The 56,662-nt window shown below is 66.1% G+C and carries 52 protein-coding genes (1 of these 52 cut by a window edge); 27 read left to right on the forward strand and 25 right to left on the reverse strand.

Translation table 11 applies throughout. From position 1 onward, the window contains the following. Positions 1-196: 196 nt before the first annotated feature. The 4 genes from A0J57_RS13240 to A0J57_RS13255 all read right to left on the reverse strand — a co-directional run bounded on the left by A0J57_RS13240 (position 197) and on the right by A0J57_RS13255 (position 3,758). Positions 197-1,264 (reverse strand): class I SAM-dependent methyltransferase, encoded by a 1,068-nt coding sequence (locus A0J57_RS13240; protein ID WP_061936221.1) that lies wholly within the window; start codon positions 1,262-1,264, stop codon positions 197-199. Continuing rightward, positions 1,254-2,156 carry a prolipoprotein diacylglyceryl transferase gene (lgt, locus tag A0J57_RS13245; protein ID WP_173664357.1) on the reverse strand — a complete coding sequence of 301 codons (903 nt, stop codon included), beginning with the start codon at positions 2,154-2,156 and terminating at the stop codon, positions 1,254-1,256. The genes A0J57_RS13240 and lgt overlap by 11 nt, the downstream gene beginning before the upstream one ends. A gap of 275 nt (positions 2,157-2,431) precedes the next feature. Next, positions 2,432-2,722, reverse strand: coding sequence for an acyl carrier protein (locus A0J57_RS13250; RefSeq protein WP_025549642.1), 291 nt, complete (start codon positions 2,720-2,722; stop codon positions 2,432-2,434). A gap of 28 nt (positions 2,723-2,750) precedes the next feature. Further along, positions 2,751-3,758: a GNAT family N-acetyltransferase gene (locus A0J57_RS13255; protein WP_061936224.1), complete on the reverse strand. Its 1,008-nt coding sequence runs from the start codon at positions 3,756-3,758 to the stop codon at positions 2,751-2,753. Positions 3,759-3,807: 49 nt separating this feature from the next. Here A0J57_RS13255 and A0J57_RS13260 point away from each other — a divergent pair, with 49 nt between their 5' ends. From A0J57_RS13260 to A0J57_RS13350, 19 genes are all read left to right on the forward strand, one after another. Continuing rightward, on the forward strand, positions 3,808-5,358 hold the full coding sequence (locus tag A0J57_RS13260) for an acyl-CoA ligase (AMP-forming), exosortase A system-associated (RefSeq protein ID WP_235600871.1): 1,551 nt from the start codon (positions 3,808-3,810) through the stop codon (positions 5,356-5,358). Then, entirely contained in the window at positions 5,355-6,587 is a 1,233-nt protein-coding gene (locus tag A0J57_RS13265) for a pyridoxal-dependent decarboxylase, exosortase A system-associated (RefSeq protein WP_061936227.1), read from the forward strand. Before A0J57_RS13260 ends, A0J57_RS13265 begins: the two co-directional genes overlap by 4 nt. 146 nt (positions 6,588-6,733) lie before the next feature. Beyond that, the gene (locus A0J57_RS13270) at positions 6,734-7,378 is read left to right on the forward strand and encodes an XrtA/PEP-CTERM system exopolysaccharide export protein (RefSeq protein WP_044661858.1); all 645 of its coding nucleotides are present in this window, start codon (positions 6,734-6,736) and stop codon (positions 7,376-7,378) included. A 1-nt stretch (position 7,379) separates the two neighbouring features. Then, entirely contained in the window at positions 7,380-8,891 is a 1,512-nt protein-coding gene (locus tag A0J57_RS13275; protein ID WP_025549647.1) for an XrtA system polysaccharide chain length determinant, read from the forward strand. 13 nt (positions 8,892-8,904) lie between these two features. Next, on the forward strand, positions 8,905-9,852 hold the full coding sequence (locus tag A0J57_RS13280) for a P-loop NTPase (protein WP_061936230.1): 948 nt from the start codon (positions 8,905-8,907) through the stop codon (positions 9,850-9,852). Next, positions 9,852-11,438, forward strand: a complete 1,587-nt coding sequence (locus A0J57_RS13285; RefSeq protein WP_061936233.1) for a hypothetical protein — start codon at positions 9,852-9,854, stop codon at positions 11,436-11,438. The genes A0J57_RS13280 and A0J57_RS13285 overlap by 1 nt, the downstream gene beginning before the upstream one ends. Before the next feature lie 30 nt (positions 11,439-11,468). Then, positions 11,469-12,704: an XrtA/PEP-CTERM system-associated ATPase gene (locus A0J57_RS13290; protein ID WP_061936236.1), complete on the forward strand. Its 1,236-nt coding sequence runs from the start codon at positions 11,469-11,471 to the stop codon at positions 12,702-12,704. A 7-nt stretch (positions 12,705-12,711) separates the two neighbouring features. Next, complete coding sequence (locus A0J57_RS13295) at positions 12,712-13,557, forward strand: XrtA system polysaccharide deacetylase (protein WP_025549651.1); 846 nt, start codon at positions 12,712-12,714, stop codon at positions 13,555-13,557. After that, positions 13,554-14,615: a FemAB family XrtA/PEP-CTERM system-associated protein gene (locus A0J57_RS13300; RefSeq protein WP_061936239.1), complete on the forward strand. Its 1,062-nt coding sequence runs from the start codon at positions 13,554-13,556 to the stop codon at positions 14,613-14,615. Before A0J57_RS13295 ends, A0J57_RS13300 begins: the two co-directional genes overlap by 4 nt. After that, the gene (locus A0J57_RS13305) at positions 14,612-15,841 is read left to right on the forward strand and encodes a TIGR03087 family PEP-CTERM/XrtA system glycosyltransferase (RefSeq protein ID WP_061936241.1); all 1,230 of its coding nucleotides are present in this window, start codon (positions 14,612-14,614) and stop codon (positions 15,839-15,841) included. The genes A0J57_RS13300 and A0J57_RS13305 overlap by 4 nt, the downstream gene beginning before the upstream one ends. Next, positions 15,841-17,361 carry an EpsI domain-containing exosortase gene (locus A0J57_RS13310; protein WP_061936244.1) on the forward strand — a complete coding sequence of 507 codons (1,521 nt, stop codon included), beginning with the start codon at positions 15,841-15,843 and terminating at the stop codon, positions 17,359-17,361. Before A0J57_RS13305 ends, A0J57_RS13310 begins: the two co-directional genes overlap by 1 nt. Positions 17,362-17,371: 10 nt before the next feature. Next, complete coding sequence (locus A0J57_RS13315) at positions 17,372-19,267, forward strand: XrtA/PEP-CTERM system amidotransferase (RefSeq protein ID WP_044661867.1); 1,896 nt, start codon at positions 17,372-17,374, stop codon at positions 19,265-19,267. A gap of 159 nt (positions 19,268-19,426) precedes the next feature. After that, positions 19,427-20,776, forward strand: coding sequence for a sugar transferase (locus A0J57_RS13320; RefSeq protein WP_048575347.1), 1,350 nt, complete (start codon positions 19,427-19,429; stop codon positions 20,774-20,776). 12 nt (positions 20,777-20,788) lie between these two features. Then, positions 20,789-21,925 carry a glycosyltransferase family 2 protein gene (locus A0J57_RS13325; protein WP_229742607.1) on the forward strand — a complete coding sequence of 379 codons (1,137 nt, stop codon included), beginning with the start codon at positions 20,789-20,791 and terminating at the stop codon, positions 21,923-21,925. Between the two features lie 110 nt (positions 21,926-22,035). Further along, positions 22,036-22,788 carry a bifunctional 2-polyprenyl-6-hydroxyphenol methylase/3-demethylubiquinol 3-O-methyltransferase UbiG gene (locus A0J57_RS13330; protein ID WP_061936247.1) on the forward strand — a complete coding sequence of 251 codons (753 nt, stop codon included), beginning with the start codon at positions 22,036-22,038 and terminating at the stop codon, positions 22,786-22,788. A gap of 2 nt (positions 22,789-22,790) precedes the next feature. Next, complete coding sequence (locus A0J57_RS13335; protein ID WP_235600873.1) at positions 22,791-24,143, forward strand: hypothetical protein; 1,353 nt, start codon at positions 22,791-22,793, stop codon at positions 24,141-24,143. Continuing rightward, the gene (locus tag A0J57_RS13340) at positions 24,140-25,279 is read left to right on the forward strand and encodes a glycosyltransferase family 4 protein (protein ID WP_061936250.1); all 1,140 of its coding nucleotides are present in this window, start codon (positions 24,140-24,142) and stop codon (positions 25,277-25,279) included. The genes A0J57_RS13335 and A0J57_RS13340 overlap by 4 nt, the downstream gene beginning before the upstream one ends. Beyond that, positions 25,276-26,028 (forward strand): FkbM family methyltransferase, encoded by a 753-nt coding sequence (locus A0J57_RS13345; protein ID WP_061936253.1) that lies wholly within the window; start codon positions 25,276-25,278, stop codon positions 26,026-26,028. The genes A0J57_RS13340 and A0J57_RS13345 overlap by 4 nt, the downstream gene beginning before the upstream one ends. Continuing rightward, the gene (locus tag A0J57_RS13350) at positions 26,028-27,767 is read left to right on the forward strand and encodes a hypothetical protein (RefSeq protein ID WP_061936256.1); all 1,740 of its coding nucleotides are present in this window, start codon (positions 26,028-26,030) and stop codon (positions 27,765-27,767) included. Before A0J57_RS13345 ends, A0J57_RS13350 begins: the two co-directional genes overlap by 1 nt. A 105-nt stretch (positions 27,768-27,872) precedes the next feature. On the opposite strand, the gene A0J57_RS13355 is transcribed toward A0J57_RS13350, so the two are convergent. Together A0J57_RS13355 and A0J57_RS13360 are read right to left on the reverse strand one after the other, a co-directional pair. Beyond that, positions 27,873-29,600, reverse strand: a complete 1,728-nt coding sequence (locus tag A0J57_RS13355; RefSeq protein WP_061936386.1) for an amidohydrolase — start codon at positions 29,598-29,600, stop codon at positions 27,873-27,875. Between the two features lie 53 nt (positions 29,601-29,653). Continuing rightward, positions 29,654-30,523 carry an NAD(P)-dependent oxidoreductase gene (locus A0J57_RS13360; RefSeq protein ID WP_025549659.1) on the reverse strand — a complete coding sequence of 290 codons (870 nt, stop codon included), beginning with the start codon at positions 30,521-30,523 and terminating at the stop codon, positions 29,654-29,656. A gap of 97 nt (positions 30,524-30,620) precedes the next feature. Between A0J57_RS13360 and A0J57_RS13365 the strand changes: the two genes are divergently transcribed. Continuing rightward, positions 30,621-31,868, forward strand: coding sequence for a threonine ammonia-lyase (locus A0J57_RS13365; protein WP_044661875.1), 1,248 nt, complete (start codon positions 30,621-30,623; stop codon positions 31,866-31,868). Between the two features lie 369 nt (positions 31,869-32,237). On the opposite strand, the gene wrbA is transcribed toward A0J57_RS13365, so the two are convergent. Together wrbA and A0J57_RS13375 are read right to left on the reverse strand one after the other, a co-directional pair. Then, complete coding sequence (wrbA, locus tag A0J57_RS13370) at positions 32,238-32,837, reverse strand: NAD(P)H:quinone oxidoreductase (RefSeq protein ID WP_061936259.1); 600 nt, start codon at positions 32,835-32,837, stop codon at positions 32,238-32,240. Between the two features lie 126 nt (positions 32,838-32,963). Next, positions 32,964-33,683, reverse strand: a complete 720-nt coding sequence (locus A0J57_RS13375; protein ID WP_061936262.1) for a pirin family protein — start codon at positions 33,681-33,683, stop codon at positions 32,964-32,966. A gap of 107 nt (positions 33,684-33,790) precedes the next feature. On the opposite strand from A0J57_RS13375, the gene A0J57_RS13380 reads away from it, so the two are divergent. Together A0J57_RS13380 and ctrA are read left to right on the forward strand one after the other, a co-directional pair. Next, positions 33,791-34,684: a LysR family transcriptional regulator gene (locus A0J57_RS13380; RefSeq protein WP_044661877.1), complete on the forward strand. Its 894-nt coding sequence runs from the start codon at positions 33,791-33,793 to the stop codon at positions 34,682-34,684. A gap of 209 nt (positions 34,685-34,893) precedes the next feature. After that, the gene (gene ctrA / locus A0J57_RS13385) at positions 34,894-35,601 is read left to right on the forward strand and encodes a response regulator transcription factor CtrA (RefSeq protein WP_025549663.1); all 708 of its coding nucleotides are present in this window, start codon (positions 34,894-34,896) and stop codon (positions 35,599-35,601) included. Positions 35,602-35,885: 284 nt separating this feature from the next. On the opposite strand, the gene A0J57_RS13390 is transcribed toward ctrA, so the two are convergent. The 3 genes from A0J57_RS13390 to A0J57_RS13400 form a co-directional block, all read right to left on the reverse strand. Continuing rightward, the gene (locus A0J57_RS13390) at positions 35,886-36,302 is read right to left on the reverse strand and encodes a hypothetical protein (RefSeq protein ID WP_048575340.1); all 417 of its coding nucleotides are present in this window, start codon (positions 36,300-36,302) and stop codon (positions 35,886-35,888) included. A gap of 281 nt (positions 36,303-36,583) precedes the next feature. Next, a complete protein-coding gene (locus A0J57_RS13395; protein WP_061936265.1) occupies positions 36,584-37,267 on the reverse strand; it encodes a hypothetical protein in 684 nt (227 codons plus the stop codon). A 100-nt stretch (positions 37,268-37,367) separates the two neighbouring features. Further along, on the reverse strand, positions 37,368-38,618 hold the full coding sequence (locus tag A0J57_RS13400; RefSeq protein WP_101756473.1) for a S8 family serine peptidase: 1,251 nt from the start codon (positions 38,616-38,618) through the stop codon (positions 37,368-37,370). A 163-nt stretch (positions 38,619-38,781) separates the two neighbouring features. On the opposite strand from A0J57_RS13400, the gene A0J57_RS13405 reads away from it, so the two are divergent. Both A0J57_RS13405 and A0J57_RS13410 read left to right on the forward strand, forming a co-directional pair. After that, positions 38,782-39,270 carry an RNA polymerase sigma factor gene (locus tag A0J57_RS13405; RefSeq protein WP_044663090.1) on the forward strand — a complete coding sequence of 163 codons (489 nt, stop codon included), beginning with the start codon at positions 38,782-38,784 and terminating at the stop codon, positions 39,268-39,270. Beyond that, on the forward strand, positions 39,267-39,962 hold the full coding sequence (locus A0J57_RS13410) for an anti-sigma factor (protein WP_061936271.1): 696 nt from the start codon (positions 39,267-39,269) through the stop codon (positions 39,960-39,962). Before A0J57_RS13405 ends, A0J57_RS13410 begins: the two co-directional genes overlap by 4 nt. A 294-nt stretch (positions 39,963-40,256) precedes the next feature. Here the strand turns inward: A0J57_RS13410 and A0J57_RS13415 are convergent, their stop codons facing one another. From A0J57_RS13415 to A0J57_RS13440, 6 genes are all read right to left on the reverse strand, one after another. After that, the gene (locus tag A0J57_RS13415; protein ID WP_061936273.1) at positions 40,257-43,043 is read right to left on the reverse strand and encodes a TonB-dependent siderophore receptor; all 2,787 of its coding nucleotides are present in this window, start codon (positions 43,041-43,043) and stop codon (positions 40,257-40,259) included. 185 nt (positions 43,044-43,228) lie between these two features. Continuing rightward, a complete protein-coding gene (locus tag A0J57_RS13420; RefSeq protein WP_061936276.1) occupies positions 43,229-43,993 on the reverse strand; it encodes a metallophosphoesterase in 765 nt (254 codons plus the stop codon). Positions 43,994-44,036: 43 nt separating this feature from the next. After that, positions 44,037-44,591 (reverse strand): dCTP deaminase, encoded by a 555-nt coding sequence (gene dcd, locus A0J57_RS13425; protein WP_044661884.1) that lies wholly within the window; start codon positions 44,589-44,591, stop codon positions 44,037-44,039. A gap of 6 nt (positions 44,592-44,597) precedes the next feature. Then, positions 44,598-45,056, reverse strand: coding sequence for a cytidine deaminase (locus A0J57_RS13430; protein ID WP_044661885.1), 459 nt, complete (start codon positions 45,054-45,056; stop codon positions 44,598-44,600). After that, entirely contained in the window at positions 45,053-45,718 is a 666-nt protein-coding gene (locus A0J57_RS13435; RefSeq protein WP_025549401.1) for a glycoside hydrolase family 25 protein, read from the reverse strand. Before A0J57_RS13435 ends, A0J57_RS13430 begins: the two co-directional genes overlap by 4 nt. A 32-nt stretch (positions 45,719-45,750) precedes the next feature. Further along, positions 45,751-46,233: a UPF0262 family protein gene (locus A0J57_RS13440; RefSeq protein ID WP_025549400.1), complete on the reverse strand. Its 483-nt coding sequence runs from the start codon at positions 46,231-46,233 to the stop codon at positions 45,751-45,753. A gap of 122 nt (positions 46,234-46,355) precedes the next feature. Here A0J57_RS13440 and A0J57_RS13445 point away from each other — a divergent pair, with 122 nt between their 5' ends. Then, positions 46,356-47,837, forward strand: coding sequence for a replicative DNA helicase (locus tag A0J57_RS13445; RefSeq protein WP_025549399.1), 1,482 nt, complete (start codon positions 46,356-46,358; stop codon positions 47,835-47,837). A gap of 104 nt (positions 47,838-47,941) precedes the next feature. Here the strand turns inward: A0J57_RS13445 and A0J57_RS13450 are convergent, their stop codons facing one another. The 8 genes from A0J57_RS13450 to A0J57_RS13485 all read right to left on the reverse strand — a co-directional run bounded on the left by A0J57_RS13450 (position 47,942) and on the right by A0J57_RS13485 (position 55,576). Continuing rightward, a complete protein-coding gene (locus tag A0J57_RS13450; protein ID WP_061936279.1) occupies positions 47,942-48,337 on the reverse strand; it encodes an MAPEG family protein in 396 nt (131 codons plus the stop codon). A 204-nt stretch (positions 48,338-48,541) separates the two neighbouring features. Further along, positions 48,542-49,333 (reverse strand): phosphoadenylyl-sulfate reductase, encoded by a 792-nt coding sequence (locus A0J57_RS13455; protein ID WP_044661887.1) that lies wholly within the window; start codon positions 49,331-49,333, stop codon positions 48,542-48,544. Further along, positions 49,326-49,766, reverse strand: a complete 441-nt coding sequence (locus tag A0J57_RS13460; RefSeq protein WP_044661888.1) for a DUF934 domain-containing protein — start codon at positions 49,764-49,766, stop codon at positions 49,326-49,328. Before A0J57_RS13460 ends, A0J57_RS13455 begins: the two co-directional genes overlap by 8 nt. Beyond that, entirely contained in the window at positions 49,759-51,390 is a 1,632-nt protein-coding gene (locus tag A0J57_RS13465) for a nitrite/sulfite reductase (RefSeq protein ID WP_025549395.1), read from the reverse strand. Before A0J57_RS13465 ends, A0J57_RS13460 begins: the two co-directional genes overlap by 8 nt. A gap of 3 nt (positions 51,391-51,393) precedes the next feature. Next, positions 51,394-51,690 (reverse strand): DUF2849 domain-containing protein, encoded by a 297-nt coding sequence (locus A0J57_RS13470; RefSeq protein ID WP_044661890.1) that lies wholly within the window; start codon positions 51,688-51,690, stop codon positions 51,394-51,396. Continuing rightward, complete coding sequence (gene cobA, locus A0J57_RS13475) at positions 51,687-52,475, reverse strand: uroporphyrinogen-III C-methyltransferase (protein WP_044661891.1); 789 nt, start codon at positions 52,473-52,475, stop codon at positions 51,687-51,689. Before cobA ends, A0J57_RS13470 begins: the two co-directional genes overlap by 4 nt. 127 nt (positions 52,476-52,602) lie before the next feature. Next, positions 52,603-54,036 carry a succinylglutamate-semialdehyde dehydrogenase gene (astD, locus tag A0J57_RS13480; RefSeq protein ID WP_025549392.1) on the reverse strand — a complete coding sequence of 478 codons (1,434 nt, stop codon included), beginning with the start codon at positions 54,034-54,036 and terminating at the stop codon, positions 52,603-52,605. Positions 54,037-54,181: 145 nt separating this feature from the next. Continuing rightward, entirely contained in the window at positions 54,182-55,576 is a 1,395-nt protein-coding gene (locus A0J57_RS13485; protein WP_061936283.1) for a protein adenylyltransferase SelO, read from the reverse strand. A 40-nt stretch (positions 55,577-55,616) separates the two neighbouring features. On the opposite strand from A0J57_RS13485, the gene A0J57_RS13490 reads away from it, so the two are divergent. Both A0J57_RS13490 and A0J57_RS13495 read left to right on the forward strand, forming a co-directional pair. Further along, positions 55,617-56,486, forward strand: a complete 870-nt coding sequence (locus tag A0J57_RS13490; RefSeq protein ID WP_061936286.1) for an alpha/beta fold hydrolase — start codon at positions 55,617-55,619, stop codon at positions 56,484-56,486. A 15-nt stretch (positions 56,487-56,501) separates the two neighbouring features. Next, positions 56,502-56,662, forward strand: the 5' portion of a protein-coding gene (locus tag A0J57_RS13495) for a glycosyltransferase family 4 protein (protein ID WP_061936389.1). It continues 991 nt past the right edge of the window; the window shows 161 of its 1,152 coding nt (coding positions 1-161); the start codon lies at positions 56,502-56,504; its stop codon lies off the right edge, out of view.

The following is a 56,662-nucleotide window of genomic DNA, read 5'->3' on the forward strand; positions in this document are numbered from 1 at the left end:
ACACGCTATGACAAACTCGCCGCAAACTTCCTCGGCTTCGTCAAACTCGCCAGCATCATGCTATGGCTCAAATGATTAAATCGTCACTACTGCCTAGAACAGCTTCCGATCCGATTGCATCGGCTCGACTGCTCTCAGTTTTTGTTTTATCGCGTTTTCCGAGTCAGCAGATGATTCCATCGGCTTGGAAAACGCTCTAGCCCTCAAACCCCGCCGGTTCCGCCCAATCCGGGTGCACCCAGGCCATCGCCTTGAACAGCGTCCCCATGGCATCCCCGGCGGTCAGCCGCAGGCGGGCTGCCTCCACCTCCTCGGCGCGGGCCGGCGTCGTGCGGGCGAGCTGATCGGCGCGGGCGTCGATGCCCAGCCGGCGCAGGAAGGCGCCCTGACCGACCGGCCCCATCACCCGAAGCCCCGCCTGCCGCGCCATATTGCCGATCATGGTGAAGTCGACATGGGTGGTGAGGTCGCTTTCGCCCGGCTCCAGAAAGGGGTCGGCGAAGCGGTGCGCTCGCACCGCCTGCAACGTGTCCCCCAAGGCCGGCCCCTCATAGCCATAGTCGACGATGATCGCGGCGCCGCCCTGCCGGGCGATCCTGTGCGCGAGTTCCAGCGCGACCGCGGCCCCGGCCAGCGGCGTTTCCAATATCGCGCCTTCCGGCGCTTCGGCGGCGAGGGCGGGGATGCCCGACTCGACGCGGCGATAGCCCGCCATGGGCGCGAAACGATCAGGTTGGCCCGGATCGGGGCAGATCACCACCCGTTCGCGCCATTCCTTTCCGCTGCGCACGATCTGGCGCACGGGCAGCGCGTCGAAAAATTCGTTGGCGACGGCCAGCAGCGGCCCCTGTTCGGGCAGGGTGGAGACAGTGTCGTGATGGAAGATGTTGGGGATGATCGTCCTTTGCCGCTCCCGCAGGCTTGGGCTGGTCTCCACGAAATGCACCCGTGGGACGAGCGACAGGCCGGCCATGGCCCGGAGGGCATCGGAAGCGAGCGTGCCGCGGCCGGGGCCGAGTTCGACATAGCCGATCTCCGGCCGGCTGCCCGCCCGCATCCAGACGTCCGCCAGGCACAGCCCGACCAGTTCCCCGAACATCTGGCTGATCTCCGGCGCGGTGGTGAAGTCGCCGGCGGCGCCCAGCGGGTCGCGAGTGCCGTAATAATGCTGGTTCGCCTCCGCCATATAATGGGCGATGGAGATCGGCCCGCCCGACGCGATCTGGCGCGCCAGGCGTTCCGACAGGCTGGGTTCAGCTGACACTCGCGCTGCCCGCGACCGGTTCCACGCGCACGCGGCGGCTCCTGGCGGTGAAGATCAGGTACAGGCCGCCCAGGATCATCGGCACGCACAGCCACTGGCCCATGTGCAGGCCGGTGCGCGCGGCGAATTCCATGAGCTGCGCGTCGGCCTCGCGGAAATATTCGACGCCGAAGCGGAAGATGCCATAGCCAAGCAGGAAGATGCCCACCAGCATGCCGGGCTTGTAGCGGGCGCGGGTCTTCCAGAAGGCGAAAGCGAGGATCAGGAACAGCACGATGCCTTCCAGGAAAGCCTCGTAAAGCTGGCTCGGATGGCGGGGGAAGGCGCCGCCGGTCGGGAAGATAATCGCCCAGGGCACATCGGTTTCCTTGCCCCACAGCTCCCCGTTCACGAAATTGGCGAGGCGGCCGAAGAACAGGCCGAAGGGCACGCAGCAGGCCACGAAATCATGGATGCGCAGCCAACTGAGCTTCTCCTTGCGCGCCATGTAGAGGATGCCGAGCGACACGCCGATGGCCCCGCCATGGAAGGACATGCCGCCGTTCCACAGCTTGAAGATGTCCAGCGGATGGCGGAGGATTTCGGGCTGGTAGAAGAAGACATAGGCCAGCCGCCCGCCGATGATGATGCCCAGCGTCGCATAGAAGATCATGTCGTCGGCATGCCGGCGCGCCATGGGCGAACCGGGCTGGGCGATCAGCTTCAGCAGATACCAGTAGCCGATCAATATGCCCGCCAGATAGGCGAGGCTGTACCATTTCAGCGTGAAGAAGCCGAGGTCGAGCGCGACAGGGCTGAGGCCGAGCTGGTCGAAGCGGATGGCCCCCGAAGCGGCGGCGGCAAGGTCAAGGATCAAGTTGGCGTTCCCCTTGGGAAATTCGGCCCCCGCCATAGAGCAAGGTGGGGGACGGAGGAAAGGGAGGAAGTTGACCGGGCCGGTTCATGAAGTCCGAACGACGCTCCCGGCCATGGTGGTGGCGAGTTGCGGCGGCCTTGAGACGGAAAGGGCGCCACTCGACCAGACAGGGGCTTGGCATGCGTCGGGACCGACCTTGCAATCCTGCCTTCCCCAACGACGGATCGGGCATCGCCGCCATCCGACCGTCCTCACCCCTTCGAAATCCGCCAGCGCCGGGAAACCTGTTTCCACAAACCGCAAACCGAAATTCAGCCCCCGATCTTCGCCCGCGCAAAGGCGACGAGCGAGCCGAACGTCTCGAACGTATCGCCGTCTATATCCTCGTCCTCGATCAGGATGCCGAAGCGGTCCTCCATCTCGGTGAGCAGGCCCGCAACGGCCATGGAGTCCAGTTCCGGCAGCGCGCCGAACAGCGGCGTATCCGCATCGAAGGCGTCCACCCGGTCCTGCGACAGGGCCAGCACATCGCGCAGCAAGGCGCGCATCATCGTTTCAATATCCATTGCCCGGTCGACCGGTTGTGCATTGTCCGCCCGCATGATGGGCGCCTACCTAGTCGTTCCGCCGCTAACCTACAAGCGCCGAAATGGCCGCACGCGCGGCGGGCAGCCAGACCGAAGCGCGTCGGGGGTTGAAGAAATCCAGCCGGTAGAGCGTTTCCCGTTCCTCCATCCAGTCGGTCTTGTAGCCATTGTCGCCCGTTCCATAATCGATCGTCGCGACATGATCGCGATCGATGGCGTGCGCGAACATCGCATGGCTGAGCAGGCTGCCGGGGGAGGCGCCGTCGAACGCCTGATCATGGGCCAGCTTGTGAATGAGGGCGGTGCCGTTCTCCACCGTCCATAGCTGGGTCGCCACCGGCTGCTCCTCCAGCCGCGCAAAGCCCAGCCGGAGCGTCCCGGCGGCGCTTTCCCGCTGGGCCAGCGCATGGAGAAAGCCGAGATCGGCCTCCGGCTTCTTCCAGCTTCGTTCCTGCACGGCGGCATAGTCGCGCCACAGCGCCTCGGTCAGCCGGTCCGCGATGCTGAGGGTGAAGCGGCTCGCGCGGTTCTTGCGCGCGATCAGCGTACGCAGGCGGCCGGGCCGTTGCGCCCAATATTGCTCGAAAGTCCGCCCATTCAGGTGCAGCATATGCCGCCCCCCCATCGGCCGCCGGACGCTGAACCAGCCTGCACGGCGAAAGGCGTCGAGCAGCATGTCCGACGCGGCCGTGACCGGATAGAGGTCGATCTGGGCGCTGTCCGTCAACAGAGACTGGGCGATGACTTCGATCAGGCGACGACGGACGGTCTCGTCCGAAGGGCCAAGGAAGACCGGCCCCCAATCGAAACTGTACCAGTTGGCGAGCGCGCCCAGCCGTCCCGCTCCGGACGAAAGCAGGAAAAGCCATGCCTGACACTCCCCCTCCAACGCCTGGAAGATGCGGACGTCCGTCGTGGAAAAGCAATGCGCATGGAGCGATTCGAACCAGTCGATGCGGTCGAACAGCGACGGCGTGCCGGCGCGGTCGAGCGCTGAACCCAGCACCTGACGCGCTTGGGCGACGCTGCGATATTCCCTTGCGACCAGCAAACCATTATCTCCCCGTCGACAGCATCGACTTTAGGAAAAAAGTCTGGAGATGGAGTTAAGCGATTCCCCCGCGCCCATGGCGGACCCCATGATCGACGGCGCGCAGGTGCGGCCGATCGACCATCTGCTGCTGCGCGGCGACGCGGAACGGCCCGCGCTGGACGGGCGGTCGGGCACGCAAAGCTATGCGGAGCTGGAAGCGACATTGGGGCGGCTGGCGGCATGGCTTGCCCGATTCGGGCTGGACAAGGGCGCGCGAGTCGCAAGCTGGGTCGCAAAGGGCCCGGTCGCGGCCCTGATGCCGCTCGCCGCGCCCCGCGCCGGGCTGGTCCATGTGCCGGTCAATCCGCTGCTCAAACATGCCCAGGTCGCGCACATATTGGCGGACAGCGGCGCGTCGCTGCTGATCGGGACGGCCAGCCGTCTGGCGACCCTGACGCCGAGCGACGTGCCGGGGCGATGCGACCTGCACCGGGAGGATGATGCGGCCTGCGCGATGAGCGGGGGGGAGGCGCTGGCCCCGTCCCATGCCGCGCCCGACGAACTGGCCGCAATCCTCTACACCAGCGGATCGACCGGGCGGCCCAAGGGCGTGATGCTGAGCCACGCCAATCTCTGGCTGGGCGCGGTGTCGGTGGCGGAATATCTGAAGCTGACGGCGGACGACCGGACGCTTTGCGTGCTCCCCTTCAGCTTCGATTACGGGCAGAATCAGCTGTTTTCCACCTGGTTCGCCGGCGGATGCGCCTGTCCGCTCGATTATCTGACGCCGCGCGACGTGGTGAAGGCGGTGGATCGTTGGGACATCACCACCCTCGCGGGGGTGCCGCCGCTCTGGGTGCAGTTGACCGAACTGGACTGGCCCGCCGATGTGGCGGCGAAGCTCAGGCGGCTCACCAATAGCGGCGGCGCGCTGACGCGGCCCCTGGTGGCGAAGTTGCGGGCGCTGTTTCCGCGCGCGGACCTCTACCCCATGTATGGACTGACCGAGGCGTTCCGCTCGACCTATTTGCCGCCCGCGCTGGTGGAAAGCCGCCCCGACAGCATGGGATCGGCCATTCCCCATGCGGAGATACTGGTCGTTCGCCCGGACGGTTCGATTGCGGGCGACGATGAGCCGGGTGAACTGGTGCATTGCGGGCCGCTGGTGGCGCAGGGCTATTGGCGCGATCCGGCGCGCACGGCGGAACGGTTCAAACCGGCGCCCGTCGCCTCCCGCTATGGCGGCATGGCGGTATGGTCGGGCGATACCGTGCGCCGGGATGCGCAGGGACTGCTTTATTTTGTCGGACGCGATGACGCCATGATCAAGTCGGCCGGCAACCGCATCAGTCCCACGGAGGTCGAGGAAGCGGCCGTCGCGGTGGAGGGCGTTGCCGAAGCGGTTGCGCTGGGCGTCCGGGACGATCGTCTGGGGCAGGCGGTGCTGTTGCTGTTGCGCGGCGCTTCGCCGGAGCTAAAGGCGCAGGTGGAGGCACGGCTTCGGCAGGAGCTTCCCAATTTCATGCAACCGCGCGAGATCGTCATGCTTTCCGAATTTCCCCGCAATCCCAATGGCAAGATCGACCGCGTGGCGCTGGCGAAGGAATTCGCGGCATGAAGCCGATGGGACCGATCCCGCCCTTCTTCACCGGGGAGGAGGGCATGTTGCTGATCGGCGGCTGCGGCGCGGCGAGCCTGGTGGAGGAGGCCGGCGACACGCCGCTGTTCGTCTATGACATGGGCATCGTAGAGGGGCAGGCGCGGGCCTTTCGCGACGCCATGCCCGCGACGCTGTCGCTCCATTATGCGGTGAAGGCCAATCCCCATGCGCCCCTGCTGGAGCGCATGGCGAAGCTGGTGGACGGCTTCGACGTGGCGTCGGGCGGGGAACTGGCCCGGGCGCTGGAGGCGGGAATGGACGCTGCCCATATCAGCTTCGCCGGGCCGGGAAAGCGCGACGATGAACTGATCGTCGCCATAGACAGCGGCGCGACGATCAACCTTGAGTCGGAGGGGGAGGCGCGGCGGGCCATCGCCCTTGCGGAGCGGCGGGGCAGGACGCCGAAGTTGGCGGTGCGGGTGAACCCGGATTTCGACCTGAAGGGTTCCGGCATGCGCATGGGCGGCGGCGCCAAGCCTTTCGGCGTGGACGCGGAGCGCGCGGCGGCGCTGGCGCGCTGGGTGATCGATGCGGGGGCCCAATGGCGCGGCTGGCATATCTTCGCCGGGAGCCAGGCGCTGGGGGCGCAGGCGCTGATCGAGACGCAGGCGGCAACCATCGATCTCGCCACCCGCCTGTCCGACAGCATCGGCGCGGTGCCCCCGCTGGTCAATCTGGGCGGCGGCTTCGGCATTCCCTATTTTCCGGGCGACGAACGGCTGGACATCCGGCCCATCGGGGACGCGCTGGGCCGGCTGCTCGACGGGCGGGCGGACATATTGCAGGACAGCGCCTTCGCCATGGAACTGGGCCGCTGGCTGGTGGGGGAGGCGGGCGTTTACCTCACCCGCATCGTCGATGTGAAGAAGAGCCAGGGCGAAACCTTCGTCGTCGTCGATGGCGGGCTGCATCACCAGCTCGCGGCGAGCGGCAATTTCGGCACGGTGGTGCGCCGCAACTATCCCATCGCCGTCGCCAATCGCTTCGGGGAAGCGCCCGCGGCGGAGGCCGTAACGGTCGTGGGCTGCCTCTGCACCCCCATCGACAGGCTGGGGGACAAGGTCGCGTTGCCGCCGGTGGAGGAGGGCGACCTGATCGCGATCTTCCTGGCGGGGGCCTATGGCGCCTCGGCCAGCCCGGCGGCTTTTCTCGGTCATCCGGCGCCTCGGGAACTGCTGATCGGCTGATTTTAATCAACTGATTTGCCAATAACTTAACTCCTAACGCTATTTTTACCCTTTCGGGGCAAGAAGGCCGTCGAAGCTGAGTGCTTGACGGTTGCCGGCGCCTCCCTTTGGCGGCTGTCGGCGCGGCCGCGAAAAGGGGTGAATCTATGCGTTTCCTGTCACTTTCCCGTGCGTTGATCGGCATGTCCCTGCCGGCTCTGGCTCTTTCGGGCTGCGCTTCGGGCGGGGGCGCGCCCAATCTGCCGCCGGCGTCCTTCGTTTCGACGCAGGAGGGGCCGGGCGAGGAATATGTGATCGGGCCGCTCGACGATCTCACCATCTTCGTCTGGCGCAATCCCGATCTCGGCGCGAAGGTGCAGGTGCGGCCCGACGGGCGCATCACCACGCCGCTCATTTCCGACATGCCGGCAGTCGGCAAGACGCCCCGGCAACTGGCCGACGACCTGAAGGTGGCGCTGGGCAAATATATCGAAAATCCGCTGGTGTCGGTGATCGTCAACAATTTCTCCGGCACCTTCAGCCAGCAGGTGCGGATCGTCGGCGCGACCGAAAAGCCCGCCTCCATCCCCTATCGCGCCAATATGACGCTGCTCGACGCGATGATCTCGGTCGGCGGCCTTTCCGAATATGCGGCGGGCAACAGGGCGAAGCTGGTCCGCTTCAACAAGGAAACCGGCAAGCAGCAGGAATATCAGGTCCGCCTCGGCGACCTGCTGAAGCGCGGCGACAGCAAGGCGAACGTCATGCTGGCGCCCGGCGACGTCATCATCATTCCCGAAAGCATGTTCTGACATGGCGGCTCTCGTCGACGAACTGCTGGTCATCCTGCATGGCCTCTGGCTCCGCCGCTGGCTGGCGCTGGGCGTGGCCTGGGGCGTCTGCCTGGCCGGTTGGCTGGGCGTGGCGCTCATCCCCAACAGCTATGAATCCAAGGCGCGGGTCTATGTGAACACCCAGTCGCTGCTGGAGGACAAGGTGGGCATCACCCAGGTCCAGGCGCAACAGGACCTCGACAGGGTGCGCCAGACCCTGGCCAGCACGGCCAATCTGGAACGGGTGGTGAAGGAGACCGATCTCAACCGGACGGTCGACGGGCCGCGCGACCTGGCGGCGAAGATCACCGGATTGCGCGAGACCATCACCGTGATGGCGCAGCTTGACCCCAGCATGATCGACATCAGCGCCACATGGGCCGATTCCGGCCTGTCGGACGGCGCCAATGCGCGCATTTCGCAACAGATCGTGCAGAAGCTGGTCGACATCTTCCAGGAAACCAACCTGTCCTCCGACAAGGTGGAGACGCGGCAGAGCCTTGCCTTCCTCGACCAGCAACTGGCGGCGCGGGGCAAGCAGCTTGCCGCCGCCGAACAGCGCCGCGTCGAGTTCGAGCAGCGCTATGCGGGCATGCTGCCGGGCGCCGGATCGATCGGCCAGCGCATGGACGCCGCCCGGTCGGAGATCAACAGCATCGATTCGCAACTCGTGCAGGCGCAAAGCGCGCTGGCGGCGATGAACGGCCAGTTGGCGGGCACGCCGCAGACCTTGCCGGGCGTCGGCGCTTCGGGCGGGCCTTCGGCGCTGGCCCAGGCGCAGGCGGACCTTGCGTCGATGCGGGCGCGGGGCTTCACCAGCAGCCATCCCGACGTGATCGCGGCGCAGCGGCAGGTGGACCTGCTGCGCGGGCAGGGCGGCGGCAGCGCGGGCAGCACGCCCAATCCCGCCTATCTTTCGATCAGGTCGATGCAGGCGGAACGCGCCGCCACGGTGCAGGGGCTTTCCGCCCGCAAGGCGCAGTTGCAGGCGGACCTGAACGCCATGGCTTCGCGCCAGACGGATGAACCCGGCCTCGCCGCCGAGCAGGAACGGCTCGACCGCGACTATCAGGTGCTCAAGACCCAATATGACAAGATGCTGGCGGACCGCGAGGAAATCCGTCTGCGCGGCGATGTGAAGTCGGAAACCGGATCGGTCCAGTTCCGCGTCATCAATCCGCCCAGCCTGCCGACCGCTCCGGCCGCGCCGAACCGGCCGCTGCTGCTGCTGGGCGTGCTGATCCTGGGGCTGGGCGCGGGCATCGGCACGGCCTTTGCCGTGGCGCAGCTCAAGGGCGGCTTTCCCAATGCGGCGCGGCTGGAAAAGGCGCTGGGCGTCTCCGTGATCGGATCGATCAGCCAGACCGTCAGCGCGGCGCAGCAGGCGATGGAGAGGCAGCGGATGAAGTGGTTTGCAGGCGCCAGCGGCGGCCTTGCGGCGCTGTGCCTGCTGCTGATCGTCATCGAATTCGTCCAGCGCGGGCTGGCTTGAGGAGGGACCGGATATGAACAGGCACAAGTCCCTTTCCGGCGGATCGCTGATCGAGCGGGCGACCGAAATCTACGATTTCAGCGCGGCCCTGCGCGGGCGCGCGGCGCCCGCGGTCGAAGTTCCGGCGGGCGAACCCGTGGTGGAGGCCGCGCAACCCGCGCCCGCCGCCGTCGAAACGCCGGTCCCCGAAACGCCGGCCCCCGGCTATCGCGCGCCGGACTGGACCGGGCCGGTACAGCCGATCGACCGCATCGCGCTGGTCGAGGCGGGCTATCTGCTGCCCGACGGTCCCGTCACCGCGATGAGCGAGGAGTTCCGGCTGCTCAAGCGCGACCTGCTGGCCGAACTGGCGGGCAATGCACGGGGTAACCGGGTGCTGGTCTGCTCCGCCCATAGCGGGGAGGGCAAGAGCTTCTGCGCGATCAACCTGGCGCTCAGCCTGGCGGCGGAGAAGGATCGCGAAATCCTGCTGGTCGACGCCGATTTCGGCAAGCCCGGCATCCCGCAGGCGCTGGGGCTGACCGCAGGGCCGGGCCTGATGGACGCGCTGGCCGATCCGGCGATTGCCATCGAGGATTGCGTGCTGCGCACCGACATTCCCTCTCTCTCCGTGCTCCCGGCCGGACAGCGGAGCAACAACGACACCGAATATCTGGCCTCCGCGCGGACAGAAATGCTGCTGGGCCGCCTGACCGAGGGACGGCTCGACCGCATCGTCCTGTTCGATTCGCCGCCCCTGCTGGCCGCTTCTCCTGCGGCTGTGCTGGCCGGCCACGCCGCCGTCGCGCTGCTGGTGGTGCGGGCGGACAGGACGACGGAAGGCGCGCTGCGCGATGCGGCCGGACTGCTCAAGGGCGCGTCCAAGGTGAAGCTGCTCCTGAACGGTGTGAACTTCGCCAGCGGCGGACGGCGTTTCGGCAGCTATTATGCGCATGGCCATGATGGGGAGCATGCGGGCTGATGATCTCTCGCCTAGCCCTTCTTCTCGCGGGGATCGCCCTGGCCTCGCCCGCCCTTGCGCGGGACGAACAGCGCAAGGTCGACGTCACGCCCTATCTCGGCATCGACCAGGTCGTGGTCGCGCCGGTCCAGGGCGGCGGCGACGTTCTGACCTATACCAACGTCACCGCGGGCGTGACCGCCAGCGTGCAGACGCGGCGGCTGGAAGCCGCTGCGGACCTGCAATATGCACATAGCTTCGGCTGGGGCGATGGCCTCAGCGATCAGGACATCATCAGCGGGATCGTCAGCGGCCAATATGGCCTCGCGCGCGGGCTGTCGCTGAATGCAGGCGGCCTGGCGACGCGGGTCCGCACGGACGGGTTCTCGGGCGCGTCGGTGCGCAATGACGGCTATAGCAGCCAGGTCTATGCAGGCTATGTCGGCCCGTCCTATGTCACGCGGCTGGGCGATCTGGACATCAGCGCCTCCTACCGGCTCGGCTATGCGCGGGTCGAGGATGACGTGAATGTCGATTTCCCCGGTGCGCCTCTGGGCAATGGCTTCGCGGAATCGACCACCCATGACCTGATGGGTTCCGTCGGCGTCGGGCCGGGGGTGTGGATGCCGCTGGGCCTCGTCGCCAGCGCAGGCTACAGCCGGGAGGATGCAAGCCAGCTCGACCAGCGGTTCGAGGACAAATGGGCGCGGCTCGACGCCACCCTGCCGGTATCCCCCACGCTCGCCCTGATCGGCGGCATCGGTTATGAGAAGATCGAGATCAGTCAGCGTTCGCCCTTGCTCGACGGCAATGGCGTGCCGGTAATCTCCTCCAGCGGCCGCTATGTCACCGACGACAGCTCGCCTCGCCAGCTCATCTATGATTTCGACGACATCATCTGGGATGTCGGCGTGCTCTGGCGGCCGAGCCACCGCACCTCGCTGACCGCGCGGGTGGGCGAACGCTATGGCGGCATGACCTATTCGGGCAGCTTCATCTGGCAGGGCCGGGACAAGTCGTTCGCCCTGGTCGTGTTCGACGGCATCGACAGCTTCGGGCGCGTCATCACTTCCGATGTGGCGGCGCTTTCGGGCAGCGACCTCAATATCGTGCGCAATCCCTTCACCGGCGATTTCACCGGCTGCGCCTTTTCCACCAGCGGGGGCGGGCAGTGCTTCAACGATGCGCTGGCCGGGGTCACGGGCGCGAATTTCCGCTATCGCGGCGTGGCGGCCCAGTTCGCGGCGGAGCGCGGGCCCTGGGGCATGGGTGTCGGCCTTGGCTATTCGCAGCGCAAGTTCGTGACGCCTTCGGGTGAGACGGTGCTGGTGCGCGGCACGCGGGACCAGAACTGGTACGGCAACGCCTCGCTCACCTATCGCGTCGACAGCCAGTCGAGCATCGATACGGCCGTCTATGCCAATTATTTCGACGCCAGCGGCAACCGGCTGGACGTGCTGAACCTGGGCGCCTTCGCCAGCTATTACCGGCTCGTCACGCGCAATCTGCAGGCGTCCGCCTCGGTCGGCGTCGACAGTGCCAAGGCGGACAATCTGGACGCCGTCATCAACGCCATGGGCCAGCTTGGCCTTCGCTACACATTTTAAGCCAATGCCCCGTCGGGTGGAGAGATAGTCATGTACGACCAGTTCTACGGATTGCAGGGACGCCCGTTCCAGCTGACGCCGGACCCGCATTTCTATTTCGAGAGCGCGACCCATCGCAAGGCGCTGTCCTATCTGGGCTATGGCCTTGCGCAGGGAGAAGGCTTCATCGTCATCACCGGCGACATCGGCGCGGGCAAGACGACGCTGGTCGGCCACCTCATGAACACCATCGACCCGTCGCGCCTGACGGCCGTGAAGATCGTCTCGACCCAGGTGGAGGGCGACGACATGCTGCGCCTTGCCGCGCAGAGCTTCGGCCTGGGCGTCGACGGCATGCCCAAGGCGCAGATACTGAAGCAGATCGAGGGCTGGCTCCATGCGCAGGCGCGGGCGGGCAAGCGGTCGCTGCTGATCGTGGACGAGGCGCAGAACCTGCCCATTTCCGCGATCGAGGAATTGCGGATGCTGTCCAACTTCCAGTTGGGCGGGCAGTCGCTGCTGCAGATATTCCTGCTGGGCCAGCCGGAATTTCGCGACCTGCTGAAATCGCCGGAACTGGAGCAGCTTCGCCAGCGGGTGATCGCCACCCATCATCTGGAACCGATGATGCGGCGGGAGGTCGAACCCTATATACTGCACCGCCTGTCGCTGGCCGGATGGCAGGGCGATCCGCAATTCACGCCGGAGGCTTTCGCCGCCATCTATGCCGCGACCGGCGGCGTGCCGCGCCGGATCAACGTGCTGGTCAGCCGCGTGCTGCTGCTGGGTGCGCTCGACCAGCTTTCGGTGATCGATGCCGAAGTGGTCTATGCGGTGGTGAACGACATGGGCGCGGACGCGGACGTAACGCCGGAACCGATGGCGCGCAGCGTGCTGGACGATGCCGGGGAACTGGCGGACATGCCTGCTGCCGTGCCGTTCGCGGCCGACCCCGGGGTTTCCGACGAGGTTGCGTCCTTGCGCGCCGAGGTGGAGGCGCTGCGGGCCGCCAGCCCCGGGCCGGCCACGGACCTGCTCGACGAGATCGCTTCCCTGCGGGCGGAGATCGACACGCTTCGGGCCGAGAACGACTTTGCCCGCAGCGCGCCGAGCGTCGATCCCGAAGCGCTGAAGGACTGCTTCGCCCTTGTCGAGGAACGGCTTTCCACGCTGGAGTTCCGCGTGACGGAGCAGGACACGGCACTGCGCCGGGTGCTGACGCTGCTGGTCGAATGGGTCGAGCGCGAGGAAAGGCTGGGCGAAACGCAGCAAAGCGCCGCCGCCTGACGGACCCATGCTGAACGCCCTATCCGTCGATGTCGAGGACTGGTTCCAGGTCGGCGCTTTCGAGCGCACGATCCGGCGCGAGGATTGGGCGGGCCTGACCCATCGCGTCGAGCGCAACACCGATGCGGTGCTGGCGCTGTTCGAGGAGGCGGGGGTCAGCGCGACCTTCTTCACGCTTGGCTGGGTGGCGGAGCGCTATCCGGCGCTGATGCGGCGCATCAGCGCGGCGGGGCATGAGGTCGCCAGCCATGGCTATGACCATAAGCGGGTCTTCACCTTCGACGGGGCGCAGTTCCGCGCCGACCTGCGCCGGTCGCGGGCGATCCTGGAGGATGCGACCGGCCAGGCGGTGACGGGCTATCGCGCGCCCAGCTTTTCCATCGACCGGCGCAACCCCTGGGCGCATGAAGTGCTGGCGGAGGAAGGCTATGCCTATTCCAGCAGCGTCGCGCCGATCCGGCACGATCATTACGGATGGCCTGAAACGCCGCGCTTCGCCTGGCGGCCGGTCAAGGGATCGCCGCTGGTCGAACTGCCCGTGACCACCGCAAGGTTTGCGGGGCGAACGCTGGCGGCAGGCGGCGGCGGCTTCTTCCGGCTGCTGCCCTATGGTTTTTCGCGCTGGGCGATCCGGCAGGTGAACCAGCGGGATGGGCGGCCGGCGATCATCTATTTCCATCCGTGGGAGATCGACCCCGGCCAGCCGCGCGTCGAGGGGGCGCCGTTGCGCTCACGGGTGCGGCATTACAGCAATCTGTCGGTCATGGCGGCCAAGCTGCGTCGTCTGACGCGGGACTTTTCATGGACCCGCGTGGACGCGCTGGCGGCGCAGGAAGCGGAGCGGGCGGCATGATGGCGGGGGAAATGCTCGTCACCGCGCTGGACCTCGACGATCCGGCGCAGCGGAGCGCGGCGGATAAATTCGTGATGGCGCATCCGGCGGGGACGCCCTTCCACCGGCCGGCCTGGTTGACGGGCGTGGAGCGAGGGACCGGCAATCGGGCGCACATGCTGGCCGCCGTGGCGCCTTCGGGGGAGATGGCCGGGCTGCTGCCGCTGCATCATGTGAAAAGCGCCCTGTTCGGGCAGGCTCTGGTGTCGTCGGGCTTTGCCGTCGACGGCGGGATTCTCGCCAGCGATCCGGCGGCGGTGCCTGCTCTGGCCGCAGCCTGCGAGGGCATGGCGCGGGACGGCGGCATCGCCTCGGTCGAAATCCGTGGCGGTCCGGCGCCGGGCAAGGGCTGGGCGCTGCATGAGGGCAGCCATCTGGGCTTTGCGCGCCCTATCGCGGCGGATGATGAGGCGGAACTGCTCGCCGTGCCGCGCAAGCACCGGGCGGAGTTGCGCAAGGCGCTGGCCAATGACGCGCTGCGCGTCGAGATCGGGCGGGAGGCGCGGCATCGACAGGCGCATTACCGCGTCTATTCGGAAAGCGTGCGCAATCTCGGCACGCCGGTCTTCCCGGCACGGCTGTTCCGCGAAGTGCTGGCGGCCTTTGCCGAGGAAGCGGACATATTGGCGGTCTATGAGGGGGAACGGCCGGTTTCGGCGGTGCTGACCCTCTATCATCAGGGGCGGGTCATGCCCTTCTGGGGCGGCGGCATTGCGGATGCGCGGCCGCTGCGGTCGAACGAACTCATGTATTTCCGGCTGATGGGTCATGGCCGGGCGCGGGGCATGCGCGTCTTCGACTTCGGCCGTTCCAAGACAGGCAGCGGACAGGCGGCGTGGAAGAAGAGCTTCGGCTTCGACCCCGTGCCCCTTTCCTATCATAGCTGGTCGGCCACGGGCGAGCGGCGGGACATCGATCCCAACAGCCCGCACTATCAACGGCGGATCGACCTCTGGAAGAAGCTGCCCCTGCCGGTTGCGAACCTCATCGGACCGCTCATCGCGCGGGGGCTGGGGTGAGGGGGGACATCCTCTTCCTCTGCCATCGCATCCCCTTTCCGCCGGATCGGGGCGACAAGATCCGGTCCTATCATCTGCTGGAGCGGATGGCGGAGGTCGCGCCCGTCCATGTCGGCTGCTTTGCCGACGATGCGCGGGACATGGGCTTTGCCCCCGACATGGCGAAGCTGACCGCCAGCCAGTGCGTGCTGATGCGCGACCGCTCGCGCATCATGGCGGGCCTCAAAGGGCTGGCGAAGGGGCAGCCCCTGCTGGTGTCGCTGTTCGATCATCCCGATCTGCATCGCTGGGTCGCGAAGACGCTGGCGGAACGGCCCATCGCGGCGGTCGTCACCTATTCGGCGCAGATGGCGCATTTCGTGCCCATGCTGCCGGACGGGGTGCGCTTCGTCATGGATTTCGTGGATTTCGATTCGGCCAAATATGCCGCTTATGGCGCGCAGGGCTCCGGCCCCATGGCCTGGATCAACCGGCGCGAAGGGCGCATGCTGCTGGACTTCGAGCGGAAGGTGGCTGAACGGGCCGACCTCTGCGCCTTTGTGAGCGAGGCGGAGGCGGCGCTGTTCCGGCGCGAAAGCGGGCTGGGCCCCGATAGAATCGTTGGCATCGACAATGGCGTCGCGCTGGACTTTTTCGATCCCTCGGCGGATTTCCCCGCCGTGGATCGGCCGGACGGGCGGCTGCTCGTCTTCACCGGCCAGATGGACTATCGGCCCAATGTCGAGGCGGTTGAGAGCTTTGCCCGCGAAACCCTGCCCGCGATCCGTGCCCGCTGTCCGCAGGCGCTTTTCGCCATTGTCGGCCGCAATCCCACGAAATCGGTGCAGGCGCTGGCGGCTTTGCCGGGCGTGATCGTGACCGGAGCCGTGCCCGATGTCCGCGGCTGGCTGGCGGCGGCGGACGTGGTGGTGGCGCCGCTGCGGATCGCGCGGGGTATCCAGAACAAGCTGCTGGAGGCGATGGCCATGGCGCGGCCCGTCGTCGCCTCCCCCCAAGCCGCCGAAGGGATCGACGCCCGCGATGGCGAGCACCTGCTGATCGCCGCCGACCCGGGGCAGGAGGCGGAGACGCTTCTTGCGCTGCTCGCCGATCCAACCCGCGCCGCGTGCCTTGGCCATGCGGCGCGATCCCGGATGGAGGAGCGCTACCGCTGGTCCGCGACGCTGGCGAAGCTGCCGGACATGCTGTTCGGATCGCCGGCCGCCGCCGACATGAGGGCCGCGTGATGGAAGGCGCGCTTCCCATGCGGCCGGAGGTGAAGCTGTCCGGCTGGCGCGGTCATCTGACGGCGTTCGCCATCATCGCCGGCACGATCCTGGCGCTGTTCCACCGCGACCTGCTGGGCATGATGGCGATCTGGTGGAACGCCTCGACCTATGGCCATTGTCTGTTCGTGCCGTTTCTTGTCGCATGGCTGGTGCAGCAGCGTTTGCCCGGCCTGCGCCGGCTGGAGCCATCCGCCTGGGCGCCCGGGCTTGTCTGGCTGGGGCTGGGCGCTTTCGCCTGGATGCTGGGCGCGGCGGCGGGCGTGGCCGTGCTGCGGCATGGCGCGCTGATCCTGATGTTGCAGGGTTCGGTCATCGCGCTGCTGGGACCGGCCGTGGCGCGGGCGCTGCTCTTTCCGCTGTTCTACGCCTTCTTCATGGTGCCCTTCGGGGAGGAGATCGTCGCGCCCCTGCAACTGGTGACGGCGCATATCAGCATGATCCTGCTCGGCCTGACCGGCATTCCCGCGCAGATGCAGGGCATCTTCATCACCACGCCCAATGGCTATTTCGAGGTGGCGGAGGCCTGTTCCGGCGCGAAGTTCGTGATCGCCATGACGGCCTATGGCCTGCTCGTCTGCAATGTCTGCTTCACCAGCTGGAAGCGGCGGGTGGCCTTCATGATCGGCGCGCTTTCGCTATCGATATTGGCGAACGGCGTGCGCGCCTTCGCCACCATCTTCGTCGCGGAAGTGACCACCATCGATGCGGCGGCGGGCTTCGATCATGTGGTCTATGGCTGGCTGTTCTTCGCCGTCATCATGATCGTGGTGATGGCGATGGCCTGGCCCTTTTTCGACCGGCAGCCCGGCGATCCCTGGTTCGATCCCGAACATCTGCGCCATGAAGGCCATGCTTCGCCGGGCGCCGTCGCGGGCGGCGCGCTGGCGATGATCGTGGCCGCGCCCCTGTGGCTGGCGGCGAGCGCGGCGGTGGGCCAGCCTCTGCCCGGCGCACCCGCCATGCCGCAGGTGAAGGGCTGGGTCCGAAGCGACGAACCGCCGCTCCCGCTCTGGCGGCCGCGCTTCGACGGCGCCGATTATCTGGCCATGGCGAGATACCGCAATGCGGAGGGACAGGTGGTCGATCTCGCCATTGCGACCTTCGACCGGCAGGATGAGGGGCGCGAACTGGTCGGCTTCGGTCAGGGCGCGGCGGGCACCGACAGCGGATGGACCTGGTCGCAGCCCGCCGCCGCGCCCGAAAATGCGCGCGGCGAGCAGATCACCGGCCCCGGCCGGCTGGTGCGCCATGTCGTCAGCTTCTATGCCGTCGGCAAGGGCCAGCCCACCGGCAGCGCCCATCTCGTCAAGCTGGAGACGATGAAGGCGCGCCTGTTGGGCACTGACCAGCGCGCCGCCGCCATCATGGTTTCGGCAGAGGAACGGGCAGGCCGCCCTTCGGACGCCGCCATCGCCGCCTTCCTCCATGATCTGGGCGATGTGAAGGATTTGGCTGACCGCAGCCTACGAACCCGCTAAGACCCTTCGAATGTGCGGAATTGCGGGCATTTTCCACCTTGAAACGGCCAAGCCGGTCGATCCGGCGCGGGTCGGGCTGATGCTGGACGCCATGCCGTGGCGCGGGCCGGACGACAGCGGCATCTGGACCGCGCCCGGCGTCGGGCTGGGCCATCTGCGCCTCTCGATCATCGATCTGGGCAGCGGCGCGCAGCCCATGTTGACGGAGGATGACAGCCTGGCCGTCGTCTTCAACGGCGAAATCTATAATTTTCGGGAAGTCCGCACGGAACTGGAGGCCAAGGGCCACGTCTTCCGCACGCATAGCGATACGGAGGTCATCCTGCACGGCTATCGCCAATGGGGCGAGGCCTGCGTAGAGAAGTTCAACGGCATGTTCGCCTTCGCCCTGTTCGACGCGCGGGCGCAGGCGCTCTGGCTGGTGCGCGACCGGCTGGGGGTGAAGCCGCTCCATTATGCGCTGCTGTCCGACGGCAGCCTGATCTTCGGTTCGGAACTGAAGAGCCTGCTCGCCCATCCCCTTTTGCGGCGTGCGCCGGACCTGTCGGCGGTCGAGGATTATCTCGCTTACGGCTATGTGCCCGACGACGCCTGCCTGGTCGCAGGCGTGCGCAAGCTCGGCGCGGGCGAGACGCTGCGCATCGTGCGCGGGCGGCCCCTGCCGCAGCCGCAGCGCTATTGGGACGTCAGCTTCGCCGACCGCAGCAGGGCGAAGCCGGAGGCGCTGGAGGAGGAACTGGTCGCGCTGATGCGACAGGCGGTCCGATCCCGGATGGTGGCGGACGTGCCGCTGGGCGCCTTCCTGTCGGGCGGAGTGGACAGCAGCAGCGTCGTTGCGCTGATGGCGGAGGCGTCGAAACAGGCGGTCAAGACCTGCACCATCGGCTTCGACGTCAGGGAACTGGACGAGACCGCCTATGCCGACAGGGTGGCGCGGCGCTTCGCCACCGACCATCGCACCCGCATCGTATCGCCCGATGATTATGGGCTGATCGACACGCTGGCGCTCCATTTCGACGAACCCTTTGCCGATGCTTCCGCGCTGCCGACCTACCGGGTGTGCGAACTGGCGCGGGAGCAGGTGACGGTCGCGCTCTCCGGAGACGGCGCGGACGAGGCCTTTGCCGGCTATCGGCGGCATCGGTTCCAGATGCAGGGCGAAAGGCTGCGCTCGCTGATCCCGGCTTCGGTGCGGCAACCGCTGTTCGGGACTTTGGGCCGCTGGTATCCCAAGGCCGACTGGGCGCCCCGCCCCCTGCGCGCGAAATCGACCCTGCTCGAACTGGCGGGGGAGGGCGGGGAAGCCTATGCCGCATCGGTCGGCGTGACGCCCCATGCGCTGCGGCAGCGGATGTTCAGCCAGGACATGAAGACCCGGCTCGGCGCCTATCGGGCGGAAGATCGCTATATCAGGACCATGGCGGAGGCGCCCGCGCGCGATCCGCTGGACCGGGCGCAATATGCCGACATTCGCATATGGCTGCCGGGCGACATCCTGACCAAGACCGACCGGATGAGCATGGCCGTCAGCCTGGAGGCGCGGGAGCCCCTGCTCGACCACCGGCTGGTCGAGTTCGCCGCGCGGCTCCCCGTGGCGCAACGGATTCGCGGGAACAGCGGCAAATATCTGATGAAGAAGGCGATGGAGCCTTTCCTGCCGCAGGACATACTCTACCGCCCGAAAATGGGCTTCGTGACCCCGATCAGCGCCTGGTTCCGTGGACCCTTGGCCGGGGAGGCGACAGCGATCGCCGGAGGATCTGCATTGGCGAAGACCGGCTGGTTCGACGCGAAGATGCTGGGCAAGATCGCGGCGGATCACAAGGCCGGGCTGGCCGATCATGGGCGGCTGCTGTGGCAGTTGCTGATGCTCGACAAGGCTTTGGGAAGGTTGTTTGCGCTTTGATCCGGACGATGCACGCCCCTGCGAAGGCAGGAGCCCGATCGCAAGGTCAGAGCCGGGTTCCCGCCTTCGCAGGAACCCGTTGATCTCCATTCAAACTCTTGAAAGCTGCTCCGACCAGTGCCAACGGAGCGGACACGCCAAGCTGATCAGGGTCCATAAGTGACAGTCTCCAAGGAAATATTGCGGGTGCGCCTGTACCTGCTGTGTCTGCTGGGGGACATGGCGGGGCTTTTCCTGTCCTTTCTGCTCGCCAATTATCTGGTGCTGGGCGCATGGCTGGGCGAACCGGGCAAGCCGCACGGCATCGTCATGTTCGCGATGATCGCGCCGCTTTACGTGCTGCTCGGCGTGCAGGGGGGCGCCTATGGCATCCATATGCTGGAGGATCTGCGGCGCGGCATTTTCCGGGGGTTGATGGCGCTGGCGCAGGCGGCGATGCTGATGCTGCTGATCGTCTATCTGGGGAAGATCGCGGAACAGCTTTCGCGTCTGACCTTCATCGTCGGCCTGGGCATTTCGGCAGTTGGCGTGGCTGCCGTCCGACTCGCCATCGGGCGGCTCGGCGCGCATCTGCTGGGCGAGGTGCCGCATCTGACCGTGGTCATCATGGACGGCGTGACCATCGACACCGGCCCGCACATGCATGTGATCGAGGCTGGGGCAGCCGGCCTGCAGCCCAAGGGGCATGATGCGGACATGGCGGCGCGGCTCGCCGCCGCCGTGGGCATGGCGGAACGGGTGATCGTCGCCTGCCCGATGGAGCGGATGGACGACTGGTCGGTGGCGCTAAAGTCCCTGTCGGCGCGGGGCGAGATCGTCGTGCCGGAACTGCTGCGCTTCGCCCCGGCGCGGGTGGACGAGTTCGACGGTCAGCCGACGATCATCGTCGCGGGCGGGCCGTTCCAGTTCCGCGACCGCCTGATCAAGCGATTCTTCGACATCGTCGTCGCGACGGCGGCCACCATCGCGCTTTCCCCGGTGCTGATCGCGGCGGCGCTGGCGGTGAAGCTGACCAGTCCCGGCCCGATCATCTTCCGCCAGCCGCGCATCGGCCGCGACGCCCGGCCGTTCAACATCTATAAATTCCGTTCCATGCGGACGGAGGCGAGCGACCGGAAGGCCGACAAGCTGACGGCGCGCGATGACGATCGGGTGACGGCTGTGGGCCGTTTCCTGCGCAAGACCAGCATCGATGAGCTGCCGCAACTGTTCAACGTGCTGCGCGGCGACATGAGCATCGTCGGCCCGCGCCCCCATGCGGCCGCCGCGAAGGCCGGCGACCGCCTCTATTGGGAGGTGGACGAGCGCTATTGGGAGCGGCATTGCATCAAGCCGGGCATGACCGGACTGGCGCAGGTGCGCGGCCATCGCGGATCGACCGACCATCATCAGGACCTGATCGACCGGCTCCAGTCGGACCTGGAATATGTCACCAAATGGTCGATCTGGCGCGACCTGCGCATCATCGTCGCGACCATCGGCGTGCTCGTGCACCACAAGGCCTATTGAGGGATGGGCCTGTTGACGGACAGCATCGACCTGATCGCGGCCCTGGCGCTGCTGCTCTCGCTGGTGGCGGTGGCTTGGCCGTTTCTCTTCTACCCCCTGATCCTGCGCCTGCTGCCGACAAAGGCGGAGCAGCCGGCCGCTGGGCCGCCGCCATCCGCATCGCTGCTCTTCTGCGCTTATAATGAGGCAGCGGCGATGCCGGAAAAACTGGCCAATCTGGCGATGTTGAAGGCGCGCCATCCGGCGCTGGAAATACTGGCCTTCGACGACGGCTCGTCGGACGAGACGGCCGCGCTGATCGAAGCGCGGGGCGATCTGGTGACGCTGCTGCGCGGGCCGGGGCGCAGCGGCAAGGCGCATGGCATGAAGCTGCTGGCGGCGCGGGCGCAGGGCGATGTGCTGATCTTCACCGACGCCAATGTGATGCTGGACCCCGACGCCATCGACAATCTGCTGGCGCGCTATGCCGACCCGGACATCGGGGGCGTGCTGGGGTCCCTGCATTATATGGGGGACGGGGAAAGCGCCACAGCCTCGGTCGGGTCGCTCTACTGGCGGATCGAGGAACGGTTGAAGGACGAGGAATCGCGCACCGGCAATGTGCTGGGGGCCGACGGGTCGATCTTCTCCATCCGCCGGGCGCTCTATCCGGACTTTCCCGACAGCGTGCTGGACGATCTGACGGTGTCGATGGCGGTGGTCTTCGCCGGCAAGCGGCTGGTGAAGGCGAAGGACGTGATCGCCCGGGAGCGGCTGGTGGCGGCGCGTGGCGACGAATATCGGCGCAAGGTCCGCATCGCCGCCCGCGCCTGGCATACGCACAGCCATTTGCGGCCGCAATTGCGACGGATGCGCGGGGTCGACAGGTTCAAATATGCCTCGCGCAAGATCGTGCGATGGTTCGGCGGTCTCTTCATACTGACGGGGATCGTCGCGGCGGGGACGCTGGCGATGCGGATTTCCCCGATGCTCTACATGGTTGGCGGGCTGACCGGAGTATTCATCCTGTGGCGCGGGCTGCGGTCCAGGGGCGGACCCTTCGCGGCGGCGGTGGACATCGTACTCGCCTATTTCGCGACCTTGCAGGGCGTGGCCAAGGCGATGACGGGGCGAACCGTGACTATCTGGAACCCCGCCAAGTCGCGCTGATTCCCGCCTTTGCGGGATATCGGGCCTGATGGGCCACGCACAACGGAATCGCTCGCCAAAGCGGCGGCATATTGTATAGGCCGGTGCCAACTGCTTTTTGGAGCCAAGGCGTGATCACTTTCCAGCGGGTGGCGAAAGCCGCCGGCAAGCATCTGACCCGGACAATGCTGGCCGTGCGCAAGGCCATGGGCGCGCGGGCGAACCGGGCCTGCCCGGCCTGTGGGCAGGCGGTGGTGGGGTTTTTCCGCTATGGCGACAATGCCGAATGGGGCTGTCCGAACTGCGGCGCTTCCCCGCGCGAACGGTTGATGAACCATCTGATCGCGGGCCATGTGCTGACCGTGCCGGAACAGGGCGCGGTGCTGCACATGGCGCCCAATGAAGGCAGCCTGGTGCGCCGCTTCTCCACCGCCGCTGACTATACCCCCGCCGATCTCGATCCCGGCCGCTACCATGTGCCGAACATGCGGCGCGTCGACCTGATGGCGCTCGATGCCAGCGACCGCTACGACCTTTTCTATGCCAGCCATGTGATGGAGCATGTGCCGGACGATCATGCCGTGCTGCGCAACATCCATCGCGCGCTGAAGCCCGGCGGCGAAGCCTGGCTGATCGTCCCATTATGGGACAGGCCGACCGAGGATGGCAGCTTCGACATGCCTCCGCGCGAACGCGAACGGCGTTTCGGCCAATGGGACCATGTGCGCCAATATGGCCCGGATTTTGCCGACCGCATCCGGGCCGCCGGCTTCGATCTGGAGGAGATCGACGCCAGCGCCATCGACGCCGATACCCGGCATTATTTTGCGCTGGACGACAGGCTGTTCCGCGCGCGCAAGCCGCTCGCGACCGGCGCCCGGTGAGCATGCCGCCCGGCAGCGCGCTTGCCCGGATGGAGGGGTCGGCGCGCATCCTTGCCCTGATCAAGCTCGCCAATGTCGCGCTGACCCTGATCTGGGGCTTTGCCGTCACCTATGTGTTCGTGCGCGCCCTGCCGCTGCGCGAGTTCCAGTCCTTCCTGCTGCTGGTGGCGTTCGGCAATTTCACCATCTCCGCCGAGTTCGGCCTGACGAGTATCGTCTATGCGCGGCTGCGGCGGCATTGGTTGGGGAATTTGGGGCCGGCGAATTTGGGGCCGGGGAATTCAGGACCGGGCCAGGACGGGGCGGGCGGATTCCGGCTGGAGGAAATGGGCGTCCTGTTCCTGTTCCTTGGCCTGCTGATCGTCGGCGGCCTGGCGATCCTGTCGGTTTCACTGGCGGCGGGCGGATTGCGCACGGGCATGCCGCTGCTGTTCCTGCTCTTCTTCCTCTCCGCCTGTCTCAACCTGCCCGCGCTGCTCACCAAAAGGGCGCTTGCGGCGGTGGACGGCAATTTCCTCTGGGAAGCGCTGGATTGCCTGCGCCGGGTGATGACCATCGCGCTGCTGCTGTTCATCCTGCAAGGACTGGACCCGCGCGTCTCCGTCGCCCTGCAACTTTGCGTGAGTGCGGCGGTGATCGGCTATGCCATCGCCCTGGTGCATCGGCGCCTCGGCATGGAGGCGCGGCACTGGCTGTCCTTCAGGGTTGGTGGCGGCCATGTCAGGCGCCATTATCTGCGGGACATCGGCGCATCGGCTGCCTTCACCATTTCCGAAATCCTCGCCTATAACGCGCCTTATTTCACCATCGCCGCCGCGACCCATGACGCGCGGCCGATGTTGATCTTCGACTTTTTCTTCAAGATGTCCCGCTCGCTTTCCATGCTCGTCAGGGCGACCGTGGAGGCGGCCTTGCCCCGGATCACCCGCGCTTTTCATGCGGGCGACGGGGTAAGGCTGCGTCAGTTGATGGTGCGGGCGCTTGGCGCGGCGCTTTTCTTCGCGCTCGCCGCTTCGGCGGCCTTGCTGCTGCTGGGTGAATGGCTGTTCGCAAAGCTGTTCGACGGCCGCGCGGCGATCGACCGGATCGACCTGCTGCTGATCGGCGGGGCGCTGCTCGCGCTCGCCCTGATCTGCGTGTCCGTCTATGTGCAGGGCGCGCTGGGACGGTTCACGCTGCTGCTCGGCCGATCCTTGCCCTTCCTCGCCGGTTCGCTGCTCAGCGTGCCGCTGGCCCGGATATTCGCGCCTGAGCGGTTCGACCTGCTGTTCCTGATCCTCTACACGCTGACCCTGTTCGCCACCGCATTCATCCACGGCCTTTCCCTGCGCCAGTTGATGGGGAAGCGCGCATGAAGGTCGCGATGTGCGATCCGTCGCTCTTCACCGGCCGCTATGACGACAGCCTTTGCGCGGCTATGGCGGCAGAGGGCGTGGACGTCACCCTGCTCGGTCGACCGATGCGGGAGACGGATGCCATCGTGCCGCAGGGCTATCGCTATGAGCCGCGCTTCTTCCGCCGGAGCGAGACCCTGCGCCAGCGCATCGGTGAAGGTCGGGTCTTCCGCCTGCTCAAGGCCGCAGAATATGGACTCAGCTGCGCGCTGGGCGACCTCGCCCCACTGGCCAGGGCCGATGTGGCGCACATGCAATGGCTGCCGCTTGCGCCCGCCGACCGGATCATGTTGCGGCGGTTGAAGGGCAGGACCGCGCTGGTCCATACCGTGCACAATGCCGATGCCTATCATGCCGACGCCGGGGTGCAGGGCAGGGGCTATCGCGGCCTGCTCGACATGTTCGACGCGCTGATCGTCCATGGCGGGACGACGCGGACCGCGCTGGAACGGCAGGGCATCGATCCGAAACGCATCCATGTGACGCGGCATCCGCCGATGCGACTTGCGACGGCGGGGACGGAGGATCTGGCGCAGGTGCCCGACGCTGTCCTGCCGCGCCTGCTCTTCTTCGGCACGATCCGCCCCTATAAGGGCGTCGACCTGCTGCTCCAGGCATGCCTGTCGCTCTGGAGCGCCGGGCATCGTTTCGAACTGGTGCTGGCGGGCAAGCCGTTCATGGACATCGCCCCGCTGCTCGACAGCGTCCATGCCGCCGGCTTTGGCGAGCGGCTGATCGCCGATCTCGCTTTCCTGACCGAACAACGGCTCGACGCCCATATGGCGAAGGCGGACATATTGGTCTTCCCCTATCGGCATATCGACAGCAGCGGCGCTTTCCTGTCGGCCCTGCACCATGGCAAGGCGATGGTCACGTCGGACGCGGGCATGTTCGCCGGCCTGCCGGAGGAAGTCGCCGTCAGGACCCCGGCGGGAAATGCACCCGCGCTTGCGCAAGCCCTCTTGCCCCTCGTAGAAAGCGCGGCCATCAGGCAGGCTTTGGGAGCGCGCGCGCGCACCTATGGAGATTCAATGGGCAATTGGAAGGACATGGCGCTGGCCACCATCGCCATCTACCGCAGCGTGACCGGGAAATGAGCCGCCATGTCCGGGAACTGCGCGACCGGGCGCTGGCGGTGCGGCTGGCGCTGGCGGGGCGGGTGCATCAATATCCGGAAATCCAGGCGCTGCGCCGTTTCCTGAGCGCCTTTGCGGTCGATTGCGTGTTCGATGTCGGCGCCAACCGGGGCCAATATGCGACGATGCTGCGCAAGGATGCGGGCTTCGACGGCACGATATTGTCCTTCGAGCCCAATCCGGACATCTTCTCCGAACTGGAACGGAATGCCTCGTCCGACCGTCAATGGCATGTGTTCAACATGGCCCTGTCGGATTTCGACGGCATGGCGAGCTTCAACATCATGGCGGCCGACCAGTTCAGTTCGCTGAAGACGCCGTCCGGGGAACAGGACGCGATCTTCGTCGAACGCAACAGGGTGACGCGCTCGGTCGACATGCAATGCCGCCGGTTGGAAAGCCTGCTGCCCGAACTGAAGCGCGCCCATGGCTTCACCCGACCCTTTCTCAAGATGGATACGCAGGGGCATGACCTGTCCGTCTGCGAAGGCGCAGGCGATGCGCTCCACGACATGGCGGGGGTGCAGACCGAACTCGGTGTCCGGCCGATCTATGAAGGCGGGACCGGCTATCGCGCGATGATCGACTGGCTGGCGGAGCATGGCTTCGTCCCCTCCGCCTTCTTCGCCAACAATAAGGGGCATTTCCCCCTGCTGGTCGAGATGGACGGCATTTTCGTCAATCGGGCGCTGCTGCCGCAGGAAGGCTGATGTTCAATCGGTTGCGCCCCATCAGTGCCACCCGTCTGCTCCTTGCGGGCGCGATCGGGCTGACGCTCTGGCTGGGCGCGACCTTCCTCTGGCATGTGACCTACCGGCAGGGCATCAGCCTGGCGGTCATCCTGTTCCTCGATCAGGATTTTCCGGCGCTTCTGGGCGCATTGCTGCTGCTGACGCTGGCCGCCCCCTTTGCGGAGGGTCTGGGCTGGCGCCTGCCTATGCCGCGCGCGCGCATAATGGTGCCGCTGGTGCTGCTGTTCGGCCTGATCGCCTGGGCGGGCCATTACTGGCTGTTCCAGGACTATTCCATCTCCCGCGACGAGGAGGTCGCCCGCTTCGCCGCCGCCTATATGCGGGAGGGTTTCCTGGCCCGCCCGATCCCGATGGAGTGGGAGGCCTATCGCCGGGCGATCATGCCCGAATTTTTCTCTCCCTTCGGCGCGGCGGATTATTGGACCGCGGCCTATCTGCCGGTGAACAGCGCGATCCAGGCGCTGTTCTGGCAATTGGGCGACCCGAATCTGGCCGGGCCGGTGCTGCTGATGGCGGGGCTGTTCGCGCTGTGGCGGGTGGCGCTGCACCTTTTCCCCGACAGGCCCGACGCGGTCTGGGTGACGATGCTGCTGGGCCTGTCTTCGGCACAGCTCTGGGTCACGGCGATGACGCCCTACGCCATGACCGGGCATTTCGCGCTCAACATGATCTGGCTGGCGCTGGTGCTGCGCGGCGGGCTGATCGGGCATCTGAGCGCCGGGGTAGTCGCGCTGGCGGCGGCGGGGCTGCACCAATGGCATTTCCCGCCGATCTTCATCGCGCCCTTCATTCTCTGGATGCTGCTTGGGAAACGGTGGAAGGTCGCGATCTTCCACATCCTCGTGCTGGCTGCCATCGTCATAGTCTGGGCGAAGCTATGGCCGGCCTTCCTGACGCATGTGCTGGGGCAGCCGACCGACGTGCGTCCTTCCGCAGGCGTGGCGGACAAGGTGGGCAGCCTGTTCGAGCGGTTGGGCGACCGCTGGCAGCCGCTGGTGAATCTCAGCCGCTTTGCCGCCTGGAACAATATATTGATGGTGCCGCTGGCGACGCTGGGCGTCTTCGCGATGCGCTGGCGCAAGGCGATCCGGGGGCAGGAGATCGCGCTGCCGCTGGCGCTCGGCTGCTTCGCCGGATGCGCCCTCGCCCTGGCGCAGGGCTATGGCTGGGGCTATCGCTACGCCCATGGCTTCATCGGGCCTTTCTGCCTGCTGGCGGGCCTTGGCTGGGCGCGTTTCCGGACCGGCGCCATGCGCCCCATGTTCCTGGGCGCGGCCATAACATTGCTCAGCAGCGCCTTTCTCGTGTGGCGGACGCACGGCTTCGTTGCGCCCTATGCCGCAAGCCACAGGATGATCGACGCTTCCAGGGCCGATGTCGTGCTGGTCGACCCGCGCGGCGGGCTTTACGTGACGGACCTGGTGCGGGGACGCAACGGCGTGCCGGGCAAGCCGATGGTGATGAACCTCGGCATGCTGACGCTCGAGCAGGTGGACAATCTCTGCAGGAATTATGTGGTGGAGCTGTTCGACCGCGCGGAGTTCCGGCCCCTTGGCGTACCGCTGGCGCGATGGAATCTGGGGCGCATGGACGCGCTGCGGGCGCATATGAAGGAAGAGGGCTGCGACAAGCCGGTCCAGCCGCCGCTGCCGGAGACGGAGGAAGAAGCGTTCAACGCGGCGGGGGCTGTGCTTTGATCCTGTCGTCGTCCCAGCATTGAGCGGCCAGCATTGAGTGGCCAGCATTGAGCGGCCAGCATTGAACGGCCGGCATTGAACGGGATGACGCCATGTTGGCCGCCGCTACTGCCCCTTCACATAGACCCGCTTGCCGCCGATCCACGTCTCCAGCACTTGCGTCCCGCGAATCTCGACCGGGCTTGACGTGGAAATATCCCGGTCGATCAGCAGGAAATCCGCCCGCTGCCCCGGCACCAGACTGCCGAAGCGCTTTTCCGCGAAGCCCGCATAGGCTGCCGTCCTGGTGAAACCGTCCAGCGCCGCCTCGAAGCTTACCCGCTGTTCCGGCATCCATCCGCCCGCCGGCTGCCCCGATGCATCTTCCCGCGTCATGGCGGCGGCGATGCCGGGGAAGGGATTGGGGCTTTCCACCGGCACATCCGACCCGAAGGCCAGCGGCACGCGATTGTCCAGCATCGCCTTCCACGCATAGGCGCCCTTCAGCCGCGCCTCGCCCAGCCGCGCCGTGGCCATGCGCCAGTCGGAGGTCTGATGCACCGGTTGCATCGACGCGACGATGCCATATTGCCCGAAGCGCGGCAGTTCCGCCGGATCGACGATCTGCGCATGCTCGATGCGCCAGCGCCGGTCGCCCTTGTAGGTTTCGCTGAGTTCCTGCACCGCATCCAGCACTTCGCTGTTCGCCGCGTCGCCGATGGCGTGGACCGCGATCTGGAAATTGTCCATCGCCGCCCGGCTCATGATGTTGCGAAGCTGGGTGGACGGGATCATCGCCAGGCCGCGCTGCCCCGGCGCATCGGCATAGTCCGCCTTCAGCCAGGCCCCCCGCGATCCAAGCGCGCCATCCAGGATCAGCTTGACCCCGCCCATGCGCAGATGATCGTCATAGAGCCAGGGCGTCGGCTCAGGCCCGGCGATCAGCACCATATTCTCAAGGCCATAGGCGTAGGACATGATCCGCACCCGCAGCGCGCCGCGGTCCGCCGAACGGCGAAAGGCCTGCCAGTCGTCGATGCTGGTGCCCATGTCGGCAATGCCGGTAATGCCTTGCCGCAGCAGCGCCTGCTGCGCCTTCTCCAGCGCGATGTCGCGATCCTTGGGCGCCGGCGGGGGCACGACGCGCGTGATCAGATCCATCGCCTTGTCGACGAACACGCCCGCGGGCCTTCCCGCCGCCATTTCGATCCGGCCGCCGGGTGGCGCCTTGGTCGCCGCGGTGACGGCCGCCGCCTTGATCGCCAGCGAATTGGCCCAGCCCGCATGGCCGTCGACCCGTTCCAGCCAGACCGGAACGTCGCTGACCGCAGCATCCAGTTCAGCCGCCGTCGGAAAACGGCCCAGGCCCCAAAGCTCCTGATTCCAGCCCTTGCCGATGATCCATTTCCGGCCCGTATTGGCGGCGGCATAGGCCCTGATCTTCGCCTGCGCCTCCGCCAGCGATTTGGTTTCCGAAAGGTCCAGCGTGATCAGCGACAGGCCATAGCCCATCACATGCCCATGGGCGTCGATCAGCCCGGGGATCAGCGTCTTGCCGCCCGCGTCCAGCTTGAAGTCGGGGCGGCTGGGCTTTGCCTGCTCCGGCTCGTTCTTCTTCCGCTTCCGGGGGCGCGGCTGCTCCGGCTCCCGATAGCGGTCGGGCAACAGCTTATCCACCTTGCCCTCATCGTCGATGGTGAGCGCCCGGAAACGCACCACGCGGCCATTGGCATCCAGCGCGATGCCGTTCACATTGTCGATGATGCCCGAAGCCAGCGCAGGGACGGGCAGCGTCAGGGCAAGGGCGACGGCAATCCTGCATCCGTTCGCGCGGAGCTTGCCGCAGCGGCGCATTGTCCTTGGGTCAAGCCCGGGGCGGACGGCGCTGCTGGTCATGCCGGCCTTGTTCATGCCCGCGTGATCCGCCGAACGAGCGCGCTGGTGTCCTGCCGGTGGCCCCCCATGGCCTGCACGTCGGCATAGAATTGATCGATCAGCGCCGTCACCGGCAGGGTGGCGCCATTGGCCCGCGCTTCCTCCAGCGCCAGCCCCAGATCCTTGCGCATCCAATCCACCGCAAAGCCGAAATCGAAACTGTCCGCCGCCATCGTCTTCCAATGCTTGTCCATCTGCCAGCTTTGCGCCGCGCCGCCGGAAATCGCCTCGAACAATGTGTCGAGGTCCAGTTCAGCCGCCTGCGCGAACCGCAGCGCTTCGGCCAAGCCCTGCACAACGCCCGCGATGCAGATCTGGTTCACCATCTTGGCGGTCTGCCCCGCGCCTGCCTTCCCGACATGGACGATGCGCGGCGCATAGGCCTGCATGACGATCCGGGCGGCTGCGACCGCGGGCTCGCTGCCCCCGCACATGACTGCAAGGCTGCCCTTTTCCGCCCCGGCCTGACCGCCGGTCACCGGCGCGTCGACGCAATGCAGCCCCCGGCTCTCGCCCTCCACGAACAATTGCCGCGCGATCCGCGCCGACACCGTCGTATGGTCGATGAACAGGCCGCCCGGCTTCATCGAGCGAAAGGCGCCGTCGCGGCCCAGGGTGATCTGGCTCAGATCGTCGTCGGTGCCGACGCAACTGATGACGATCTCCGCATCCTCCGCGGCCTTGGCCGGGTTGATCGCGACCGCGCCGCCATAGGCCTCCGCCCAGCGCTTCGCCTTGCCGATGGAACGGTTGTAGACGGTCAGCTCATGCCCCGCCTTCGCCAGATGCCCCGCAATCGGGCCGCCCATGACGCCCAGGCCGATAAACGCGATTTTAGCCATATGCCTCGATCAGTTGGATGCGCGCCCGCAAGCCATAGGCAGAGTTTTCGGTCAGTGCCAGTTCCTTCCGAAGCAATTTTAAGCTAGGTGGCGCGCCATGAACACGCTGAGCAAGATAGAGAGCGCCGTGCCGCTGCCCATTTCCGTCGACGACATCCTCGCGGCGCGGGTGCGAATTTCCGGCTCCGTCGTGCATACGCCGACGCTGGTCAGCCAGACGCTGTCGGCCATGTTCGGCTGCAAAGTGTATCTGAAGTTCGAAAATCTCCAGTTCACCGCCGCCTATAAGGAACGCGGCGCGCTCAATCGCCTGCTCCAGCTGGATGAGGAGGCGAAGCGGAAGGGCGTGATCGGGGCTTCCGCGGGCAATCACGCGCAGGGCCTGGCCTATCACGGCAAGCGGCTGGGCGTGCCGGTCACCATCGTCATGCCCAACACCACGCCCACGGTGAAGGTCACGCAGACACAGGGTCATGGCGCCACGGTCGTCCAGTTCGGCGAGAAGTTCGACGATGCCTACGCCCATGCGCGGCTGCTGGAGGTCGAGCAGGGCCTGACCTTCGTCCATCCCTTCGACGAACCCGACATCATGGCGGGGCAGGGCACGGTCGCGCTGGAAATGCTGGAGGACGCGCCGGAGATCGACACGCTGATCGTGCCCATCGGCGGCGGCGGTCTGTTTTCGGGGGTGGCGACGGCGGCCAAGGCGATGAAGCCCGACATCAAGGTCTATGGTGTGCAGGCGGAGCTTTATCCGTCGATGTACGACTATATCAAGGGCGCCAACCTGCCCTGTGACGGCGATACGCTGGCGGAAGGCATTGCCGTCAGGGAACCGGGCGAACTCACCCGCCGCTTCGTCGAGCGGCTGGCGGACGATGTGCTGCTGGTCAGCGAGCGCCATCTGGAGGAAGCGGTGAGCCTGCTGCTCCAGATCGAGAAGACGGTGGTGGAGGGTGCGGGCGCCGCCGGCCTCGCGGCGCTGCTGACGCACAAGGAACTGTTTGCCGGGCGCAGCGTCGGGCTGATCCTGACCGGCGGCAATATCGATACGCGGCTGCTGGCCAATGTGCTGCTGCGCGACCTGGCGCGCTCGGGCCGGCTGGCGCGGCTGCGCATCATCCTGCAGGACCGGCCGGGCGCGCTGTTCCATGTGGCGCGGATCTTCGACCAGGAAGCGGTCAACATCCTCGAACTGTCGCACCAGCGGATCTTCACCAATCTTCCTGCCAAGGGCCTCAGCCTCGACGTGGAATGCGAGACGCGGGACGGCGCCCATCTGGAACGCCTGATCGCCGCCCTGCGGGCAGTGGGCTATGAGGTCGCACCGATCGAGGTCGCCTAGCCTGATTGAAGACTGCGCGAGCAGAAGGGTGGAAAGCGGACACCCATTTTATCCCTCTCCCTGGAGGGAGAGGGCTGCGCAGACTTGGCAGCTTGCTGCCTAGTCGTAGCTGGGTGAGGGGGTTGCAATCCAACGGATCGCACGGACCGCAGGCCCGCTCCCCTCTTCCAAATCAGCCTGGACTCCTTCGTCGCCAAGGCTTCCCGTCCTTCTCAAGGGAGAAGGAAGGTCTTGCACTGGCCACTTCCCGCAAAACCCGAAAATAAAGGGAGCCGGCGCGCAGTCCCATGCGCCGGCCCCCCATTTGCGTTGATGCCTTGCGACCCAAGGCTCTCAACGACTGCACCGTACAGACGGCGCAGCGATGCGTTATCCGTGCAGTTTCAGTGCCGTTTCCGCAACGCGCCGGCCCTGATAGCGTGCGCCCTCCAGTTCTTCCTCGCCGGGCTGGCGGCTGCCGTCGCTATCCGCCAGCGTGGTGGCGCCATAGGGTGATCCGCCGCGGACCTTGTCGACGCCCATCTGTCCGGCAAAGCCATAGTCCAGGCCGACGATCACCAGACCGAAATGCAACAGGTTGGTGATGATCGAGAACAGGGTGGTCTCCTGCCCGCCATGCTGGCTGGCCGTCGAGGTGAAAGCGCCGCCTACCTTGCCGTTCAGTGCACCGCGCGCCCAGAGGCCGCCTGCCTGGTCGAGGAAGGCCGCCATCTGGCTCGACATGCGGCCGAAACGGGTGCCGGTGCCGATGATGATCGCGTCATAATCCGCCAGCTCCGCGACAGTGGCGACCGGCGCTTCCTGATCGAGCTTGAAATGAGCGGCTTGCGCCACTTCCAGCGGCGCCGTCTCCGGCACGCGCTTGATGTCGACCTGCGCGCCGGCAGCCGCCGCGCCTTCCGCCACGGCCTTCGCCATCGTCTCGATGTGGCCGTAGGAGGAGTAGTAGAGAACCAGAACCTTTGCCATGAGTATCTCCATTTCGTCTAATGCATTGATCGTAAAAAGGTTTCGAAAAAATCGGCCGCCCGCGCAGAGGGAGGGGGGGAGAAGCGCGGGCGGCCTTTCGGCCCGTCCGGGGGAAGGGGACGGACCTTATTCGCTGTCCACCAGGACGATTTCGGCGTCCTCGATCGCCTTGATGGTGATGGGCGCGCCGCCGATGATCGCAGCGCCGTCACGCGCCTCGAAGATCTGGCCGTCGATCTCGATCCGGCCGGTCGCCGGAACCAGATAGAGATGACGTCCTTCGGCACTGTCGTAGGTCACGCTTTCGCCCGCCCTGAAGGTGCCGCCCAGCAGACGGGCGTCGGCGCGGATGCGCAGCGCTTCCACATCCTCGGCATGGCCGCTTGCCAGGACCAGCAGCTTGCCGGACCGGTCGCCCTTCGGAAAGGGCTTGGCGCCCCAGCTCGGCTGGCCGCCGCGACAGCGGGGCGTGACCCAGATCTGAAAGAGCGTCGTCGTCTCTTCTTCCAGATTATATTCGGCATGGCGGATGCCGGTGCCCGCGCTCATCACCTGGACGTCGCCGGCCTCGGTCCGGCCCCTGTTGCCCAGGCTGTCCTGATGGGTGATCGCGCCCTTGCGGACATAAGTGATGATCTCCATGTCCGCATGCGGATGCGGCGGAAAGCCGGAGCGGGGGCCGATTTCATCATCGTTCCAGACCCGGATCGCGCCCCAGTTCATGCGGGCGGGATCATGATAGTCCGCAAAGGAAAAATGGTGCCGCGCGTTCAGCCAGCCATGGTCGGCATGACCGAGGGACGCGAAGGGGCGGCGTTCGATGCGGCTCCCGACTGTCGTGCTCATATTCAGGCCTTTCGATTGCGATGCCGGAAGGTTCCGGCTTGCTTTCCGTCAATCTAGCGATCAGGATCGTTTCTTGAATAAGCAGCATTGAAACGGATTGTTTCCTTATGCGTCTTCCCGATTTCGAGGCATGGGCGATGTTCGCCGCCGTGGTCGAGCATCGCAGCTTCACCGACGCGGCCAAGGCGCTGAGCGTTTCCAAGGCCACCGTGTCCAAGGCGGTGACGCGGCTGGAGCAGCATCTGGATACCAGCCTGTTCAGCCGCACCAGCCGCCGTCTGGCCCTTACCGAAAGCGGCAAGCGGCTGGCCGAGCATGCGGCGCGCATCCTGTCGGAAGGGCAGGCGGCGGAGGAAGCGGCGAGGGACGAAACGGCCGAACTTTCCGGCACGGTCCGGCTGGGCGCGCCGATGACCTTCGGCCTGCTCCGCGTCGCTCCGCTGGTCGCCGAATTCACGAAGCAGAACCCGCAAGTGGACATCGACCTCCACCTGTCCGATGCGCGCATCGACCTCGTGGAAATGGGCCTGGATGCGACCATCCGCATTGCCGACATGCCGGACAGCTCGCTCCGCGCCCGGCGCCTGGCCGACGTCAAGCTGCATGTCGTGGCGTCGCCCGCCTATCTGGCGGAAAGGGGGCGCCCCACCCATCCGTCCGACCTCGGCAGCCATGATTGCCTCTGCTATTCCAATACCCCGACGCCCGACGTCTGGCGCTTTTCGGGCCCCGGCCAGCAGAATGTCGTGGTGCAGGTGCGCGCCCGGCTGACGGTCAACAGCGGAGAGGCGATGCTGCCTGCGCTGCGCACCGGCGTCGGCATTGCCCGGCTGCCCGATTTCATTGTCGGGGACGCGCTTGCATCGGGCGAACTGGAGGAGATTCTGGTCGACTGGCGGCCGCCGCCATTCGGCATCCACCTGGTCACGCCGCCATCGCGTCTGCGGCCGGCCCGGGTGGACGCCGTGCTCGATTTCCTTACCCGCCATCATGGCTGTTGAGGACTCGTTCCACAGGTGAATCCATCTTGACTCCATCTGAATCATTTCGGCTGCAAAATGTTGAAAACAGATTCAAAATCCCACGACTCGCGGATTCCTGCCGGTTAGCGAAAAATTAACCTTTGTCCTTCAGAAGTTTTTTGGTTAATGAATTGGAGCGGCCGTCGTTCTCTGGGGGTGAACGGGACTGCTACGCAAAGGGGCTTCACATGCGCGTGCTGCTAATCGAAGACGAACCGACAACCGCGAAGGCGATCGAGCTGATGCTCACGACGGAGGGGTTCAACGTCTATACGACCGACCTTGGCGAAGAGGGTCTCGACCTCGGCAAGCTCTACGACTACGACATCATCTGCCTGGACCTGAACCTGCCGGACATGCATGGCTATGACGTGCTCAAGAAGCTCCGCGCGGCGAAGGTGCAGACGCCGGTGCTGATCCTGTCCGGCGTGGCGGAAATGGACAGCAAGGTGCGCTCCTTCGGCTTCGGCGCCGACGATTATGTGACCAAGCCGTTCCACCGCGAGGAACTGATCGCCCGCATCCATGCGGTCGTGCGCCGGTCCAAGGGCCATTCGCAGTCGGTCATCCGCACTGGAAAGCTGGCGGTCAACCTGGACGCCAAGACCGTGGAGGTGGACGGCAACCGCGTCCACCTGACCGGCAAGGAATATGCGATGCTGGAGCTGCTTTCGCTCCGCAAGGGCACGACGCTGACCAAGGAAATGTTCCTGAACCACCTTTATGGCGGCATGGACGAGCCCGAACTCAAGATCATCGATGTCTTCATCTGCAAGCTGCGCAAGAAGCTGGCGCTGGCCTGCGGCGGGGAGAATTACATCGAAACCGTCTGGGGCCGCGGCTATGTGCTGCGCGATCCGGACGAGGCAGAGGAATTCGCGACCAAAGTCGCCTGATCCGAGCCATTGCGACAGGAAGAAAAGGCTGGCGATCCCGACAGGATCGGCGGCCTTTTTCATTTTTGCGCCTCTACGGGACGGGCTCCTGAAGCGTTTTCCAAGCAGATGGAATCATCTGCTGACTCGGAAAACGCGACAAAACAAAAACTTAGAGCAGTCGAGCCGATACAATCGGATAGGAATCCGCTCTTGAGCGCGCTGCGTTAAATCGGACGCAGCAAATGAACGTCGCGCAATCCAAACGGCCGAATGCCGATCGTCTGCTCAGGGCAGAAGCGAAATCACCGCCATTTATTGTTGGTGTCCGGCCCCTGTAACCGCGTCCGGAATCCGGGCCGCTTCGTCTCCGCCGATGGCCGGAACGCCTCGGGCACCTGATACCCCTCAGCCGGGCGATCGGCGGGGGTGCGACTTTTCACCACCTCCGGATTGATCTGCGCCTCCAGATGCACGCCGAAGCTCTGTCCCTTCCGCCATGCGATCTTTCCCTGCGCCGGCCGGCAGTCGGGCAGGAGGATGACGACGCTTTCCCCCACGGCAAGGTCGAGCTCGCACCGCCCGCCAAGGCCCATTTCCGACACGTCGCGAACGAGGATGTCGATCTCGCCATAATCCGGATGACGCATGCGCGCCTTCAGCAGCCGACGCTGGCGGTCATGCAGCCGCTTGGAGGCGAAATCGGAATCCGAAACGGACATTCAGTCCTGTATCTCTTCAATATCTGGTGCCGCGACGCACCTATGGCGACCCTTGGCTCCATTCGACACAGCCGGCCGGACCCATATGAAATGACGGTGTAGACATTCAGGCGCGCCATGAAAAGCGCCATCATCTTAAACCATTTATATCAAAGGCTTTTAGCGTTTCCTTCAGAAAGAGGGAAGGCCGGCGGCCCGATAAGGGTCGCCGGCCTTCGATCAGGCGGTGAGGCGGCAATGCGGCTGAAAGCCGGTCGGGGATATGTCGCCTCCGGGCGAGGTCAGTTGGCCGCCTGATCCGAAGCGGCCGAGCTGGTCGAACCCGAAGCCTGTCCGCTGCCCGAAAGCTGTCCGGAAGCATCGACGGACCCCAGGCCGCTCGCGCCGTTCGCCGCACCGTTGGCCGCGCCCGCAGCGCTGCCGGCGGCGTTGCCTGCTGCCGAACGTGTCCGGTTCACGGCGTTGGCGGCGCGGTCCCGCGCTGCTCCTGCGGTGGCGCTGGCGCGGTCCTTGGTTTCGGCGACGGTTCCAGCGGCCCGGTCCCGAGCCGCGCCGGCCGTGTTGCCGGCCTGGTCGCGCAGGCCGCCCACGGCATTGCGCACATCGCCTGTCCCCAGCGTGTCGGCCGTCAGGCTGCCGCCTGCCGATCCGCTGGCGGAGCCCGAAGCGCTGCCGCTGCGGCTCTTGCCATGGCGGCTGACCGATCCGGAGGCGGAACCGCTGCCGCTGCCATGGCCCGAACCGCTGGCGCCGACGCGGCCATTCTCCAGGTCGATGCTGCGGTCGAGGCCGACGCCGCCCGATCCGCCGAGCGTGCCGCCCAACGATCCGCCCGCGCCACCCAGCGCGCCGCCCAGGCCACCGCCCAGCATGCCGCCGCCACCGCCGCCCAGCAACTGGGCAGAGGCGGGCGCGGCCGTCAGGGCGGCAAGAGCGGCGGTTGCAATCAGGAACTTGACTTTCATCGATCGTCTCCTTGTTCGTTGTCGATCCGATGACAGGACAACGCGACGGCGATCGGATTTAATCCCAAAATGTCGGAAAAAACTTTCAAATCATTGAAAATCAATCATTATTTCTGCAATTGCCGCAAATGATGCTAAGGCCGGAGCCCCGCTTCGCCTCCGCCCGCAGGGCCGCCACGCTGCCCTTGGCGAACAGCCGTCCCGCCACCAGCGGCGCAGCGAAGGATGTACCGCGGACCTTACCCTTGCCGCCGTCGGCCCGGGCCGCATTCATGTCCGCCCCCGGCGCGGCGAAATCCACATGACGGGCCCGCCCCGCCTCGGGCAGGACGCGGCCCCGCCCGTCAATGCCGGTGACGGCGATCACCCCGGCATAGGATGCCGGATAGGCCGGCGGCGCGGCCGGCCCGTCATTGCCGACCGCCGCGACCACGGACACGCCACGTTCCCGCGCCAGTCGGATGGCGCCGGCCAGCAGGGGATTGTCCGGGCCCACCAGGCTCACCGTCACGACATCGGCCCCGCGCGCCGCCATCCAGCCAAGCGCCCGCGCCATGGCGAAGGCGCTGCCGCCCGCCGGGTCGTCCCCATAGACATCGGCCACCAGCAAGGGCGCGCCGGGCGCTGCGCCCCTTATGCTGCCCGTCCCGCTGATGAGGGAGGCGACCGCCGTCCCGTGCGCGCTGGCGCGGGGAGCCCCTCGGGCGAAACCCCGCTGTTCGACCGGGCCGGTCAGGCTGGGGTGCCGGGCCACCCCGCCGTCGATCAGCCCCGCCGCCTTGCCCCCAACCGACGCGGTTTCCGCAAGCGCGGCGGCGGCAAGACCCATGGAAGCGCCGCTGGGGAAATAGAGATTGTCGGCACTGGCCTGTGCTTCCGGAGCGAGGGATCGCACCTGCTTCAACGCACGCGACAGGCTGCTGCCCTGCGGCACGGTCAGGCGGGTCACGGCAAGGTCCAGCCCCTCTATGGCGGCATCTTCCACGCCATAGCCGGCGGAACGCAGCGCGGCGACGCTTTCCGGCCGCGCCCCGGTCAGCAATATGACGCCGCGCCGCGCCGGTTCGCGCCGGTCGTCCAGTTCCACCGAATCGGCATGCCGCCGCACCAGATCGTCGATCCGCGCTGCCCGCGCCGCCAACAGCCGATCGGCCAGCCGGGCAGGCGACAGCCGCTCAAGCCCGGCCTGATCCAGCGTTCCTTCCACCCGATCCATCACATGCGGCACGATGCCGCCTGCCTGGCCGCTCACCTGACCCAGGGCGCTGCCCGGCGAAGGCAGCAACTGGGCCTGCGCGCCCGGTGCGGTCAGAAGCAGGCCGGCAACGATCCATCGACGCGCGAATTTCATCTCGACCTCTCCATCGCCGGCACTTCCACCATCAGACTGCCTTCCGGTCCTTTCGCTCTCAAAATGATTCATTGCGAAAAAATTTCCGATACAAGATCCATGCTCAGGGATGAAACGTGCGGCGGCAGCCGTTTCATCCTTCAGGAAGCTGAATGGAGACCGGATGTCGTTCGAAAGCGATCTGTTGGCGATCCTGCCCCGGCTGCGGCGCTTTGCCGCCAGCCTGTCGCGGGATCGCGCCGATGCGGACGATCTCTGCCAGGCGGCGTTGGAAAAGGCGCTCCGGGCGCGCGATCAATGGCAGCCGGGGACGAGACTGGATAGCTGGATGTATCGGATCATGCGCAATCTGTGGATCGACGAGGGCCGCTCCCGGCAGCGCGCCGCCCGCACCTTCGCGCCGGAGGAGGCGGGCGAGCATGTCGGCCATGCGGGCGACCGCGATGTGGAGGCGCATGTCATGCTGTCCGATGTCGACCGCGCGATGCAAAGCCTGCCCGACGAGCAGCGGGAGGCCATCGCGCTCGTGCTGGTGGAGGGGCTGTCCTACCGGGAAGCGGCGGAGGTGCTGGACATTCCGATGGGCACGCTGACCTCGCGGCTGGTGCGCGGGCGCGGCGCTTTGATCGAACTGCTGGGGGAAGCGGCATGACGGACATGGACGAAGCCATGCTGATCGCCTTTGTCGACGGCGAACTGGACGAGGTGAACCGGCGGCGCATCGAGCGTGCCGTCGCGGAAGATCCGGCGCTGGCCGCGCGGCTCGACATGCATGTTCGCCTGCGGGAGCGGTTGGCCGGCCATTATGCGCCCATCGAAGCCGAGCCTGTGCCGGCCGCGATGCGGACCTTGTTGCAGGAGGATGCGAAGGTCGTCCCGTTCGCCCGTCCGGTCCAGGCGCGTCGGCGCGTCTGGGCCATGGGCGGCGCCATCGCCGCGAGCCTGCTGCTGGGGCTTGGCGTCGGGCATTTTTCCGGCGGGAGCGACGGTCCGATTTCAATAGAGCGGGGCACGATGGTCGCACAGGGCGAGTTGGCGTCGGCGCTCGAAACCCAGCTCGCTTCCGCGCAGGAGGAAGCGCCGATCCGCATCGGCCTCAGCTTCCGGCGCAAGGGCGGAGGATGGTGCCGCAGCTTCGAAGGGCAGGCCCTGTCGGGCGTCGCCTGCCGCGAGGGGCAAGGCTGGCAGGTGCAGCAGCTCATCCCCGGCGCGGGACAGGAAGTGGCCTATCGGCAGGCATCCTCGGGCGATGCGCGTCTTATGGCGACTGTCGATGCCTTGATGGACGGCTCCCCCCTCGATGCCGCGCAGGAAAAGGCGGCGAAGGACAGGCGGTGGCAATAGGATAGCGGCTGAAGGAAGGGTGGTATCGGACACCCGCTTTATCCCTCTCCCTTGAGGGAGAGGGCTGCGCAGACTTGGCAGCTTGCTGCCTAGTCGTAGCTGGGTGAGGGGGGCGCGATCCAGGGGATCGCGCGGGCAGCAGGCCCGCTTTCCCCTTGCCAATCAACTCAGCCCCCTTCGCCCCCAAGGCTTCCTGTCCTTCTTCCTCAAGGGAGGAGGAAGGTCTTAAAAGGGCCAAAGCCGGCCCCAATGGCACAGCAAGAACAGGCTAACGCATCCCCATGGCCGCTTCGCTCAAAACTCGAAATTCAACCGCCCATAATAAAATCCGCCGCTGGTCCCATAGGGCGAATATTGGTTGTAAAGGGAAAAGCCGTTGCCCTGTAGCAAAGTGGGCAGCTTGTCGGGATAGCTGTTGAACAGATTGTTCGCCCCCGCCGTCAGTTTGATGCCCTTGCGCAGTTCCATCCCCAGTTCCAGGTCGAAGATGACCTTGGGATCGATTTCCGCATCCAGGGAAGGCGTGGTCGGATGGACCATCGTCACCTTGCCGTAGCGCGTGGCGCGCAGGTTCAGGCTGGCAGGCCCCTTGGTCCAGAGGATGTTGGCGATGAACTTGTCGCGCGGCGTGCCCTTGGTGAAGTCGCCCTGTTTCGACCGGCCGATCAGCACCAGCTGGGAATTGGCCAGTACCGGCGGCACGGCATCGACATGGGTGAAGACGGTCTTGTTGAAATTGGCCGACAGGCTGAACAGCGCATTGCCCCAGTCGCCCAGGCCCGCCCGCCAGGTGCTGACCACGTCCAGTCCCCGCGTGCGGGTGTCGGCGGCGTTTGAGAAGTAGAAGCCGCCCGCCGAGGATGTGATGCCCGCCGCCGCCAACACGCTGCGCACGAGCGGGTCCTGCAGGGTTTCGGACAGCAGGATGCGGTCCCTGATCTTGATCTGATAGGCGTCGACCGTGATGTTGAGGCGCGGTGTTGGCGTGAGGACGATGCCGGCCGAAAGGTTTCTGGACTTTTCCGGCTTCAGCGCCGTGGCGCCAAGCGCGACGGCCGCGGCGGAATCGACCGGCAGCGCGGATACGGGCAGCAACACGCCGCCGACATTGATCGTGCTGGCGGAGGAATAATGCTGCTGTTGCAGGGTCGGCGCGCGGAAGCCGGTGCTGGCCGTGCCGCGCAGCGCCAGGCCGCGCACCGGCTCGATCCGCACCGACGCCTTGCCGGTGTCGGTGGTGCCGAAGTCGGAATAATCCTCATGCCGCCCGGCCAGCGCGACCTCGAACCCCTCCACGACCTGCTGTTCCAGGTTCAGATAGGCGCTCCAATTGTCGCGGCTCCATTTCCCGGCGGAGGAGAGGGGGAAACCCGTCACCCCCTGCGACCCGGATGTCCGCAGCACACCGGCATTGGGGCCGGTGGTCGACCGGTATCCGCCGTCGATATAGGAAACGGGGTCGCCCGCACCGATGGCATAGCCGTTCCAGCGATATTCCGCGCCCAGCGCCACCAGCAACGGTTCGGCCAGCCCCAGATCGACCGTCTTCTGAAGGTCGAGATTGGTGGTCCACTCCTTCGACGTGACGGCGCCGATATACATGTCGGTCGGGCTGGCCGGACCGAGCGAGGCGTTGATGACCGAGCTTTCCCGATATTTCACCCAGTTGCGGGAAAAGCTGCTGGACAGATCGTAATGGAATGTGTCGGACAGGTCGCCGCGCAGCCCCGCCGCAGTCTGGAAGTCCTCGTCATAGATGTGGAGATGCGGGCTGTAGCCATTGGGGAACAGTTCGGGGATGTTGTTCGGCGCGTCGGGGAAGCGATAGGTCAGCCAGGCGTCGCTATGCCGGCGCGACGCCGTGCCGAACAGGTAAAGTTCGACCTGATCGCTCACCGGCAGCGACAGGTCATAGGCGAAGTTGATGCCCGACACCTGCGGCTGGCCGCCCCGGTTCACGTCGCGGTCGACGGTCGCCTCACGCGGGTCGAGCGCACCCGTGGCCGATGAATAGAGCTGGCCCACCCGCGCATAGAACTGGCCCGGATTGGGCGCGCTGCGATAGGTGCGGCCCTGAAGGAAGGCGTCCAGCGTGAAATGGACATGGCCACCGTCCCCGATGCCGAAGCCCTTGCTGATCTGGAACCGGCCCTGTTCGCCGCCGCCGTCCGCCGTGGCCCCGCCCAGGAAGGACGCGCTGCCGCTGGCATCGCTCTTCAGCAGGATGTTGACCACGCCTGCGATCGCGTCGGACCCATATTGCGCCGACGCGCCGTCGCGCAGCACCTCGATCCGCTCGATGGCGGAGGAGGGGATAAGGTCCAGGTCGGGCGGCGACTGGCCGTTCTGGGTCGTGCCGTTGATGAACAGGGTCGCCGTATTGTGGCGCCGCTTGCCGTTCACCAGCACCAGCAACTGGTCGCCCGCAAGGCCGCGCAGCGACAGCGTCTTGACGGCGAAGCTGGCGCCCGCGCCGCTGTTCGACACGTTGATCGACGGCACCAGCGTGCCCAGCAGGTCGCGCACCGATTGCTTGCCGCTCGCCTCCAGGTCCCGGGCGCTCAGCACGTCGATGGGCGCCAGGCTCTCCGCGACGGTGCGCGTGGTCTGGCGGGTTCCCGTGACGATGATCGGGGCCGAGGCGTCGTCCCCATCGGCGGGCGCCATGGCGACCGGGGCCGCCGACGCCCCCGCCACGCCGACCTGCGCAAGCTGGACCGCCAGCGGACTGCGATGGGCGACGGTGCGGTTGGCCGGCACGGCGAGGGCGATGACGCCGACGCCCGCCTCGCTATGCTTGAGCGCGGTTCCGGCCAGCAGCCGTTCCAGCGCGTCTTCGGTCGACAGCCAGCCCTGCACGCGCCGGCTGCGGATCGACGCGACCTCGTCATAGGGGAAGAGGATGCGCACGCCCGACTGGGTCGAAAGCTGGCGCAGGGCGCTGCTCAGCGGCTGCGGGGCGATGTCGAACTTGTGCCGCTGCGACAGGGTGGCGTCCATTTTCGAGGAGGCCATCAGCTCCGTGGGCAAAACAAGGCATGTGGCGAGGGCGAACCCCGCCAGTGCATGGCGAATGCGCATCGATTGTTCCCCTGTTGCAGACGGCTTTTGCCGTTCCGACATCTTCCAACGAAGAAAAGGTCCCGACCCGCCATCTATTCCGGAGCGGCGGACAGGAACGATCGGATGCGACCGATAAAGGATCGGGAAATCAGCGGGAAATGAGATTATCTTATCATAATATTACAAATGGCGCTTAGCCCGGATCAGGCGCTGGTCTGCAGAAACCAGCGCCGGTCCTTTTCCAACCCGATCGCGGTCAACCGGCCGCTGCGGAAAGCGCCGGTGTCTATGCCGATCCTGTTGGGCTGCATATCCACATCCTCGCTGATGCTGTGGCCATGGACGATCATCTTGCCGAAATGTCGCCCATGGTTCAGGAAATCGCCCCTGATCCATCGCAGATCGGCAGGAATCTGGGCATCGAGCGCGACGCGAGGCCGCACCCCCGCATGGACGAAGAGATAGTCGCCAAGCGGCAGCATATCGGCAAAGTCGTCCAGGAAATCGACATGATCGCGGGGGACATGGGCCAGCATCCACCGCGCCATCGCCTCGTCGCTCATAAGCGCGCTGTCCTCCGCCCCCAGGCCGTAGCTGGCCAGCGTCTCCACCCCGCCATATCGGCGGAAGAGGCGCGCCGCCTGCGCCTTTCCGCGGGCGGCTGCGATGAACATCTCCTCATGGTTGCCCTTGAGGAAGCGGATGTCGCCGGTCGAGCGCGCCAGGCCCATCGCCCGTTCCACCACCTGCCGCGACTGCGGGCCCCGGTCGACCAGATCGCCCAGCAGGACCAGCAGCCGGGGCAGGGGATCGCGCTCCGCCTCGTCCAGAGCGATCCGGTCCAGCAATTGGGCGAAAAGGTCGTCGCGGCCGTGAATGTCGCCTATGGCATAGACGCGCCTGTCACCGCCCACGCTGGGGGAGGGCGCATCGTCCCGCGCCTTCCGCCTGCGGAACGGCATCAGCATGGCGGGCTTGCCTCACACATCATGCCGCCACTGTCGCACAGCGTTACAGGCGCGGCAATGTGACGCCCTGCTGCCCCATATATTTGCCCGCGCGGTCGGCATAGCTGGTCTCGCACGGTTCGTTGCCCTTAAGGAACAGGAACTGGCACGCGCCCTCATTGGCGTAAATCTTGGCGGGCAGCGGCGTGGTGTTGGAAAATTCCAGCGTCACATGCCCTTCCCAGCCTGGCTCCAGCGGCGTCACGTTGACGATGATGCCGCAACGCGCATAGGTGGACTTGCCAAGGCAGATCACCAGCACGTCGCGGGGCACGCGGAAATATTCGACCGTCCGCGCCAGCGCGAAGCTGTTGGGCGGGATGATGCAGACATCGGTCTTGCGGTCGACGAAGCTGTTGGCGGCGAAATCCTTGGGGTCGACCACGGCGCTGTCGACATTGGTGAAGATCTTGAATTCGTCCGCCACCCGCGCGTCATAGCCGTAGGAGGAGAGGCCATAGCTGATGCAGCCGTCGCGCCGCTGGCTTTCCACGAACGGCTCGATCATGCCGCTGGTCCGGGCCTGTTCGCGAATCCACTTATCCGACAATATCGACATGGCTGTTCAGCTCTTTCTGGGGGTGATGCCCAAATCGGCGGGGCCGAAGGCATGGGGCAGGAGTTCGGCGACGCGATGTTCGGCCAGCGCGTCTCCTTCCGGCGCCGCGCAGTAAATGGCAAGCGTGCGCCCGGCCATCTGCTCGGCTTCGTTCATGATCTGGCGGCACCGGCCGCAGGGGGTGACGATGGCGTCTCCCGATACGGAGCCGTCCGGCCCCATGGCGCCGCCCACGACCGCGATCGCCTCCACATCGGCAAGGCGGCCCTGCGCGTTGGCCGCCGCCAGCGCCACCGTTTCGGCGCAGAGCGACAGGCCGTAGCTCGCATTCTCGAAATTGCAGCCGGTCACGATCTGCCCGTCCGTCAGCCGCACCGCCGCGCCCACGGCGAAGCGGCTATAGGGCGCATGCGCATGGCGCATCGCCGTCCGCGCCGCCCCGATCAGCTTTTCCGTCGCATTCATCGCGCCATCACATCCCATCGCACCGGTCCGTCGATGCCGTCGATATGCCGCATATCATTGGCTGTCCACATCACCCATTTGCGCTTCTCGCGATCGGGCGCGAAGAAATTGCGGTCCAGCCATAAGGTCCGGTTGATCCCCGATGCAATGGCATATTGCGCGTCGAAATCGTCGCTGACGTTGAGCAGGACCGGCGTGCCCGCATGACTCTCGATCAGGTTGATCAGCGTATTCAGTTCCGACAGCACCGCGTCCTGTCCCGGCCGCGCCCGGCAGCCCGGCTCGAACGCCAGCCTGATCACTGGCGGCAGCGCGGCATTGTCCCGCGGAACCATGGTCATGAAGCCTGTCGCCTGTTCCGAAGCCCTGGCGCACAGGCTGAAATCCAGCGCCGCGCCATAGCGCAGCCCCGCCGCCCGCGCGCCTGCCCAGTTCGCCTCGAAGGCCGGATCGCGCAAGCGCCCGCCGCGCGAGGCGCGGATATAGGCGAAATCCGCCCCCTGCGCCGCCAGCGTGCCCCAGTCGATGGAGCCATTGTCCGACGATACCGACACGCCCTGGGTCGGAAACGCCTCCCGATCCGGCGCCCATTCGCGCGCATAGAGCCATCCGCCCAGGGCCATCAGGCCCAGGACGGCAAGAAACAAGCAAAAACGGGCCATGAAATGGCCGGCACTGATGATACGGATGCCCCTTACCCCTTGATGTGCAGGACGCAGATCAGCGTGAACAGGCGACGGGCCGTATCGAAATCGACCTTGATCTTGCCGTCCAGCCGCTCGATCAGCGTCTCGGCGGCGGCATTGTGGATGCCCCGGCGTGCCATGTCCACCGTTTCGATCTGCTGCGGCGATGCGTTGCTGATCGCCTGGTAATAGCTGTCGCAGATCGCGAAATAGTCCCGGATCGGGCGGCGGAACCGGCCCAGGCTCAGGATGATCGCCTCCAGCGGATCGCCATTTTCCCGACGTATCTCTATGACCAGCCGGCCTTCCTCGACACGCAGGTGCACCTTGTAGGGGCCGGCATAGCCGTCCTCATGGCTGCGCTGCGGCTCGAAATAATTGTCCTCCAGCAGGTCGAAGATGGCGATGCGCCGTTCCTGCTCCACATCGGCATTGCGCCAGAGGATCGTCCGCTCGTCGAGCGTGATATCGATGATGCGCGGATCGGCCATGGACGCTATGGTCAGTGCGGCGACACGCGCCGAAAAGCAAGGGGGACTCTTGTCCACAGCTTTTCCGAATGCTTTCAACGTTCCGCCTTGCAAGGGCGGTTGCTCGGCGCGATGAGGGGACAATGGTCGAACTCGTGCAAATCACCCCCGCCGCAGAAGCCGGCATCACCGAACTCCCCCGCAATGTGGAGGCGGAGGCCGCCCTGCTGGGCGCGCTGATGATCGACAACCGCATTGCCGAGGATGTGCAGCTCAAGCTCAAGCCGGAGCATTTCTTCGAGCCCCTGCACGGCCGCATCTACGAATCCGTGATGAAGCTGGTCGAGCGCGACATGGTCGCCAACCCGGTGACGCTGAAACCGATGCTGGAGCAGGACCCGGCGCTCAAGGAACTGGGCGGCGTCGGCTATCTGGCGCAACTGACGGGCAATGGCGCGGCGCTGCTGGGCGCCCGCGACTTCGCCACGCAGATCTACGACCTTGCCTTGCTGCGGCAGCTTGTCCATGTCGGCCGCGAACTCGTTGAAAACGCTCTGGATACCAGCGAGGACGTAAACCCCCGCGAACAGATCGAGCAGGCCGAGGTCGCGCTTTACAAGGTGTCGGAGGGGGAGGGGGAGACCGGGTCGGTCAAGAGCTTCGCCACGGCCACCACCATGGCGGTCCAGATCGCGGAGCGCGCGCTCAACAGCGGCGGGCATGTTTCGGGCATCACCACCGGCATCAACAGCCTGAACGAAAAGATCGGCGGCATGCACAATTCGGACCTCATGATCCTCGCGGGTCGTCCGGGCATGGGCAAGACGTCGCTGGCAACCAACATCGCCTATAATGCCGCTTCGCGCTGGCTGCGCGACAATGCCGACGGCATTCCGCCGGAAAAGAATATGGGCGCGAAGACCGCTTTCTTCAGCCTGGAAATGTCCGCCGACCAGCTCGCCACCCGCGTTCTGGCCGAACAGTCGGGCATCAGCGGGGAAGCGCTGCGCATGGGCAAGATCAGCCGCGCCGATTTCCAGAACCTCTCCCGTGCGGCGCGGGAATTGCAGGAACTGCCGCTGTTCATCGACGACACGCCGGGCCTGACCATCGCCGCGCTGCGCACCCGCGCCCGCCGGTTGAAGCGGCGGCATGACATTGGTTTCGTCGTGGTCGACTATCTCCAACTGCTCCAGGGCACCGGAAAGGGCGACAATCGCGTCAACGAGATTTCGGAAATTTCCCGTGGTCTGAAGACCTTGGCGAAGGAACTTAACTGCCCGGTTCTGGCCTTGTCCCAGCTCAGCCGCGCCGTCGAACAGCGCGAGGACAAGCGGCCCCAGCTATCGGACCTTCGTGAATCGGGCTCCATCGAACAGGACGCGGACATGGTCTGGTTCGTCTTCCGCGAGGATTATTATGTCGCCGCGAAGGAGCCGGGGAACAAGGAAAGCCCCGAACATCTGGAATGGGCGCAGGAAATGGAGCGCATCTACGGCCTGGCCGAGGTGATCGTGGCCAAGCAGCGCCATGGTTCGACCGGGCGCATCCGCATGAAGTTCGACGCGAAGATCACCCGCTTCTCCGACCTGGCGGAGGGCAGCTATCTGGAGGATTACGAATAGAACCAGGGGTCTTTCACAAGCCGCAGCGTGCTAAAAATATGTGACCGCCGGAATCTCGGAAAACCGCCATTTGCAGCCTGCCATTGGCTGCATCCCCACACATCCTAGCCCGAAACAAAAGCCTGGAACACCAGCGCCAGCCCCACCAGGCTGACGAGATAGACAATGGTTCGCACCATGGGAATGCCCATGCCGTACAGCGGCAGGTAAACCGCCCGCGCCCCCAGCCAGAGCCACCCGCCAAGGGCTGTCGTTCCGCTGGTTTTCCCCGCGATCACCACGCCCAGAAGCACGATGATCGCGATCGGATAGGTTTCGAGGAAATTCGCCTGCGCCCGCACCAGCCGCCCGCCGACGGGATCGAGCGGCGGCAATTCCTCATCCCGCGCGCTCATGTTCCATTTGGTGCCATATTGTCGCGTCTTGATATGCGCCGCCGCGAAGATGTGGACCAGCAGCAGCACGCAACTCCACGCCAATATCTTCAGCTCGACGGCCATATCTCGTCCTCCGCTCAGTCTGTCATGACCGCCGACCATATCGCGCCCGCATGGTCCGCGCCATAAGTCTCGATTGCCGCAGGCGGCGGATTGGCTGCCGGCGCCCATCATCGGGGCCATAGGCCCTCTTTTCGCAACGGGAGGATTCGGAAGAGCGCAATATTCCCACGAGTCGGGATATTCTCGACGCAACCGCCTTTTCGGTCAGAACACCGGCTGGTTGGCCGGATCGTCCGGATCGGCCGCGGGGGAGGGGATCGGCGTCACCGGCGAGTGAATGCCGCACTCGACCTTGTCCCACCCGCGCCAGCGCCCGGCGCGGGGATCTTCGCCCGGCAGCACCTTGGACGTGCACGGTTCGCAACCGATGGACAGATAGCCCTGCGCCTCCAGCGGATGGCGCGGCAGCTTCTCCGCCTCGAACCAGGCCTCCAGATCGTCCTTCGTCCAGTCGCCCAGCGGGTTGATCTTCAGCCGGCCGTCCTCGACCTCGAAACGGGGCAGGTTCTGCCGCGTCACCGACTGGAACGCCTTGCGTCCGGAAATCCACGCATCCAGTCCATCCTTGGCGCGGTTCATCGGCTCGACCTTGCGGATTTCGCAGCAGCCGTCGGGATCGTAGGACCAGCGCAGCCCGGTCTCGTCCTTCGCCGCCAGCACTTCGGCATGGGGCGTGACGGCGCGGCTGTCGGTAAAGCCCAGCGTGCTGATCAGCGTTTCGCGATAATCCAGCGTCTCGCGGAACATCTTGAGCGTGTCGACGAAGATCACCGGCACGGTTCTGTCCGCCTTGGCCACCAGCGACAGCAGCACCGCGCTTTCCGTACCGAAGGAGGAGACGACGGCGACATTGCCCGCCAGCCCCTCGGCAAAGACGGTCTTGAGCATCGACAGCGTGTCGACGCCCTCGAAGCGCGCGTTGAGCGCATCCGCATCCGCCTGGGTAAAGGCGGGGCGGGCGTCGATCACGTCGAGCTGGCGGGCAGGTTCAGCCATTTACAGTCTCCGGGTGCCGTTTCGCCCAGATGGGGCGGCGGCCATCGATCGTCTTCTGATAGACGTCGTCATAACGATGGAGCGCGCGCTCCACGGCGGCATCGTCCAGCGCCTTGTCGGGCCGGAAGCTGTCGAAGCCGCAGCGGCGCATCGCGACGATCTGGTCCACCAGCACATCGCCCACGGCGCGCAGTTCGCCCTGATAGCCGGCCTCGCGCAATATCCGCGCCGCCGAATAGCCGCGTCCGTCGCCGAAAGCCGGGAAGTTCACCTCCACCAGCGACAGCCTGTCCAGATGGGGCAGCAACTCGCGGGCATCCTCGCCCGCTTCGATCCGGACGGCGGTCGAATTGGACTGGCCGGTGAAGGATTCGACCGTGACCGCCGGTTCCTGGCCGGTTTCGCCTTCGCGGAAGGACAGGAACTCAACCATAGATCGCCTCCTTGAAGGGCTTCATGCCAAGACGGCGATAGGTGTCGAGGAAGCGTTCGCCTTCCTCCCGCTGTTCGAGATAGAGGTTGGTGACCTTCTCGATCGCGTCGACCACGCCGTCCTCCGAAAAGCCAGGGCCGGTGATCTGTCCGACGCTCGCATCCTCCGCGCCTGACCCGCCGAGCGAAAGCTGGAAATTCTCCACGCCCTTCCGGTCCACGCCCAGCACGCCGATATGGCCGGCATGATGATGGCCGCAGGCATTGATGCAGCCGGAAATCTTGACCTTCAGCTCGCCCAGTTCCTTCTGCCGGTCGGCCGCGGCGAACCGTTCCGACAGCTTCTGCGCCAGCGGGATGGAGCGGGCATTGGCGAGGCTGCAATAATCCAGGCCCGGACAGGCGATGATGTCGGTGATCAGGTCCAGATTGGCCTCGGCAAGGCCAGCTTCGTCCAGCTTCTGCCAGATGGCGTGGAGGTCCGCCTTCTTCACATGCGGCAGGACCAGGTTCTGCGCATGGGTGACGCGCAGCTCGTCGAGCGAATATTGTTCGGCCAGGTCCGCAACCAGCGCGATCTGCTCCGCCGAGGCATCGCCCGGAATGCCGCCGCGCGGCTTCAGGCTGATGTTGACGATGGCATAGCCCGGCTGCTTGTGCGCCGCGACCTGACGGTCCACCCAAAGGGCGAAGGCCGGATCGCTGCGGTCGATGCTGTCCTCCAGGCCCGTTTCATAGGCGGGGCCGGCGAAATAGGCGCGGATGCGGTCCAGTTCCTCGGTCGGCGGGTTGAGGCCCAGCGTCCGCATATGGGCGAACTCCTCCTCGACCTGCCGCTTATATTCCTCGACGCCCAGTTCATGGACCAGGATCTTGATCCGCGCCTTGTACTTGTTGTCGCGCCGGCCATAGCGATTATAGACGCGCAGGCACGCCTCCAGATAAGAGACGATCTCATCTTCGGGCACGAAGTCCCTGATAAGCGGCGCAACCATGGGCGTGCGACCCATGCCGCCGCCGGCATAGACTTCCGCGCCTGTCCGGCCGTCGCGCGACACCAGCTTCAGGCCGATGTCGTGCAGGCGCATGGCGGAACGGTCATCCTCGCTCGCGATCACCGCGATCTTGAACTTGCGCGGCAGATAGGTGAATTCGGGATGGAAGGTCGACCATTGGCGCAACAGTTCCGCCCAGGGACGCGGGTCGGCTACTTCGTCCGCCGAAACCCCGGCATATTGGTCGGACGAGATATTGCGGATGCAATTGCCGCTGGTCTGGATGGCATGCATCTCGACCGTCGCCAGTTCGGCAAGGATGTCCGGCGCATCGGCCAGCTTGATCCAGTTATATTGCAGGTTCTGGCGCGTGGTGAAGTGGCCATAGCCCCTGTCGTATTTCGCCGCGATCTCGCCCAGCTTGCGCATCTGCCGGCCGCTCAGCGTGCCATAGGGAATGGCGACGCGCAGCATATAGGCGTGCAACTGGAGATAGAGGCCGTTCATCAGCCGCAGCGGCTTGAACTGGTCCTCCGTCAGTTGCCCGGCCAGACGGCGCTGGGTCTGGTCGCGAAACTCCTCGACGCGGGCGTCGACGATGGACTGGTCGTAGCTGTCGTAACGATACATGGTTCAGATCACCCAGTTGCCGGCATCGGCGTCATTCGGTTTCAGCGTCAGGTCGGGGCGCACCGTCGGCCCCAGAGCGCGGATGCGGTCCTTGATATGCGCGGGGCGCACGCCTTCTGCGGTCACGGTCGCATCGATCACATAGGCGCCCACGACCCGCAGCGCGGCTTCCTCCGCCCGGGCCAGATCCTCGCCCTTGTCGCCCACGTCGACGGAATCGCCGACCTGCCGCGACCAGCCGTCGCCCGCCCACCAGATCACGTCCCCGGTGCCGAGGTCATTGCCGGTCAAAATCTTCACTTGTCAGTCTCCGCCCCAAATGTCTCCTGCGCGGCCCAGCCGGCCAGCACATCCTGCGCCAGCGCATAGGCCGCAACCTCCCCGACCACAATCAGGGCAGGGCTTTTCACCTTCTCCCGCGCGACCATCTCGCCCAGATCGGCAAGCAGGGTGCGCAGCGTCCGCATATCGGCGCGCGTGCCGTTTTCCAGCACGGCCACGGGAATGGCCGGCGACACGCCGTCGGCCATCAGCTTGTCGGCGATGTCCGTCGCCGTCGCCACGCCCATATAGATGACGAGCGTGCGCCCCGCGCCCGCTAGGCCGGACCAGTCCTGATCGGTCAGCCCCTTGCATTGCCCCGCCACGAAGCTGACCGCGCTTGCCGCGTCGCGATGGGTGAGGGGCAGTTGCGCCTGCGCGGCGCAGCCGATGGCGGCGCTGATCCCCGGCACGACCTCCACCGGCACCCCGGCGGCGCGGCAGGCTTCCATTTCTTCGCCGCCACGGCCGAAGATGAAGGGATCGCCGCCCTTCAGCCGCACGACCCTGCGCCCGGCGAGCGCCAGTTCGACCAGCAGGGCATTGATCCCGTCCTGCGGCACCGAATGACGGCTGCGCTGCTTGGCGACAGAGATCAGTTCGGCCTGTGGGGAGGCGAGCGCCAGGATCTCGCCGGAAACCAGCCCGTCATGCACGATCACCTCGGCCTCGCCGATCAGCCGCGCGGCGCGCAGCGTCAGGAGTTCCGGGTCGCCCGGACCGGCGCCGACAAGGGTGACAGTGGCAATGGGAGTTTCAGCCATGTTGGGCAGATGGCGAAAACAGCCCGCGGTTTCAATTCAGAATGCGTTGGCCAGGGCGAAGGAAAATTTGGGGAGGATCGATTTGATCCTGTCGCCCCGTCGCTCCGCTGCCAGACCACCCGGCCGCTCAATCGCCCATCAGGCTGGTATCGACGTCCTTCAGGCCAATGCCGATGGATGCGCGCGGCTGCTCGATCTCCACCGACACGACCGGATAGGCGCAATAATCGGCCGCATAATAGGCGCTGGGCCGATGATTGCCGGAAATGCCCACTCCGCCGAAGGGCGCGGAGGAGGATGCCCCGTTGGTCGGCCGGTTCCAGTTGACGATGCCCGCCCGGATATTGGCCCAGAACTGGTTATATTGTTCCGGCGATCCCCCGATCAGCGCGGCGGAAAGGCCATAGCGCGTATTGTTCGCTTCCCGGATCGCGGATTCGAAATCCGGCACCCGGACAACCTGCAACAGGGGGCCGAACAGCTCGACGTCGGGCCGCTCCGCCATGGCGGTCACGTCGATGATCGCCGGCGTCACGAAGGGCAGCCCCTTGGTCGTGCGGACCATGTGCTTGATGGGCTTGCCGCCGTTGCTCATCAGATAGAGGAAGCTCTCCGTCAGATGATCCGCCGCCTGATTGTCGATCACCGGCCCCATGAAAGGCGCGGGGTCCGCATGGGGATGGTCGACGATCAGCCGGTCCGCCAGCCTCTTGACCTCTCCGACCAGCGTGTCGGCCAGCTCCTCCCTGACGATAAGCCGGCTCGCGGCCGTGCAGCGCTGCCCGCTCGACAGGAAGGCCGACTGGACGATCAGCGTCGCGGCGCTGGCGATGTCGGCCGTATCCCAGGCGACGATCGGGTTGTTCCCGCCCATTTCCAGCGCCAGTATCTTGCCGGGATTGGCCGCGAACTGCCGGTTGATCGCGATGCCCGTCTGCGCCGACCCGGTGAAGAGAATGCCCCCCACATCGGGATGGGCGGCCAGCGCCTTGCCCTCGTCGGGTCCGCCCAGCACCAGCCGGACGGCATCCTCCGGCACGCCCGCCTCATGGTAGAAACGCACCAGCATCTCGCCCACGGCCGGAGTCTTTTCCGACGGCTTGAAGACGACGGCATTGCCGGCCAGCAACGCGGGAACGATATGCCCATTGGGCAGATGCGCCGGGAAATTATACGGCCCCAGCACCGCCATGACGCCATGCGGCTTGTGCCGCACGGACTGACGCGCGCCCATCGCCGCTTCAAGCCGTCTCTGCCCGGTGCGTTCGGAAAAGGCGGCGACGGAAATGTCGACCTTGTTCATCACCGCCGTCACTTCGGTCCGCGCATCCCACAGGGGCTTGCCGGTTTCGCGGGCGATCAGGTCGGCCAGCGCTTCCTCATTGGCGCGCACGACATTGACGAAGCGGCGCAGCGTTTCGATGCGATAGGCGATGGGCTGGGCGGCCCATTTCGGCCAGGCGGCACAGGCGCGGGCGACCTCCGCCTCCACGTCGCTGGCAGTCCCCTGCCACAAAAGAGCACCAGTGGCGGGTTCGAACGAAGTCAGCGTGGCGGACATGGCACCGATATGGAGGATAATGGGGCGTTAGGGAAGGGGCGGCAAACGGCTCCCTCCTCCCTCGGGGAGGGGGAAGCGGGCGTGGCGAGCGGAAGGGCAAGCCGACGTAACGGAAAGCCCGTCCGCCCCGCCAGCGGAGGAGAATTCAGGGCACATCAGGGGCGCCGCCCAATGCGTCGCCCATGCGCCGGATCGCCGCAACCTTCGCATGCAGCGGCGTCCAATCGTCCCGCTCGGCAATCCCGCTCCAGATCGCCTCCACCTCATCGATATGCATGGAGCAGGGCGCCGGATCGGCCCAATAGGCATGATCCTGGGGCCCGCTCGCCTCGAACCCGGAAATGGCCTCGCGAAATCCCGCCCATTCCTCGCCGGCATAAGGCGCGCCGTCGCGAGGATCGCCGCCGCGCCAGTCCTGGAAGAAGCGATCGATCGGCCTTTGCGTCGCGATCATGCCGCGCACCGCCGCTTCGATCATGGTGGAGGCGTCGTCCGTCGGCGCCACCCCCAACCGCCAGCAGAAGCGCCGCGCCATCGCCTCGGCATAGAGCGCCGGAAAGCGCTCCAGCTGCTCGATCAGCGGTTCGGCCTCCACCAGGGGACGCAGCGACACGGCAAGCTGCGCCACGTCCCAGTGGATCGCTTCCGCCTGCCGTCCGAAGGCATAGAGCCCGGCATGGTCGAAATAGGCGGCGGTGAACCCCGCTTCCCAAAGCGGCGTGAACCGCCAGGGCCCATAGTCGAAGCTCTCGCCCGTCACATTGATGTTGTCGCTGTTGAGCACGCCATGGACGAAGCCCGCCACCATGTAGCTCGCCGCCAGATCGGCCGTTCGCTCCACGACCCGGCCCAGCAGTTGCGCGGGAGGATTGTCGCCCGGCGCCTCGCCGTAGAGCTTCGTCAGCGCATAGTCGACGAGCCGCTCCAGCAGCGCCCTGTCGTCGAAATAGGCCGCTCGCTGGAAAGACCCGATGCGGATATGCGAGTGGCTGAGCCGCACCATCACCGCCGCGCGGGTGGGGGAGGGTTCGTCGTTGCGCTCCAGCGCCTCGCCCGTCTCGATGATGGAAAAGGTCCTGGAGGTGTTGACGCCCAGCGCCTCGAGCATCTCCGTCGCCAATATCTCCCGCACGCCGCCCTTCAGCGTCAGCCTGCCGTCCCCGAAGCGGCTGTAGGGCGTCCGGCCCGAACCCTTGGTGCCCAGGTCGAGCAACCGGCCGGCCCCGTCCCGAAGCTGCGCGAACAGGAAACCGCGGCCGTCCCCGATGTCGGGATTGTACACGCGGAACTGATGCCCATGATAGCGCAGCGCCAGTGGCTGGGGCAGCGATCCCTCCAGCGGCTGGAACCGGCCGAAATGCGCCAGCCATTCCTCATCGCTCAGGTCGCTCAGGCCCACGGCCTTCGCCCAGCGGTCATTGCGGAAACGCAGGATGGTCCGGGGAAAGTCGGCCGCCGCGACGGGATCGGCAAAATCGGGCTGCAGCGCGGCGATTTCGTTCGCGGGGCTGAATTTGGCGGGTTGCAGGGCAGGGCGCATGCGGCGATATGGGGGATGCAGGGTGGAAGGATCAAGCAGCTTGAGCAGCTATAGCGACGGATACTGGTGGTCCCCCGATGGGCTGAGGCTCCATTATCGCGATTATGCTGGCGGCGAAGATGGCCGCCCTCCCTTGCTCTGCCTGCCGGGTCTGACCCGCAACGCCCGCGATTTCGAACCGCTGGCGGCGCGCCTCGCCGGGCCATGGCGCCTCATCTGTCCCGACTTGCGCGGCCGCGCCGAAAGCGCGCAGGCGAAGGACCCGATGACCTATGTCCCGCTCACCTATCTGCAGGACATCAGCCGCCTGCTGGCGGATATGGCCATCACCCGCTTCGTCGCCATCGGCACGTCGCTGGGCGGCATCATCACCATGCTGATCGCGGCGACCCATCGCGAATGGCTGGCCGGAGCGCTGCTCAACGATGTCGGGCCGACACTGGAGGAGGCGGGCCTGGCGCGCATCCGCACCTATGTCGGCATGGGCCAGTCGCATCCAAGCTGGGTGCACGCCGCCCGCGCGCTGGAGGAATCCAACGGCGACGTCTATCCCGGCTATGGCCTCGACCAATGGCTGGCCATGGCCAAGCGCCTCTACCGCCTCAACAGCGCGGGGCGCGTCGTGCTCGACTATGACATGCGCATAGCGGAGCCGCTGCGGGTCGCGGGCAGCGAGGCGAGCGTGGACATGTGGCCGGTCATGCAGGCCTTTCGCGGAATTCCGACGCTGGTGCTGCGCGGCGAGCGCTCCGACCTGCTCTCCGCGGCCACCGCCGCCCGCATGGTGGAGGACATCGGTCCCGGCGCGGAGTGCGCGGTCATCTCCAATGTCGGTCACGCCCCCGTTCTCGACGAGCCTGAATCCGTCGCCGCCATCGACCGGCTGCTGGCGCGGGTCCTGAATGGCTGAAGCGGCTTGAGCGGCATTGAGCGTTTCGCCGCGGGCCGGCCTCGGCAGATCGACGGGCCGCCCCGGCTGCTGCATGTCCACGGCAGCTTCTCGCTTGGCGGGAAGGAGGCGCGGGCCGTGCGCCTGATGAACCTTTGGGGCGACCGCGCCCGTCACAGCATCGTCAGCGCCGCGCC

This window comes from Sphingobium sp. 22B (assembly GCF_001580035.1).
In the GTDB taxonomy this organism is placed as follows: Bacteria; Pseudomonadota; Alphaproteobacteria; order Sphingomonadales; family Sphingomonadaceae; genus Sphingobium; species Sphingobium fuliginis.

Excerpts from the sequence above, each read along its gene's own strand:
- A0J57_RS13340 (WP_061936250.1), top strand. The coding sequence starts at position 24,140 with ATGAAGGTCGCGATGTGCGATCCGTCGCTCTTCACCGGCCGCTATGAC.
- A0J57_RS13440 (WP_025549400.1), bottom strand. The coding sequence starts at position 46,233 with ATGGCCGATCCGCGCATCATCGATATCACGCTCGACGAGCGGACGATC.
- A0J57_RS13350 (WP_061936256.1), top strand. The coding sequence starts at position 26,028 with ATGTTCAATCGGTTGCGCCCCATCAGTGCCACCCGTCTGCTCCTTGCG.
- A0J57_RS13410 (WP_061936271.1), top strand. The coding sequence starts at position 39,267 with ATGACGGACATGGACGAAGCCATGCTGATCGCCTTTGTCGACGGCGAA.
- wrbA (WP_061936259.1), bottom strand. The coding sequence starts at position 32,837 with ATGGCAAAGGTTCTGGTTCTCTACTACTCCTCCTACGGCCACATCGAG.
- A0J57_RS13315 (WP_044661867.1), top strand. The coding sequence starts at position 17,372 with ATGTGCGGAATTGCGGGCATTTTCCACCTTGAAACGGCCAAGCCGGTC.
- A0J57_RS13400 (WP_101756473.1), bottom strand. The coding sequence starts at position 38,618 with ATGAAATTCGCGCGTCGATGGATCGTTGCCGGCCTGCTTCTGACCGCA.
- astD (WP_025549392.1), bottom strand. The coding sequence starts at position 54,036 with ATGTCCGCCACGCTGACTTCGTTCGAACCCGCCACTGGTGCTCTTTTG.
- cobA (WP_044661891.1), bottom strand. The coding sequence starts at position 52,475 with ATGGCTGAAACTCCCATTGCCACTGTCACCCTTGTCGGCGCCGGTCCG.
- A0J57_RS13275 (WP_025549647.1), top strand. The coding sequence starts at position 7,380 with ATGGCGGCTCTCGTCGACGAACTGCTGGTCATCCTGCATGGCCTCTGG.
- A0J57_RS13360 (WP_025549659.1), bottom strand. The coding sequence starts at position 30,523 with ATGGCTAAAATCGCGTTTATCGGCCTGGGCGTCATGGGCGGCCCGATT.
- A0J57_RS13485 (WP_061936283.1), bottom strand. The coding sequence starts at position 55,576 with ATGCGCCCTGCCCTGCAACCCGCCAAATTCAGCCCCGCGAACGAAATC.
- A0J57_RS13435 (WP_025549401.1), bottom strand. The coding sequence starts at position 45,718 with ATGGCCCGTTTTTGCTTGTTTCTTGCCGTCCTGGGCCTGATGGCCCTG.
- A0J57_RS13395 (WP_061936265.1), bottom strand. The coding sequence starts at position 37,267 with ATGAAAGTCAAGTTCCTGATTGCAACCGCCGCTCTTGCCGCCCTGACG.
- A0J57_RS13295 (WP_025549651.1), top strand. The coding sequence starts at position 12,712 with ATGCTGAACGCCCTATCCGTCGATGTCGAGGACTGGTTCCAGGTCGGC.
- A0J57_RS13345 (WP_061936253.1), top strand. The coding sequence starts at position 25,276 with ATGAGCCGCCATGTCCGGGAACTGCGCGACCGGGCGCTGGCGGTGCGG.
- A0J57_RS13310 (WP_061936244.1), top strand. The coding sequence starts at position 15,841 with ATGGAAGGCGCGCTTCCCATGCGGCCGGAGGTGAAGCTGTCCGGCTGG.
- A0J57_RS13250 (WP_025549642.1), bottom strand. The coding sequence starts at position 2,722 with ATGCGGGCGGACAATGCACAACCGGTCGACCGGGCAATGGATATTGAA.
- A0J57_RS13280 (WP_061936230.1), top strand. The coding sequence starts at position 8,905 with ATGAACAGGCACAAGTCCCTTTCCGGCGGATCGCTGATCGAGCGGGCG.
- A0J57_RS13465 (WP_025549395.1), bottom strand. The coding sequence starts at position 51,390 with ATGTATCGTTACGACAGCTACGACCAGTCCATCGTCGACGCCCGCGTC.
- A0J57_RS13375 (WP_061936262.1), bottom strand. The coding sequence starts at position 33,683 with ATGAGCACGACAGTCGGGAGCCGCATCGAACGCCGCCCCTTCGCGTCC.
- A0J57_RS13420 (WP_061936276.1), bottom strand. The coding sequence starts at position 43,993 with ATGCTGATGCCGTTCCGCAGGCGGAAGGCGCGGGACGATGCGCCCTCC.
- A0J57_RS13415 (WP_061936273.1), bottom strand. The coding sequence starts at position 43,043 with ATGCGCATTCGCCATGCACTGGCGGGGTTCGCCCTCGCCACATGCCTT.
- A0J57_RS13355 (WP_061936386.1), bottom strand. The coding sequence starts at position 29,600 with ATGCGCCGCTGCGGCAAGCTCCGCGCGAACGGATGCAGGATTGCCGTC.
- A0J57_RS13365 (WP_044661875.1), top strand. The coding sequence starts at position 30,621 with ATGAACACGCTGAGCAAGATAGAGAGCGCCGTGCCGCTGCCCATTTCC.
- A0J57_RS13450 (WP_061936279.1), bottom strand. The coding sequence starts at position 48,337 with ATGGCCGTCGAGCTGAAGATATTGGCGTGGAGTTGCGTGCTGCTGCTG.
- A0J57_RS13460 (WP_044661888.1), bottom strand. The coding sequence starts at position 49,766 with ATGGTTGAGTTCCTGTCCTTCCGCGAAGGCGAAACCGGCCAGGAACCG.
- A0J57_RS13260 (WP_235600871.1), top strand. The coding sequence starts at position 3,808 with ATGGAGTTAAGCGATTCCCCCGCGCCCATGGCGGACCCCATGATCGAC.
- A0J57_RS13290 (WP_061936236.1), top strand. The coding sequence starts at position 11,469 with ATGTACGACCAGTTCTACGGATTGCAGGGACGCCCGTTCCAGCTGACG.
- A0J57_RS13405 (WP_044663090.1), top strand. The coding sequence starts at position 38,782 with ATGTCGTTCGAAAGCGATCTGTTGGCGATCCTGCCCCGGCTGCGGCGC.
- A0J57_RS13335 (WP_235600873.1), top strand. The coding sequence starts at position 22,791 with ATGCCGCCCGGCAGCGCGCTTGCCCGGATGGAGGGGTCGGCGCGCATC.
- A0J57_RS13380 (WP_044661877.1), top strand. The coding sequence starts at position 33,791 with ATGCGTCTTCCCGATTTCGAGGCATGGGCGATGTTCGCCGCCGTGGTC.
- A0J57_RS13430 (WP_044661885.1), bottom strand. The coding sequence starts at position 45,056 with ATGAATGCGACGGAAAAGCTGATCGGGGCGGCGCGGACGGCGATGCGC.
- ctrA (WP_025549663.1), top strand. The coding sequence starts at position 34,894 with ATGCGCGTGCTGCTAATCGAAGACGAACCGACAACCGCGAAGGCGATC.
- A0J57_RS13390 (WP_048575340.1), bottom strand. The coding sequence starts at position 36,302 with ATGTCCGTTTCGGATTCCGATTTCGCCTCCAAGCGGCTGCATGACCGC.
- A0J57_RS13270 (WP_044661858.1), top strand. The coding sequence starts at position 6,734 with ATGCGTTTCCTGTCACTTTCCCGTGCGTTGATCGGCATGTCCCTGCCG.
- A0J57_RS13285 (WP_061936233.1), top strand. The coding sequence starts at position 9,852 with ATGATCTCTCGCCTAGCCCTTCTTCTCGCGGGGATCGCCCTGGCCTCG.
- dcd (WP_044661884.1), bottom strand. The coding sequence starts at position 44,591 with ATGTCGATATTGTCGGATAAGTGGATTCGCGAACAGGCCCGGACCAGC.
- A0J57_RS13455 (WP_044661887.1), bottom strand. The coding sequence starts at position 49,333 with ATGGCTGAACCTGCCCGCCAGCTCGACGTGATCGACGCCCGCCCCGCC.
- A0J57_RS13265 (WP_061936227.1), top strand. The coding sequence starts at position 5,355 with ATGAAGCCGATGGGACCGATCCCGCCCTTCTTCACCGGGGAGGAGGGC.
- A0J57_RS13445 (WP_025549399.1), top strand. The coding sequence starts at position 46,356 with ATGGTCGAACTCGTGCAAATCACCCCCGCCGCAGAAGCCGGCATCACC.
- lgt (WP_173664357.1), bottom strand. The coding sequence starts at position 2,156 with ATGGCGGGGGCCGAATTTCCCAAGGGGAACGCCAACTTGATCCTTGAC.
- A0J57_RS13300 (WP_061936239.1), top strand. The coding sequence starts at position 13,554 with ATGATGGCGGGGGAAATGCTCGTCACCGCGCTGGACCTCGACGATCCG.